The sequence below is a fragment of the Serratia sp. 201 genome (assembly GCF_037027545.1).
Lineage (GTDB): Bacteria > Pseudomonadota > Gammaproteobacteria > Enterobacterales > Enterobacteriaceae > Serratia > Serratia bockelmannii.
Window position 1 is genome coordinate 626,523 of the sequence record NZ_JAXCHC010000002.1, and the last position, 56,335, is coordinate 682,857.

53 protein-coding genes and 1 tRNA gene (2 of these 54 only partly in view) are annotated in these 56,335 nt (G+C 61.4%); 37 read left to right on the top strand and 17 right to left on the bottom strand.

From position 1 onward, the window contains the following. The 3 genes in view from livM to WA302_RS11265 are tightly spaced (each overlapping or abutting the next) and all read left to right on the top strand, a layout consistent with a single transcriptional unit that may run on beyond the window. Positions 1–762 carry the 3' portion of a high-affinity branched-chain amino acid ABC transporter permease LivM gene (gene livM, locus WA302_RS11255; RefSeq protein ID WP_193402883.1) on the top strand. The gene continues 525 nt to the left of window position 1, outside the view, so only the last 762 of its 1,287 coding nucleotides appear in the window; its start codon lies beyond the left edge, outside the window; it ends in the stop codon at positions 760–762. Beyond that, the gene (locus WA302_RS11260) at positions 759–1,634 is read left to right on the top strand and encodes an ABC transporter ATP-binding protein (RefSeq protein WP_025303490.1); all 876 of its coding nucleotides are present in this window, start codon (positions 759–761) and stop codon (positions 1,632–1,634) included. Before livM ends, WA302_RS11260 begins: the two co-directional genes overlap by 4 nt. Then, positions 1,631–2,347, top strand: coding sequence for an ABC transporter ATP-binding protein (locus WA302_RS11265; protein ID WP_025303489.1), 717 nt, complete (start codon positions 1,631–1,633; stop codon positions 2,345–2,347). The genes WA302_RS11260 and WA302_RS11265 overlap by 4 nt, the downstream gene beginning before the upstream one ends. A 30-nt stretch (positions 2,348–2,377) precedes the next feature. On the opposite strand, the gene WA302_RS11270 is transcribed toward WA302_RS11265, so the two are convergent. Further along, positions 2,378–2,800: a winged helix-turn-helix transcriptional regulator gene (locus WA302_RS11270; RefSeq protein ID WP_049242462.1), complete on the bottom strand. Its 423-nt coding sequence runs from the start codon at positions 2,798–2,800 to the stop codon at positions 2,378–2,380. Positions 2,801–2,886: 86 nt separating this feature from the next. Between WA302_RS11270 and WA302_RS11275 the strand changes: the two genes are divergently transcribed. Then, positions 2,887–3,834 carry an aromatic alcohol reductase gene (locus WA302_RS11275; RefSeq protein ID WP_060447905.1) on the top strand — a complete coding sequence of 316 codons (948 nt, stop codon included), beginning with the start codon at positions 2,887–2,889 and terminating at the stop codon, positions 3,832–3,834. A gap of 17 nt (positions 3,835–3,851) precedes the next feature. Here WA302_RS11275 and WA302_RS11280 read toward each other — a convergent pair whose 3' ends face one another. Continuing rightward, entirely contained in the window at positions 3,852–4,538 is a 687-nt protein-coding gene (locus tag WA302_RS11280; RefSeq protein WP_025303486.1) for an aspartyl/asparaginyl beta-hydroxylase domain-containing protein, read from the bottom strand. 268 nt (positions 4,539–4,806) lie between these two features. On the opposite strand from WA302_RS11280, the gene WA302_RS11285 reads away from it, so the two are divergent. The 6 genes from WA302_RS11285 to WA302_RS11310 all read left to right on the top strand — a co-directional run bounded on the left by WA302_RS11285 (position 4,807) and on the right by WA302_RS11310 (position 11,726). Next, positions 4,807–5,997, top strand: coding sequence for a sugar transporter (locus WA302_RS11285; RefSeq protein ID WP_025303485.1), 1,191 nt, complete (start codon positions 4,807–4,809; stop codon positions 5,995–5,997). 174 nt (positions 5,998–6,171) lie between these two features. Continuing rightward, positions 6,172–7,566, top strand: a complete 1,395-nt coding sequence (locus tag WA302_RS11290; protein ID WP_261456503.1) for an MFS transporter — start codon at positions 6,172–6,174, stop codon at positions 7,564–7,566. A 142-nt stretch (positions 7,567–7,708) separates the two neighbouring features. Continuing rightward, positions 7,709–8,539: an alpha/beta fold hydrolase gene (locus tag WA302_RS11295; RefSeq protein WP_043143107.1), complete on the top strand. Its 831-nt coding sequence runs from the start codon at positions 7,709–7,711 to the stop codon at positions 8,537–8,539. A 9-nt stretch (positions 8,540–8,548) separates the two neighbouring features. Further along, positions 8,549–8,974, top strand: a complete 426-nt coding sequence (locus WA302_RS11300; RefSeq protein ID WP_043143109.1) for a DoxX family protein — start codon at positions 8,549–8,551, stop codon at positions 8,972–8,974. Next, entirely contained in the window at positions 8,967–10,577 is a 1,611-nt protein-coding gene (locus WA302_RS11305; protein WP_049203315.1) for an MFS transporter, read from the top strand. The genes WA302_RS11300 and WA302_RS11305 overlap by 8 nt, the downstream gene beginning before the upstream one ends. A 96-nt stretch (positions 10,578–10,673) precedes the next feature. Beyond that, on the top strand, positions 10,674–11,726 hold the full coding sequence (locus WA302_RS11310; protein ID WP_049209250.1) for an NAD(P)H-dependent flavin oxidoreductase: 1,053 nt from the start codon (positions 10,674–10,676) through the stop codon (positions 11,724–11,726). Positions 11,727–11,833: 107 nt separating this feature from the next. On the opposite strand, the gene WA302_RS11315 is transcribed toward WA302_RS11310, so the two are convergent. The 5 genes from WA302_RS11315 to WA302_RS11335 all read right to left on the bottom strand — a co-directional run bounded on the left by WA302_RS11315 (position 11,834) and on the right by WA302_RS11335 (position 20,357). After that, entirely contained in the window at positions 11,834–13,216 is a 1,383-nt protein-coding gene (locus tag WA302_RS11315; protein WP_049209249.1) for a serralysin family metalloprotease, read from the bottom strand. Between the two features lie 502 nt (positions 13,217–13,718). After that, positions 13,719–15,008: an alginate export family protein gene (locus WA302_RS11320; protein WP_193402886.1), complete on the bottom strand. Its 1,290-nt coding sequence runs from the start codon at positions 15,006–15,008 to the stop codon at positions 13,719–13,721. A 41-nt stretch (positions 15,009–15,049) separates the two neighbouring features. Then, positions 15,050–15,847: a glyoxalase gene (locus WA302_RS11325; RefSeq protein ID WP_197832539.1), complete on the bottom strand. Its 798-nt coding sequence runs from the start codon at positions 15,845–15,847 to the stop codon at positions 15,050–15,052. Positions 15,848–16,477: 630 nt separating this feature from the next. Then, positions 16,478–18,673: a catalase/peroxidase HPI gene (gene katG / locus WA302_RS11330; protein WP_049203308.1), complete on the bottom strand. Its 2,196-nt coding sequence runs from the start codon at positions 18,671–18,673 to the stop codon at positions 16,478–16,480. Between the two features lie 259 nt (positions 18,674–18,932). Next, the gene (locus tag WA302_RS11335) at positions 18,933–20,357 is read right to left on the bottom strand and encodes a coniferyl aldehyde dehydrogenase (protein ID WP_239536978.1); all 1,425 of its coding nucleotides are present in this window, start codon (positions 20,355–20,357) and stop codon (positions 18,933–18,935) included. A gap of 204 nt (positions 20,358–20,561) precedes the next feature. Here WA302_RS11335 and WA302_RS11340 point away from each other — a divergent pair, with 204 nt between their 5' ends. Together WA302_RS11340 and WA302_RS11345 are read left to right on the top strand one after the other, a co-directional pair. Continuing rightward, a complete protein-coding gene (locus WA302_RS11340; protein ID WP_025303474.1) occupies positions 20,562–21,392 on the top strand; it encodes an alpha/beta fold hydrolase in 831 nt (276 codons plus the stop codon). A gap of 67 nt (positions 21,393–21,459) precedes the next feature. Continuing rightward, entirely contained in the window at positions 21,460–22,404 is a 945-nt protein-coding gene (locus WA302_RS11345; protein WP_336063914.1) for an NAD-dependent epimerase/dehydratase family protein, read from the top strand. Between the two features lie 120 nt (positions 22,405–22,524). On the opposite strand, the gene WA302_RS11350 is transcribed toward WA302_RS11345, so the two are convergent. Together WA302_RS11350 and amiA are read right to left on the bottom strand one after the other, a co-directional pair. Continuing rightward, positions 22,525–23,577 carry a porin gene (locus WA302_RS11350; RefSeq protein WP_238969515.1) on the bottom strand — a complete coding sequence of 351 codons (1,053 nt, stop codon included), beginning with the start codon at positions 23,575–23,577 and terminating at the stop codon, positions 22,525–22,527. Between the two features lie 54 nt (positions 23,578–23,631). Continuing rightward, a complete protein-coding gene (gene amiA / locus WA302_RS11355) occupies positions 23,632–24,474 on the bottom strand; it encodes an N-acetylmuramoyl-L-alanine amidase AmiA (RefSeq protein ID WP_049209241.1) in 843 nt (280 codons plus the stop codon). A 334-nt stretch (positions 24,475–24,808) separates the two neighbouring features. Between amiA and WA302_RS11360 the strand changes: the two genes are divergently transcribed. From WA302_RS11360 to WA302_RS11390, 7 genes are all read left to right on the top strand, one after another. Beyond that, complete coding sequence (locus tag WA302_RS11360) at positions 24,809–26,179, top strand: MFS transporter (RefSeq protein WP_089181102.1); 1,371 nt, start codon at positions 24,809–24,811, stop codon at positions 26,177–26,179. A gap of 16 nt (positions 26,180–26,195) precedes the next feature. Beyond that, on the top strand, positions 26,196–26,594 hold the full coding sequence (locus WA302_RS11365) for a hypothetical protein (RefSeq protein WP_025303469.1): 399 nt from the start codon (positions 26,196–26,198) through the stop codon (positions 26,592–26,594). A gap of 46 nt (positions 26,595–26,640) precedes the next feature. Beyond that, on the top strand, positions 26,641–27,717 hold the full coding sequence (locus WA302_RS11370; protein WP_025303468.1) for an ABC transporter substrate-binding protein: 1,077 nt from the start codon (positions 26,641–26,643) through the stop codon (positions 27,715–27,717). 42 nt (positions 27,718–27,759) lie between these two features. Continuing rightward, positions 27,760–28,770 carry a FecCD family ABC transporter permease gene (locus WA302_RS11375; protein WP_043143129.1) on the top strand — a complete coding sequence of 337 codons (1,011 nt, stop codon included), beginning with the start codon at positions 27,760–27,762 and terminating at the stop codon, positions 28,768–28,770. Then, positions 28,757–29,524, top strand: coding sequence for an ABC transporter ATP-binding protein (locus tag WA302_RS11380; protein ID WP_336063916.1), 768 nt, complete (start codon positions 28,757–28,759; stop codon positions 29,522–29,524). The genes WA302_RS11375 and WA302_RS11380 overlap by 14 nt, the downstream gene beginning before the upstream one ends. Before the next feature lie 102 nt (positions 29,525–29,626). Further along, complete coding sequence (gene hchA, locus WA302_RS11385) at positions 29,627–30,502, top strand: glyoxalase III HchA (RefSeq protein WP_016927070.1); 876 nt, start codon at positions 29,627–29,629, stop codon at positions 30,500–30,502. Beyond that, complete coding sequence (locus WA302_RS11390; protein ID WP_049203299.1) at positions 30,499–31,227, top strand: PA1136 family autoinducer-binding transcriptional regulator; 729 nt, start codon at positions 30,499–30,501, stop codon at positions 31,225–31,227. The genes hchA and WA302_RS11390 overlap by 4 nt, the downstream gene beginning before the upstream one ends. Here the strand turns inward: WA302_RS11390 and WA302_RS11395 are convergent. Then, positions 31,224–32,114, bottom strand: coding sequence for a LysR substrate-binding domain-containing protein (locus WA302_RS11395; RefSeq protein WP_336063917.1), 891 nt, complete (start codon positions 32,112–32,114; stop codon positions 31,224–31,226). The two genes, WA302_RS11390 and WA302_RS11395, sit on opposite strands and share 4 nt — an antisense overlap. Positions 32,115–32,243: 129 nt before the next feature. Here WA302_RS11395 and WA302_RS11400 point away from each other — a divergent pair, with 129 nt between their 5' ends. Both WA302_RS11400 and leuE read left to right on the top strand, forming a co-directional pair. Next, positions 32,244–32,816 (top strand): hypothetical protein, encoded by a 573-nt coding sequence (locus WA302_RS11400; RefSeq protein ID WP_213928257.1) that lies wholly within the window; start codon positions 32,244–32,246, stop codon positions 32,814–32,816. 197 nt (positions 32,817–33,013) lie between these two features. Further along, complete coding sequence (gene leuE / locus WA302_RS11405) at positions 33,014–33,658, top strand: leucine efflux protein LeuE (protein WP_016927074.1); 645 nt, start codon at positions 33,014–33,016, stop codon at positions 33,656–33,658. 150 nt (positions 33,659–33,808) lie between these two features. Here the strand turns inward: leuE and WA302_RS11410 are convergent, their stop codons facing one another. Continuing rightward, positions 33,809–34,693: a LysR family transcriptional regulator gene (locus tag WA302_RS11410; protein WP_127146088.1), complete on the bottom strand. Its 885-nt coding sequence runs from the start codon at positions 34,691–34,693 to the stop codon at positions 33,809–33,811. 262 nt (positions 34,694–34,955) lie between these two features. Between WA302_RS11410 and WA302_RS11415 the strand changes: the two genes are divergently transcribed. After that, entirely contained in the window at positions 34,956–36,014 is a 1,059-nt protein-coding gene (locus tag WA302_RS11415) for an alpha/beta hydrolase (RefSeq protein ID WP_127146113.1), read from the top strand. Between the two features lie 138 nt (positions 36,015–36,152). After that, positions 36,153–37,280, top strand: a complete 1,128-nt coding sequence (locus WA302_RS11420; protein ID WP_049295958.1) for an MFS transporter — start codon at positions 36,153–36,155, stop codon at positions 37,278–37,280. Here WA302_RS11420 and WA302_RS11425 read toward each other — a convergent pair. Continuing rightward, positions 37,277–37,498, bottom strand: a complete 222-nt coding sequence (locus WA302_RS11425) for an Lrp/AsnC ligand binding domain-containing protein (protein WP_261117102.1) — start codon at positions 37,496–37,498, stop codon at positions 37,277–37,279. The two genes, WA302_RS11420 and WA302_RS11425, sit on opposite strands and share 4 nt — an antisense overlap. 78 nt (positions 37,499–37,576) lie before the next feature. Continuing rightward, positions 37,577–38,497, bottom strand: coding sequence for an AraC family transcriptional regulator (locus tag WA302_RS11430; protein WP_213928258.1), 921 nt, complete (start codon positions 38,495–38,497; stop codon positions 37,577–37,579). Between the two features lie 105 nt (positions 38,498–38,602). On the opposite strand from WA302_RS11430, the gene WA302_RS11435 reads away from it, so the two are divergent. Continuing rightward, positions 38,603–39,436 (top strand): oxidoreductase, encoded by an 834-nt coding sequence (locus tag WA302_RS11435; protein WP_147824226.1) that lies wholly within the window; start codon positions 38,603–38,605, stop codon positions 39,434–39,436. A gap of 97 nt (positions 39,437–39,533) precedes the next feature. Here the strand turns inward: WA302_RS11435 and WA302_RS11440 are convergent. The 3 genes from WA302_RS11440 to dpiA form a co-directional block, all read right to left on the bottom strand. Continuing rightward, a tRNA-Asn gene (locus WA302_RS11440) sits at positions 39,534–39,609 on the bottom strand. 114 nt (positions 39,610–39,723) lie between these two features. Beyond that, the gene (locus WA302_RS11445; protein WP_261456498.1) at positions 39,724–42,813 is read right to left on the bottom strand and encodes a beta-galactosidase; all 3,090 of its coding nucleotides are present in this window, start codon (positions 42,811–42,813) and stop codon (positions 39,724–39,726) included. Positions 42,814–42,915: 102 nt separating this feature from the next. Next, positions 42,916–43,602 carry a two-component response regulator DpiA gene (gene dpiA / locus WA302_RS11450; RefSeq protein WP_021505854.1) on the bottom strand — a complete coding sequence of 229 codons (687 nt, stop codon included), beginning with the start codon at positions 43,600–43,602 and terminating at the stop codon, positions 42,916–42,918. A 313-nt stretch (positions 43,603–43,915) separates the two neighbouring features. Here dpiA and citC point away from each other — a divergent pair, with 313 nt between their 5' ends. From citC to dhbA, 13 genes are all read left to right on the top strand, one after another. Next, entirely contained in the window at positions 43,916–44,986 is a 1,071-nt protein-coding gene (gene citC, locus WA302_RS11455) for a [citrate (pro-3S)-lyase] ligase (protein WP_004940809.1), read from the top strand. Next, positions 44,986–45,294: a citrate lyase acyl carrier protein gene (gene citD, locus WA302_RS11460; protein WP_004940811.1), complete on the top strand. Its 309-nt coding sequence runs from the start codon at positions 44,986–44,988 to the stop codon at positions 45,292–45,294. The genes citC and citD overlap by 1 nt, the downstream gene beginning before the upstream one ends. Then, positions 45,278–46,198: a citrate (pro-3S)-lyase subunit beta gene (gene citE, locus WA302_RS11465; RefSeq protein ID WP_016927085.1), complete on the top strand. Its 921-nt coding sequence runs from the start codon at positions 45,278–45,280 to the stop codon at positions 46,196–46,198. Before citD ends, citE begins: the two co-directional genes overlap by 17 nt. Next, complete coding sequence (gene citF, locus WA302_RS11470; protein ID WP_261456525.1) at positions 46,198–47,703, top strand: citrate lyase subunit alpha; 1,506 nt, start codon at positions 46,198–46,200, stop codon at positions 47,701–47,703. Before citE ends, citF begins: the two co-directional genes overlap by 1 nt. Positions 47,704–47,706: 3 nt before the next feature. Further along, a complete protein-coding gene (gene citX / locus WA302_RS11475; RefSeq protein WP_049204979.1) occupies positions 47,707–48,255 on the top strand; it encodes a citrate lyase holo-[acyl-carrier protein] synthase in 549 nt (182 codons plus the stop codon). After that, complete coding sequence (citG, locus tag WA302_RS11480; protein ID WP_261456496.1) at positions 48,236–49,120, top strand: triphosphoribosyl-dephospho-CoA synthase CitG; 885 nt, start codon at positions 48,236–48,238, stop codon at positions 49,118–49,120. Before citX ends, citG begins: the two co-directional genes overlap by 20 nt. Positions 49,121–49,145: 25 nt before the next feature. Next, positions 49,146–50,609, top strand: a complete 1,464-nt coding sequence (locus WA302_RS11485; RefSeq protein WP_004940821.1) for an anion permease — start codon at positions 49,146–49,148, stop codon at positions 50,607–50,609. 146 nt (positions 50,610–50,755) lie between these two features. Next, entirely contained in the window at positions 50,756–51,985 is a 1,230-nt protein-coding gene (gene agp, locus WA302_RS11490; RefSeq protein WP_043143150.1) for a bifunctional glucose-1-phosphatase/inositol phosphatase, read from the top strand. A 119-nt stretch (positions 51,986–52,104) separates the two neighbouring features. Then, on the top strand, positions 52,105–52,395 hold the full coding sequence (locus WA302_RS11495; protein WP_015378435.1) for a nucleotidyltransferase family protein: 291 nt from the start codon (positions 52,105–52,107) through the stop codon (positions 52,393–52,395). Then, positions 52,392–52,763: a HepT-like ribonuclease domain-containing protein gene (locus tag WA302_RS11500; protein ID WP_043143151.1), complete on the top strand. Its 372-nt coding sequence runs from the start codon at positions 52,392–52,394 to the stop codon at positions 52,761–52,763. Before WA302_RS11495 ends, WA302_RS11500 begins: the two co-directional genes overlap by 4 nt. A gap of 7 nt (positions 52,764–52,770) precedes the next feature. Continuing rightward, a complete protein-coding gene (locus tag WA302_RS11505) occupies positions 52,771–53,490 on the top strand; it encodes a 4'-phosphopantetheinyl transferase family protein (protein ID WP_261456495.1) in 720 nt (239 codons plus the stop codon). 190 nt (positions 53,491–53,680) lie between these two features. Next, positions 53,681–54,871: an isochorismate synthase gene (locus tag WA302_RS11510; protein WP_315903102.1), complete on the top strand. Its 1,191-nt coding sequence runs from the start codon at positions 53,681–53,683 to the stop codon at positions 54,869–54,871. Positions 54,872–54,973: 102 nt separating this feature from the next. Then, a complete protein-coding gene (dhbA, locus tag WA302_RS11515; protein WP_025303452.1) occupies positions 54,974–55,732 on the top strand; it encodes a 2,3-dihydro-2,3-dihydroxybenzoate dehydrogenase in 759 nt (252 codons plus the stop codon). 1 nt (position 55,733) lies between these two features. On the opposite strand, the gene rarD is transcribed toward dhbA, so the two are convergent. Next, positions 55,734–56,335, bottom strand: the 3' portion of a protein-coding gene (rarD, locus tag WA302_RS11520; protein WP_261456494.1) for an EamA family transporter RarD. The gene runs 277 nt beyond the window's last position; only the last 602 of its 879 coding nucleotides appear in the window; the start codon falls outside the window, past its right edge; the stop codon is at positions 55,734–55,736.

Sequence of the window (56,335 nt, forward strand, 5' to 3'; positions counted from 1 at the left end):
ATGCTGCCGCTGGGGGCGCTGATGGCGGCGTTGGCGGGCGCGCTGCTGGGTTTCCCGGTGCTGCGCATGCACGGCGACTACCTGGCGATTGTTACGCTCGGGTTCGGCGAGATCATCCGGCTGGTGCTGAACAACTGGATGTCGCTCACCGGCGGGCCGAACGGCATTTCGGTGCCGGCGCCGACGGTGTTCGGCCTGGAATTCGGCCGGCGCGCCAAAGACGGCGGCGTGCCGATCCACGAGTTTCTCGGCATCGATTACAACCCGAATCTCAAGTTCATTTTCATCTACGCGGTGCTGTTTTTGGTGGTGCTGCTGGTGCTGTACATCAAGCACCGGCTGACGCGCATGCCGATCGGCCGCGCCTGGGAGGCGCTGCGCGAAGATGAGATCGCCTGCCGCTCTCTCGGGCTGAACCACGTGCTGGTGAAGCTGTCGGCGTTTATGCTGGGCGCCTCCACCGCCGGGCTGGCGGGGGTGTTTTTCGCCACCTATCAGGGCTTTGTCAACCCGACCTCGTTCACCTTCTTCGAGTCGGCGCTGATCCTGGCGATCGTGGTATTGGGCGGCATGGGGTCTACCCTTGGCGTGGTGCTGGCGGCCTTCGTGCTGACGGTGGCGCCGGAGCTGCTGCGCAGCTTTGCCGAATACCGGGTGCTGTTGTTCGGCGTGCTGATGGTGGCGATGATGATCTGGCGGCCGCGCGGGCTGGTGCGCATCAGCCGCGCCAGCTTTGCGGAACGCAAGGGGGTGGCGCCATGAGCGACGCCATTTTGCGGGTGGAACACCTGATGATGCGCTTTGGCGGCATCAAGGCGCTGAACGACGTCAATCTGGAGGTGGAGCGCGGCTCCATCACCGCCCTGATCGGCCCCAACGGCGCCGGCAAGACCACGGTGTTCAACTGCCTGACCGGTTTTTACCGCGCCACCGGCGGCGCGATCCTGCTCAATACCCACAAGCGGCCAACCGATGTGATCCAGGTGCTGGGGCAGAAGTTTCGCGCCGGTGATTGGATACGCCCGAAGCGGCTCGGTTCGCGCCTCTATTACAAGATGTTCGGCGGCACCCACCTGGTCAACCGCGCCGGGCTGGCGCGCACCTTCCAGAATATCCGCCTGTTCCGCGAAATGTCGGTGGTGGAGAACCTGCTGGTGGCGCAGCACATGCAGAGTAACCGCAACCTGATCGCCGGGGTGCTGAATACGCCGGGCTACCGCCGGGCGGAAAGCGCCGCGCTCGATCACGCCTTCTACTGGCTGGAGGTGGTAGATCTGGTGGACTGCGCCAACCGGCTGGCGGGGGAGATGTCCTACGGCCAGCAGCGGCGGCTGGAGATCGCGCGCGCCATGTGCACCGCGCCGGAGATGATCTGCCTCGACGAGCCTGCCGCCGGGCTGAACCCGGTGGAGACGGCCACGCTGAGCCGCATTATCCGCTTCCTGCGCCAGCATCACGGTATCACGGTGCTGCTGATCGAGCATGATATGGGCATGGTGATGGAGATCTCCGATCGGGTGATCGTGCTCGATCACGGCGACGTGATCGCCCGCGGCACGCCGCAGGAGATCCAGCACAACGAGGCGGTGATCGCCGCCTACCTGGGCGCGGACGAAGAGGAGCTGGCGGGATGAGCGAGGCGATGCTGGAATTTCGCGAAGTGGACGTGTTTTACGGGCCGATCCAGGCGCTGCGCAAGGTGTCGCTGCAGGTTAACGCCGGGGAGACGGTGGCGCTGATCGGCGCCAACGGCGCGGGCAAATCCACGCTGTTGATGTCGATCTTCGGCCAGCCGCGCATCGCCGGCGGGCAGATCCTGTTTGGCGGCGAGGACATCAGCCGCCGCTCCACGCACTTTGTTGCCAGCAGCGGCATCGCGCAGGCGCCGGAAGGGCGGCGCATCTTTCCGGACATGAGCGTAGAGGAGAACCTGCTGATGGGCACCATCACCGTCGGCAATCGCTACCTGGAGGAGGATTTGCCGCGCATGTTCGAGCTGTTTCCGCGCCTGAAAGAGCGGCGCAACCAGCGGGCGATGACCATGTCCGGCGGTGAGCAGCAGATGTTGGCGATCGCCCGCGCGCTGATGAGCCGGCCGAAGCTACTGCTGTTGGACGAGCCGAGCCTGGGGCTGGCGCCGATCGTGGTGCGGCAGATCTTCGGCGTGCTGCGCGAGCTGACCCGCAGCGGCATGACGCTGTTTCTGGTGGAGCAGAACGCCAACCACGCGCTGAAGTTGTCCGATCGCGGTTATGTGATGGTCAACGGCCAGATCCGCCTCACCGGCAGCGGCCAGGAGCTGTTGAACGATCCGGAGGTGAGAAAGGCCTATCTGGGCGGCGGCTGAGCGCCGCCCCACGGGCAGGGATGCCCGCGTTCATTTTTCAGCGTCGTTGCGCTCTTGGCCATCGTAGTGTGAACGGGCCGCTCTGAAGGCGTCGGCGGAGGCGATAATCCACGACCAGAGCGGCAGCATGTTGAGCAGCATCTCTTCCCCCGCGTCGGTGATGGTGTAAACCACGCGGGGCAGTTTCTCCTGATAATCGCAGCGCGATATCAGGCCGTCCCGCTCGAGATGGCGCAGCGTCCGCGTCAGCATTCTCTGCGTCACGCCCGCCAGTTGGCGGCTTATCTCGCCGTGGCGCAGCGGCCCGTGAGTGCCCAGGATATGCAATACCCCCAGCGACCAACGGTTGCCCGCATGCGCGAGGATCTCACGCTTCAATCCTTCATCGTCGTTGCTCAGTTCTTCACAGAACGCCTGCGAAAATTGCAGCAGCGCTTCCCGATCGCTCGTCATATTCCTCTCCGGTATCACGCGTGTACCTAATTGAACCCGTTTTTGTCAGCTGTCAGGATGACGCAGTGTCAAGACAGGAGGCAAGAATGAAATCCACAAATCCATCTATCAATACCGTGCTCATACTCGGCGCCGGTGAACTGGGGCTGCCGGTATTGCGTGCGATGAGCCGGCAGGCTCGGTTATCTCCATCTTTAAAAATCAGCGTGCTGCTCCGGCCGGAGGCTGCACGCGCCGTCAGCGGCCCGCTCCGGGCGCGGCGGGATGCGCTGGCGCGGCTCGGCATCGCCGTGGTGGAAGGCGATCTGCAGCAAAACGGCGTGGAGGCGCTGAGCGCGCTATTCCGTTCCTTCGACGCGGTGATCAACTGCAGCGGCTTTGTCGGCGGGGCGGGCACGCAGATAAAGATCACCCAGGCCGTCTTGCTGGCGGGCGTGGCGCGCTACTTCCCGTGGCAGTTCGGCGTGGACTACGATGTCGTGGGTAAAGGCAGCGGGCAACAGGTGTGGGATGAACAGCTTGAGGTGCGCCACCTGCTGCGTGCGCAGAAGGCGACGGAGTGGGTGATTGTTTCCACGGGCATTTTCACCAGCTACCTGTTTGACCCCGGCTTTGGCGTGGTGGACGCGGCAAGCAAAACGGTGCGCGCGCTGGGCGACTGGCGCTACGCGGTGACGCTGACCACCCCTGAGGACATTGGCCGGCTGACGGCCGCGATTTTTTTCCATCGGCCCGCGTTTCGCAACCAGGTAGTCTATATCGCTGGGGACACGCTGACCTACCGCGAGCTTGCCGATGTCATGCAGGCGCACTGGGGCGTTGAGGTCAACAGAGTCTTGTTGGACAAAGAGCGGCTGCAGGAGGAGGTGCGGAACCATCCGCGCGACGTCGGCGCCAAATACCGGCTGGCTTTCGCCCGCCCCGACGGCGTGGCCTGGGATAAGGCGAAAACCTTCAATGCGCGCCAGGGCATAGCCACCACCACCGCCGAGCAGTGGCTGGCGCAGCAATGGCCGATCTCTCAGGACGGTTAGTCGCCTGAGCGCCGGAATCAGAACTGGCGCTGCATCCAGCGCACGTTCAGCCGCACCAGGGCGATGATGGCGCTGGAGAGCAGCCGCAGCCCGCCGGGCATGTCGCGGCGGCGGATGTCCAGCAGCAGCACGGTGCGCACCTGCGGGCTGTCGTTCCACACCTCGTGTTCGAAGGTATCGTCCCACAGCATGAACTCCCCTTCGTGCAGCCGGTATTCGCGGCCGTCCACTTTCAGCACCGCCGCGGGTACGCCGTCGGCGCGTTTGGGCATGTCTAGCACCAGATAGCCGCGCAGAATGCCGCGAAACGGCCCGCGGTGGGGCGGCACCTGCTTGCCGGGCGCGAGGAAGGAGAGCGAGGCGGACAGTACGTCCGGCGACGAAGCGATCAGCGCCGCCAGCGTCGGGCAACGCGCCAGGTTGCGGTCAATCGGCTGGCCGTAGGCCTTCATGATGAACATGCGCCAGTCGCGCGCGTCGTTGGCGGAGATCGATTCCTGCTGGATCATGATCTCGTGAAAACGGGGAATATTGTGCAGATCGTGGGCGACGGTCAGCGCCTCTTCGCGGATCTGCCTCCATTGAGCGGTGAAACGTTCGGCGTCGGGGAACAGCGCGGCGCTGTCGAGCACTGGTTTGCCCTGAATGCGGCGATCGTAAACATTGCGCAATGCGAGCACGGACCAATCATAAATCGCAGACATAATGACCTCGCCTCAGAAAACGCCAAAGGGGCACTGCGCGCGGTTCTTCGGCGCGGCGCGTCGTGTGTGGCGGCCGGAGGGGAAGAGCGGCAGGAAAAATTGGTACGCTTCAAGAGATTAGCACAGCATTTGTGCAACCGTGTGTCTGCGAATGTGTCGAAATGCGGCGAAAAAAACCACACAATTAAAGTGTGACGCGTATCGCATTTAGCGGGCCGGTTGGTTAAAATATCGCTACTTGCCCGCACCTGTCCGGATTTTGTTTACCATGGAACACGCTCCCGTTTCGCGCTCAACCGCCTGGTTGCGCGTGGTTATCCTCGCCGTCTCGGCCTTTATCTTCAACACCACCGAATTTATCCCGGTCGGTCTGCTGAGCGATATCGCCGCCAGCTTCTCGATGCAAACCGAACAGGTCGGCCTGATCATTACCATTTATGCCTGGATCGTCGCCGCCGCCTCGTTGGCGTGCATGCTGCTGACCAGCAAAATTGAGCGCCGCAAGCTGCTGATCGGCGTGTTCATGCTGTTTATCGCCAGCCACGTGCTGACCGCCGTGGCCTGGGACTTCACCACGCTGGTTATCTCGCGCGCCGGCGTGGCGCTGGCGCACTCGGTGTTCTGGTCGATCACCGCCTCGCTGGCGATCCGCGTGGCGCCGCCGGGCAAGAAAGCCCAGGCGCTGAGCCTGCTGGCGGGGGGCACCGCGCTGGCGATGGTGCTCGGCCTGCCGCTCGGGCGGGTGGTGGGGCAGTTGCTCGGTTGGCGCATGACCTTTATCGGCATCGCGGTGTGCGCCACCCTGGCGCTGGTGCTGCTGTGGCGCCTGCTGCCGGTACTGAAAAGCGAGCATTCCGGCTCGCTGGCCAGCGTGCCGCTGCTGTTCAAACGCCCGGCGCTGGTGGCGCTGTACATGCTGACTATCATCGTGGTGACGGCGCACTTCACCGCCTACAGCTACATCGAGCCGTTTATCCAGACCGTGGCCGGGCTGTCGGAGAATTTCACCACGCTGATGCTGCTGCTGTTCGGCGCCGCCGGCATCGTCGGCAGCCTGCTGTTCAGCCGCTACAGCGAGCGGTTTCCTTCCGGCTTCTTTATCGGCGCCATCGTGCTGTTGGCCTTGAGTCTGCTGCTGCTGTTGCCGGCCGCCGGCAGCGAAAGCCACCTGACGGTGCTGTGCATCTTCTGGGGCATGGCGATCATGGCCATCGGCCTGTCGATGCAGGCCAAAGTGCTGAGCCTGGCGCCGGACGCCACCGACGTGGCGATGGCGATCTTCTCTGGCCTGTACAACTTCGGCATCGGCAGCGGCGCGCTGCTGGGCAACCAGGTGAGCCTGCATCTGGGCATGGGCAACATCGGCTTCGTCGCCGCGCCGTTGGCGCTGATCGCTCTCGGCTGGTGCCTGCTGAGCGTCTATCGCAGCGAACGGCTGCAGCAGCACCACAGTCGTTAATCCACCGATTCGGGATGCCGCTGCGGCATCCCGCGCTGCATTTTCCTGCTATAAAACAGGCTGCTGCAGCGTTTTATGCTTAACTTTTTTTCATAGTCTGCTAATTAAAAATTTAACTCCGACGCCGCTTCGCTAGCATAGAAAGTCATCAAAAATGTTAATGCGAGGTTAACGGTGAGTGAATCTGTAGCGGCGTCGCCGATCCATGCGCGGGATTTGGCGGCCAGAATCGACGCCTTGCCCGCGTCGGCCGGCCTGTGGCGCTTTATTATTCTGCTGTCGCTGGGCGGTTTTTTCGAACTCTACGATCTGTTCCAGACCGGCTATATCAGCACCGGCCTTATCGCCGACGGCATTTTCCACTCCGGCGCGCAGGGTGTCTTCGGCGTATCGGATCAGGCGGCCTTTGCCTCCGCCACCTTTCTCGGCCTGTTCGTCGGCGCCAGCCTGCTGAGCCCGTACGCCGATCGCTTCGGCCGGCGTGCCACCTTTATGTTCGCCCTGATCTGGTATGGCGCGTTCTCGCTGCTGCTGGCGTTTCAACAGCAGGCGGAATGGGTGATCTTTCTGCGTTTTTTGGTGGGCGTTGGGCTCGGTATCGAGCTGGTGACCATCGACACTTACCTGACGGAATGGGTCCCCGCGCACCTGCGTACCCGGGCTTTCGCCTTCGCGTTCTTCGTGCAGTTTCTGTCGGTGCCGGCGGTGGCGCTGATGTCCTGGTGGCTGGTGCCGCAGACGATTTGGGGCCTGAGCGGCTGGCGCTATGTGGTGATCGCCGGCGCGCTGGCTTCGCTGGTGATCTGGCTGGTGCGCAAGGGGCTGCCGGAGTCGCCGCGCTGGCTGGTGCAGCAGCGGCGCTATGCGCAGGCCCGGCAGGTGATGCGGGACATGGAGCGGCGCTGCGGCGTGGCGGTCACGGATTTTCCGTCGCGCCCGGTGGACGATGCCGAGGGGGCGCCGCTGCGCGGCCGCTTTCGCGACATCTGGGCGCCGCAGTATCGCGATCGCACGCTGATGCTGGTGGTGATGAACTTCTTTCAGGCCATCGGCTTCTTCGGCTTCGGCAACTGGCTACCGGCGCTGCTGTCGGGCAAGGGCGCTTCGGTCACCCACAGCCTGCTGTACGCTTTCTTCATCACGCTGGCTTACCCGCTGGGCTCGCTGCTGTGCAGCTTCTACGCCGACAAGATGGAGAACAAGTGGCAGATCGTGTTGTCCTGCCTGGTGACGGTGATCTTCGGCTCGCTGTTCGCACTGCAGAACAACCCGCTGTGGCTGATCCTGTGCGGCTTCTTCATCACCTGGTCCAACGCCTGGCTGACCTACAGCTACCACTCTTACCAGTCCGAGATCTTCCCGACCCATATCCGCGCCCGCGCCGTCGGCTTCTGCTACTCCTTCAGCCGCCTGTCGACGGTGTTCAGCAGTATCATCATCGGTATTATCTTGCAGTACGGCGGTTCGCTGGGAGTGATCGCGTTTATCGTTGCCAGCATGCTGATCGTGATGCTGGTGATCGGGCTGTTCGGCCCGAAAACGCGCGGCATCGATCTGGAAAACATCTGACGTTTTGCGCCGGCGGTGACGCCGGCTTCTTCAGCAAAAAAATTCGCGATCATGCGAAAATTATTCCGTTATCACTGCCTTTGCGCCTGCCGTACTGTTAACCCGTACAAAATCCAATTCGATACCGAGCGGGGAACACGTCATGAGCACCCTTACCGCGCCCGATGGCGCACGCATTTTCTATAAGGATTGGGGCCGCGGCCAGCCGATCCTGTTCTCCCACGGTTGGCCGCTGTCCGCCGACGCCTGGGACAACCAGCTGCTGTTTTTCGGCCAGAGCGGATTCCGCGTGATTGCCCACGATCGCCGCGGCCACGGCCGTTCCGATCAAACCTGGCACGGCAACGACATCAACCAATACGCCGACGATCTGGCTCTGCTGATCGAAACGCTGGATCTGCGCGATCTGATCCTGGTCGGCCATTCCACCGGCGGCGGCGAAGTGGCGCGCTACATCGGCCGTCACGGCAGCGATCGGGTGGCGAAGGTGGTGCTGGTCGGCGCCGTGCCGCCGCTGATGCTGCAAACGCCGGTCAACCCTGAGGGTACGCCGATGGCGGCCTTCGACGGCATTCGCAGCGGCGTGGCGGGCAACCGCTCGCAGTTCTTCAAAGATTTGGCGGTGCCGTTCTATGGCCTCCACTGCGACGAGGTGGAGAGCAATGCGGGGCTGATCGACCACTTCTGGCTGATGAGCATGCAGGGCGGCGTGAAAGGGCAGTACGAGTGTGTGCGCGCGTTCTCCGAAGTGGATTACACCGCCGATCTGCTGGCGATCGACAAGCCGACGCTGCTGGTGCACGGTGACGCCGATCAGATCGTGCCGATCGGTGCCTCGGCGCTGAAAGCCGCTAAGCTTATGCAACAGGCGGAGCTGAATGTTTACGCCGGCGGTTCTCACGGTTTGGCGCAGGTCGATCCCGATCGCTTCAACGCCGATCTGCTGGCCTTCATCCAGAATTCGCCGTTTTAAGGGGGCGCGATGAACCTGACTGCTATCGCCGCCCGCTGCGTACAGCGGCTGCATGCGCCCGCGGTGCGCTGGCTGCTGCTGCTCGCGATTTGTACCGCCTATATTCAGGGCGGATTGGTCAAGGCGTTGAACGTTGAGGGCGCGATTGCCGAAATGACCCACTTCGGCCTGCAGCCGGCGGCGCTGTTCGCCGTGCTGGTGACGCTGCTGGAACTGGCGGCGTCGGCGCTGATCCTGAGCGGCTTTTATCGCTGGCTCGGCGCGTTGGCGCTGGCCGGTTTTACCCTGATGGCGACGCTGATGGCCAATCCGTTCTGGCAGTTCGACGGGGCGGAGCGCGGCCAGATGATGAACGGATTTTTTGAACACCTCGGGCTGGCCGGCGCGCTGTTGCTGGTGGCATTTAACGATTTGAAGGAGCGAACGGATGGCTGAACAGACGGAAAACAAGGCGGCGGCGGGCGGCTTCGCGCCGCTGAAAATCCCATTATTTGCGGTGCTGTGGGGCGCCACGGTGCTCGGCAACGTCGGCAGCTTTATGCGCGACGTCGCCAGCTCGTGGCTGATCACCGACCTGTCGAGCAACCCTTCGGCGGTGGCGCTGATGCAGACCGCCGCTACGCTACCGGTGTTCCTGCTGGCGATCCCGGCCGGGGTATTGTCGGACATCCTCGATCGGCGGCGCTTTCTGATCTTCGTGCAAATTCTGCTGGCCTGCGTCAGCGGCAGCCTGTTGCTGCTGTCGCAGACCGGCGCGCTGACGGTGGAATACCTGCTGGCGCTGACCTTCGTCGGCGGCATCGGCGCGGCGCTGATGGGGCCGACCTGGCAGGCGATCGTGCCGGAGCTGGTGCCGCGCACCGAGCTGAAAAACGCCGTGGCGCTGAACTCGCTGGGCATCAACATCGCCCGTTCCATCGGCCCGGCGGCCGGCGGCCTGCTGTTGGCCAGCTTCGGTGCCGGCGCGGCCTACGGCGCGGACGTGATGAGCTATGTGCTGGTGATCGCGGCGCTGCTGTGGTGGAAGCGGCCGAAGGCCGAGGACAGCGGGCTGTCGGAGCATTTCTTCGGTGCCTTCCGCGCCGGCCTGCGTTATGCCCGCTCCAGCCGCGAGCTGCACGTGGTGCTGCTGCGGGCGGCGGTGTTCTTCGCCTTCTCCAGCTCGGTTTGGGCGCTGTTGCCGCTGGTGGCGCGCCGCATGCTGGGCGGCAGTGCCGGTTTCTACGGCGTTCTGCTGGGGGCGGTAGGCGCCGGGGCGATCCTTGGGGCTATTGTGCTGCCGCGTCTGCGCCAGCGGCTGAATGCCGACGGGCTGGTGTTGCTGGCGGCGGTGCTCACCGCCGTGGTGATGGCGGCCCTGTCGCTGGCGCCGCCGCAGTGGCTGGCGGTGGTGCTGCTGCTGGTGCTGGGCGCCGGCTGGATTATCGCGCTGACCACGCTTAACGGCGCGGCGCAGGGCGTGCTGCCCAACTGGGTGCGCGGCCGTGGTCTGGCCATTTACCTGATGGTGTTCAACGGCGCGATGGCGGCGGGCAGCCTGCTGTGGGGACTGGTGGCGCAGGAGCTGGGCGTGGCCGCCACGCTGCTGGTCGGCGGCGTCGGCCTGTTGGCGGCGGGGCTGCTGTTTCACCGCCTGCGTCTGCCGACCGGTGAGGCCGATCTGCAGCCGTCGAACCATTGGCCGGAGCCGTTGGTTAACACGCCGGTTGAAAACGATCGCGGCCCGGTCATGATCCAGGTGGAGTACCGCATCCGCGAACAGGATCGGCCGCAGTTCTTGCGCACGCTGCTGATGCTGGAACGGGCGCGCCGCCGCGATGGCGCTTACGCCTGGGGCATCACCGAGCACACCGGCGATCCGGAATGCATCATGGAGTGGTTCCTGGTGGAGTCCTGGGCGGAGCACCTGCGGCAGCACCAGCGGGTGTCGCACGCCGACGCCGACCTGCAGCAGGAGGCGCTGCGCTTCCACATTGGCCCTGAGAAACCGGTGGTGCATCACTTCCTGTCGCTCGACCGGCGTCAGGTGAAGCATTAACTGCACGGCCAGGCGGCGAGAAGGTGCTATGCTTTTGGTCGGTTCGGCGGCGCGGCCGCCGTAAGACGAATGTAGTCAGCACAGGGAGACACATTGATGACGGCACCTTCTGCTTTTGCCCGCGAGCTTGGGCTGCGCTATCCGATCGTTCAGGGGCCGATGAACGGCGCGTCGCCGCCGGCGTTGGCGGTGGCGGTGAGCAACGCCGGGGCGCTGGGATCGTGCGCGGCGGCGCTGTTTTCACCGGCGGTGATCCTCGAACGGGTGCAGCAGATCCGCGCGCAGACCGCCGCGCCGTTCAACATCAATCTGTTTCTGCTCGATGAGCAGCACCCGGATCTCGCCGAGCTCAAGCGCGCCCAGCACCTGCTGCGGCCGTTCCGCGAAGCGCTGGGGCTGAGTGAGCCGCCCATGCCGATCCAATTCGCCGAAAACAACCGCGACCAGATCGCGGCCCTGTTGGAGGCGGCGCCGCCGGTGGTCAGCTTCACCTTCGGCGTGCTGCCGCGCGCCACGGTCACGCAGTTCAAGAAGGCCGGCTCGCGGGTGATCGGCACCGCCACCACGGTGGCGGAAGCCCGCGCCTGGGAAGAGGCGGGCGCCGACTTCGTGTGCGTCTCGGGCGCGGAGGCGGGCGGCCACCGCCCGACCTTCCTCGGCGACATTGAGCAATCCTGCGTCGGCCTGATGGCTCTGCTGCCGCAGGTGGTGGCGGCGGTGAAGATCCCGGCGATCGCCGCAGGCGGCATCATGAACGGGCGCGGCATCGCAGCGGCGCAATTGCTGGGCGCGCAGGCGGCGCAGCTGGGCACCGCGTTCCTGTGCAGCCCGGAGTCGGGCATCGCCGAAGCCTGGCGGGCGGCGCTGCGCAACGCCGGCGATGACAGCACGCGCCTGACGCGCGCCTTCAGCGGCCGCCCGGCGCGCGGCATCGTCAATGATTTCATGCGGCAGATGCGCGCGGAAGAGGCGCAGATCCTGCCTTATCCGGTGCAGAACGCGCTCACCGGCGATATCCGCCAGGCGGCGGCCAAGGCCGGGCGCGGGGAGTTTATGTCGCTGTGGGCCGGGCAGGGCGTGGGCCTGGCGCGACCGATGCCGGCGGCGGAGCTGGTCGCCACCCTGGCGGCGGAGCTGGAAGCGGTGTGAGCTCGTCTGCGCGATTTATTGCTGTGGCAATGTAAAAAGACGCCGGGGTGAGGCCTGAGAAGAGATGAACAGTCCGGCGTGAAGGCCGGACTGCGGGTTTGCCTTGGCTAGACGAGAATATCGGCGGAAGCGTCGACATGCCCAACGATTTTGACAAGGAAATCAGGTAATTGATTGCCGGAGAGATTGATGGCCAGATCGGTGACATTCTGCTGCGCGTCATAATTCAGCGCCGCTTCATACAACGAGCCGCTTAAACTATCCACGAAGTGCAGCTCGCTCCCGTCGGCCTTAGCCGTCTGGTTGAGCCACGACAGATCGATTTTATCCACCGCCGTCTGGAAATCGCGGATCCAATCCGGCGCGGCGGCTTGGCTGTCGCCGGCTTCGCGGAAGACGAAGGTGTCCGCGCCTGCATTGCCCCAGAGCTGATCGGCGCCGCCGGCACCGTAAATGATGTCGTTGCCTGCACCGCCTTTTAGCGTATTGCTCAGCGCGTTGCCCACTAAAATGTCTGCGCCGCTGCCGCCGATGATATTTTCAATCTGCGCGCCGTAGGCGATGGCGATATTTGCCTTCAAGCCGCCCACATCAGAGAATGCGCCTTCGTTAATGTTGATGCGCTGATCCTGGCTGTAGCCTGAAAAATCCAGCGTGTCATTGCCGCCGGCATCCCAGATAGCCGCCACGATTTTGTCCGTGGACGCCTTAACGCTCAGAAAGTCTCTGTCCGTATTCGAGTTGAAACCATAGGTGGTATCGCCGGTGCGCGTGGTGGTATTCGCGCCGTAAAGCTTCTGTATGGCGGTAATATCATCCAGCTGCGGCCCTGATGGCCAAACGCCTTTATAGTCAGCGCTGGTGTATTGTTCGTTAAAATAGCTCATCAAAGAATATTGATGGTCGTCTTCATAATACTTCGCCGAGTTGGCGTAGGTGGGGTAGGTGGCATTTGACGCATCATAATTGCCGGGATGAGAAAGCCCCAACGCATGCCCTATTTCATGAGTCAGCGTATCCCTGGCGTAGTTATTGGTTTGCGGATTGGAGGCGTCGTAGCCGTTATTGCCGCTGATCCAAATGGTGCTTTTGAGATTGCTCTGCGTACTTTCATACGAGGTGTAATTGCCCCCGCTGGCCGCCTTATAAAAACCAAACTTGATATCTGCATTTTTCGCGTCGTTGCCTTTAACCTCGGTGAACGTGATGTTGGCCACATCCGACCAGGATTGCAATGAAAGCTTGGTTTGGGCTTGCTGGGCGGCGGTAAGCTGCGCGGCGCCCGTCTTGTCGCTGTCGGTATAGACGGGGAAAGAGTAGGTCAAGGTAGCCGCATGGTCGGTCACGCCTTTGCCATTGGCGGAATAATGGCTCCTCAGCAGCAGATCTGAAACCTCTTGCGTGGTATATGACGGTTTACTGCTCCCCGCATGATCGCCTCTTTCATAACGGGTTAAATAATCGGAAATCTTATCGGTCGCTAATGACATATCAAACTCCTTTGGACGTTGACAATATTGCACCTAACGCTCTATATGCTCGTACACAGGTTTGAAAATCAGGGGTAATTAATGTGATATCATTGGTTTGCCTCCTTGGTCTGGCTTGAATATTGCGTTCAAGCGGAATATATCCTTATCATTAATCACGGTGAGGAATTAATTGTGCACTGTGATTGAGTTAAAGCAGTATAAACACAATTATTTCATTAATGAGTTATTCTTATATGAATCTTTTACATAAGATATGCGTAAAAGGCGTGCTTAAATAACCAGGTGGAATTAAATTTTTATTTAATATTACACTGTAATTGGCTAGCGGAGTTTACGTGATTGATTTATCTTTTTGCTTTTATTTAGCTTTTATCTGTGAATGGCGGCGAGTAGCCGCCATTGCCGCAATGCATATGGGCGGCTACTCGCCGGCGCTCGGCATTAATTGAGTACGGGATTATTAAGGGCGTCCGCGTACACCGATTAACTTACCTGATACTTAAAAACTGTAGGTGCCCTGCGCCAGCACGAAGTTCATGTTTTTCAGCCCGGCATGTTGCTGCAGGCTGTTGCTGACGTCGAAGTAGACATAGGCCACCTTGAACTGAAGATCGCTGCGCGGTGTCCAGGTCGTTTCAACCTGATACTGGTTGCCGATAAAGCGCGAGCCCTGCGCGCTGCCCTTCACCGGGCGCATTGGCCCGAGGTAGAAGGCATCCTCGCGGCGTTGCCGCCACAACGCGTCCCAGCTGAAGTCGATGGCCAGGGTTTGCCACGGCATAATCGTGACCGAAGGATGGATGGCGATCAGGTTAGCCGGCGCCACCAGCCCGTTCTCGGTCAGGTAGGGCAGCTTGGGGTACATGGCGTTAAAGGTATTGAGCTGCCCATCGTGACCGTTTTTATCGCCGCTGGCGATGCCAATCTTGCCGCCGAAGCGCGGTTGCCAGCGCCAGTCGTTGACCGTATAGCCGGCGTGCGCCGACGCCGACCAGGCGCGGATGTCACGCTGTTCTGCGCTGCCGAACTGCCAGGCGGCTTCATTATCCCAGTCGAACCCCTGTGCCGCGCCGAAAATGCGCGCGCCGACGGTATAGCGCCGCTCTTGCCCGCTGAGCTGCGCGTAGTGGACGTCGTTATCCTCAAAGCCGAAGGTGTAGAGATCGAGCGAGGAGGCCAGCGCTGCCAGCGGCGTGGTGCCGTACAGCCCCCAGACCTTTTGGCTGTTGTCAGTATCGTCGTCGAAACTGCCGGTTTTGAGGGTGACGGGATGGCCGATAAAGGCGTCGAGGCGGTTTTTATCCTTGGCCCAGCTGGCGCGGATAGCATCGAAGGAACGGCGCACGTTGGGGCCGTCGCGGGTGCCCAGCAGGTGCAGCGAGCCCAGCGCAATCTCCTGGCGGCCGATCCGCAGGGTGCCGAGGCCGTAGGCGGTGGGCAGTTTCATATCCACATAGCCTTGGCCGAGGTAGGCATGATCTTCGTCAGTCGGCTTGCGCCCGCGGTCGCGCGGGGTGGCCAGCGACGATCCCACCTGCACATAGGCGCCGAAATAGTCGCCATAGTCGAGGCGCGCGCCAACCAGCAAGCGCTGCATGAAAGTGTCGTCGCGTCCGCCGCTCAGATCCCGTTGATCCGTCCATTCATAGCGCTCGCGCAATGAACCGTCGAAAGATAAGGTGGCCGCATCGCCCAACGGGATGTTTTTCCAGGGGGAAGCGGCGGGCTCCGCCGCCAGCGCGGGGAGCGTGGAGAACAGCAACAGTGCGGGTAGCGTGCGTTTCATCATGAATATCCGAAGAAAAAAGCGCGCCGCAGCGCGCCTTGGGTTTATTTAGCCGTCTGGTGAATTTCGGCGATATAGCCGCCGGGGAAACGCACCAGCGCCGAGGCGCGGCGTTCCGCCGCCGTCGAATGCCACAGCACCTGCGCGCCGCTGGCCGTCGCTTTGGCCAGCGTGGCCGACAGATCGTCGACGCCATAGCCGGTGCGCTCATGGCCGAACGGATAAGGCAGATGTCCGTCGGTGACGAAAATGCGCGTTTTGCCGAAGCGGGAGTCCAGTTCGATCTGGCGGATCTTGCCGTTGCCGTTACGGCCGATCGCCGTGTCGCTGACCTGTTCGTCGCTCACGACCTTGCCGTGTGAGAACGCCTGGTAGCTTTTCAGGAAATCGTCGACGCGGTAGGCGGAGAGATACAGGCGGTTTTCCGGCACGCTCAGCAGCGGCTTGTAGTCAGGCGCCTTGGTGTGCCAATAGAGCTGCATGTTGACGCCGCCGGGCCACTGGATCACCGCGTCGCGGCCGATCGGATCGTCGAAAGGCGCAACCTGCACATCGGCGCCGGCGTCCCTGGCTTGCCGGATGGCGGCGTCCATATCCCTGACCAGAAAACCGTTGCGCTCGGCGCCGAACGGGTACGGGATCGGCGTTTTGAAATCGAACACCGAGAAGCTGCCGGCCGGCGTCAGTATCAGCTGGGAGTAAGTTTCGCTGGGGGTGGGCGTGACGTTGACCAGCACGCGTTCGGTACTGGTGCCGCCGAAGGTTTTCAGGATGCTGTCGACAAAGGCGTCCATCTTGCCGCGTTCGACGTAGACATGGGTGGTGTCATATTGCGGCCCCACGGCAAGAGGCGCCGTATCGGCCGCCCATGATACGGCAGGGAGCAGTAGCGCAAGGGCCGATATCCTCAGCCGACGAGAAGAAATGCCGATAATATGTTGCATGATGACCTCCAGGTAGCGGTTATTTTCCTGAGTGAAGCGTAATTCCCTATGAGCTTTCCCGTCGGCTGAAAAATAAAAACGAAAAACGCAATGTGCGTCGTGAAACATTAAATAAGGGCGATGTTCTGGCGCCTAAGCGAATATCGCGCAGGTGCAAAATATCTCTTTTTATGGGCGTGGAACGGTGGGGCGCCTTTGCCGGCTCAGCCCGCTATCGCTAAGGAATGGCGGTGGTCATGAGGCCCGCTTCGCCGCGTGTTGAGGTGAATCGAGGATAATCCATAACGGTGTTCTCCTAGATGGGATATATCGCATGAGCCAGCTGAGTTTACGGTCTTCATTGCCGTCTAAATATAAATACAGCATTAAAAGAATTGCCGCCCATCAAATTTTTATATGACTTGTTGAGTAAATACGAATAAGCGGGGAAAGAGAATATCGCGGCGCCTGACAGGGCTGACGTGGAGCAGAGGTGGTGCTGATCTCAGGGGAAAAAACGGCCTGCCAAAGCAGGCCGTTGGGGGGACGTTACGCCAGATCGAAACGATCGAGGTTCATCACTTTGTTCCAGGCGGCGACGAAGTCGTGGGCGAACTTCTCCTGCGCGTCGGCGCTGCCGTAGACTTCGGCCAGCGCCCGCAGCTGCGCGTGCGAACCGAACACCAGATCGACGCGGGTGCCGGTCCACTTGACCGCGCCGCTGCGGCGATCGCGGCCTTCGAACAGGCCGTCTTCACCGATCGGGTGCCAGGTGGTGCCCATGTCGAGCAGGTTGACGAAGAAGTCGTTGGTCAGCGCCTGCGGCCGCTGGGTGAACACGCCGTGCTGCGTGCCGCCAACGTTGGCGCCGAGCACGCGCAGCCCGCCGACCAGCACCGTCATTTCCGGCGCGGTCAGGGTCAGCAGCTGCGCCTTGTCGACCAGCAGCGTTTCGGCCGGCACGCGGTATTTACCCTTCAGGAAGTTGCGGAATCCGTCGGCGAGCGGCTCCATCGCCTCGAAGGAGTCCACGTCGGTCTGTTCCTGCGAGGCGTCCATGCGGCCCGGGGCGAACGGCACCGTCAGGGTGAAACCGGCGTTCTTCGCCGCCTGTTCCACGCCCGCCGCGCCGGCCAGCACGATCAGATCCGCCAGCGAGACGCGCTTGCCGCCGGTCTGCGCGTCGTTGAAGGCGCGTTGGATGCTCTCCAGCTTGGCCAGCGTCGCGGCGAGCTGCGCAGGTTGGTTGACCGCCCAGTCCTTTTGCGGCGCCAGGCGAATGCGCGCGCCGTTGGCGCCGCCGCGTTTGTCGGAACCGCGGAAGCTGGAAGCGGAAGCCCAGGCGGTGGAGACCAGCACCGACACCGGCAGGCCGGAAGCCAGCACGGCGTTTTTCAGCGCGGCGATGTCCTGCTCGTCGATCAGCGGATGATCGACCGCCGGGATCGGATCCTGCCAAATCAGCTCTTCCTGCGGCACTTCCGGGCCGAGGTAGCGCGCGCGCGGCCCCATATCGCGGTGGGTCAGCTTGAACCAGGCGCGGGCGAAGGCGTCGGCCAACTCTTCCGGATGCTCATAGAAACGGCGCGAAATCTTCTCGTAGGCCGGATCGAAGCGCAGCGACAGGTCGGTGGTCAGCATGGTCGGGCGGCGTTTCTTGTTGGGATCGAAGGCGTCGGGAATGGTTTCGCCGATGTCTTTCGCCACCCACTGGTGCGCGCCGGCCGGGCTTTGGGTCAGCTCCCATTCGTATTCGAACAGGTGGCGGAAGAAGTCGTGGTTCCACTGGGTCGGGGTAGTGGTCCAGGTGACTTCCAGGCCGCTGGTGATGGCGTCTTTGCCAACGCCGGTGCCGAAGGTGCTGTGCCAGCCGAGGCCCTGCGACTCCAGCCCGGCGGCTTCCGGATCGGCGCCGACGTTAGACGCCGGGCCGGCGCCGTGGGTCTTGCCGAAGGTGTGGCCGCCGGCGATCAGCGCCACGGTTTCTTCGTCGTTCATCGCCATGCGGGCGAAGGTTTCACGGATGTCGCGTGCGGCGGCCACCGGATCGGGATTGCCGTCCGGGCCTTCCGGGTTGACGTAGATCAGGCCCATCTGCACTGCCGCCAGCGGGTCCTCCAGATCGCGGTCTCCCGAGTAACGGCTGTTTGGCCCGCCGCTCAGCTCCAGCCAGATCTTCTCAGAACCCCAGTAGACGTCGTCCGGCTCCCAGGTGTCGGCGCGGCCGCCGGCATAGCCGAAGGTTTTGAAGCCCATCGATTCCAGCGCCACGTTGCCGGTCAAGATAATCAGGTCTGCCCAGGAGAGGTTGCGGCCGTATTTCTGTTTGATTGGCCACAGCAGGCGGCGCGCCTTGTCGAGGCTGACGTTGTCCGGCCAGCTGTTGAGCGGGGCGAAGCGCTGCTGGCCTTCGCCCGCGCCGCCGCGGCCGTCGCCGATGCGATAGGTGCCGGCGCTGTGCCAGGCCATGCGGATGAACAGGCCGCCGTAGTGGCCGAAGTCTGCCGGCCACCATTCCTGCGAGTCGGTCATCAGGGCGTGCAGATCCTGTTTGACCGCCGCCAGATCGAGACTGTTGAAGGCATCGGCGTAGTTGAAGTCTTTATCCATCGGATCGGACAGGGGGGAATGTTGGTGCAGCGGTTTCAGGCTGAGCTGATTAGGCCACCAATCCTGATTGGTGGGGCCGTTCTGCGGTGCGGGCTGCTTGCCGCCCGAAAACGGGCATTTGCTTTCAGTTGTCATAATGCGCTCTCTGCTTCCATAAAGGTGCTCCAGCCGCCGGGCGTGGAGCGGTTAACAAGGCATGCGGGTAAGGCTTGCGTCGGGTGTTGCGCTAAATAACTGAACTCAATGGATTCGCATCGCCCCGGCCGCTAACGGGCAAAAGGCGACTCATGGCTAAGCTTAGTCAGCGGTGGCGGAGAGATAAAATAGGAATGAGTGAATATTGTGATAGCTTGCGGCGATTTATGGGTGTGCTATTGATAGTCAACACGCCGTGTTATCGGCGCCGCAGCATAACCTTGAGCACCGCGTCCGCCAGCTTGCCGAACGGCGCGCGCAGGAGGTCGGTAAAACGCCAGCGGCTCTGGATAAAGACGCCTTTGGCGTGGCTCAGCGCCCGAAATCCTTCGATGCCGTGACAGGCCCCCATGCCGCTGGGGCCGATGCCGCCGAACGGCAGATCGTCCTGGGCGAAATGCAGTAGGGTGGCGTTAACGCTGACGTTGCCGGAGGTGGTGCGCGCCAGCAGCCGGTCCCGATCCTCGCCCGGCGGACCGAAGTAGTAGAGCGCAAGCGGGCGCGGCCCGGCGTTGATAACGTCGATCGTTTCATCAAAGGCGGCGTAGGTGCACACCGGCAGCAGCGGCCCGAAGATCTCCTCTTGCATGATCCGGCTGTCGTCGGGGGCGCCGACGATAAGCGTAGGGGCCAGCGTGTTCGGCCGTTCAGACGCCGAGTCCGGGCGGTGGCCGACCGGATGGATTTGCGCGCCGCGCTCCTGTGCGTCGGCAAGCAGCGCTTGCAAGCGGTGGTAGTGCCTGTCGTTGATGATGGCGCCGTAGTCGTCGCCGGTTGGCCCGTCGGGATAAAAGCTTTTAACCGCCGCGTCATAGAGCGCCATGAAGCTTGCCAGATCGTCCTGATGAACCAGCAGGTAATCGGGCGCGATACAGGTTTGGCCCGCGTTTGACAGCTTGCCGAACGCCACGCTCTTGACGTTTCTGGCATTAACCGCGCCGCGCGCCATGACGGCGGGGCTTTTGCCGCCCAGTTCAAGCGTTAACGGCACCAGATGTTTGCCGGCCGCCTGCATGACCTGACGGCCGATCGCCGTGCTGCCGGTGAACACCAGATGGTCGAACGCCAGCTCGCTGAATCTGGCCCCGACGTCCGGCCCGCCGGTCACGACGGCGACCTCATCGACAGGAAACAGCGCCGCCAGCATCGTTTCGATGAGGCGGCTGGTATGTGGCGTGAGCTCCGAAGGTTTCAGCATCACGCGGTTGCCGGCGGCCAGCGCGGTGGCCAGCGGGATGAAGGTCAACGAGAAGGGATAGTTCCACGGCGCCATGATGCCAATCACGCCCTTGGGCTGATATTGCACATAGGCGCGTGCGGCCTGATACGGCAGGGCGACGTGGCGGCGCTCCGGCTTCATGAAGCGTTTCAGGTTGCGCAGCAGGTAATCGATCGCCTGAACGGTAACCAGAATCTCCAGAATGTCGGTTTCGTAAGGCGAACGGTGGCCGAAGTCCGCGCTGACGGCCGCCGCCAGCGCGGCGCGCTGGGCCAGAATGGCGCTTCGCAAGCGGCGCAGGGCGGCCTTGCGCTGTTGCATCGTCGGCGCGCCGTCGCGCAGGAAGGCGTGGCGCTGGGCGGCAAGCCACGGCTCCATCGTCGTGGCGGTGTCATCTCCTTGCACTTGAATACTCCTGATGCCGATCGCGTTACTGAGGGAAATACCGCTTGCCGGGCCACTATTGACCTTAAAGTGAACTTTAAACCTATACTCGTTAAACGATCAACGCAAGATCGTCGGCCAACCGGGATGAGGGAGCCAGAGATCCCGGCGCCGCGCGCAGTATAAACCTTCTTTTTTAACCATAGTGTAAATGGGAGAAACGACATGGGTTATGTAACGACCAGCGATGGCGTCGAGATTTTCTACAAGGATTGGGGCCCAAAAAACGGCAAGGTTATCTACTTCCACCACGGTTGGCCGCTGTCCAGCGATGACTGGGATGCCCAGATGCTGTTCTTCGTGAACAAAGGGTTCCGCGTGGTTGCGCACGATCGCCGCGGCCACGGCCGCTCCAGCCAGGTGTGGGAAGGGCACGACATGGATCATTACGCCGATGACGTCGCCGCGGTGGTAAAACACCTGGGCGTGCAGGGCGCCATGCACGTAGGCCACTCGACCGGCGGTGGCGAGGTGGTGCGCTATATCGTGCGCCACGGCGAGGACAAGGTGTCCAAAGCGGTGCTGATCAGCGCGGTGCCGCCGCTGATGGTGAAAACCGACGCCAATCCGCAGGGCACCCCAAAATCGGTATTCGATGATTTCCAGGCGCAGCTGGCCGCCAACCGGGCGCAGTTCTATTATGACGTGCCCGCAGGCCCGTTCTATGGCTATAACCGCCCGGGTGCCAAACCGTCGGAGGCGATTATCTGGAACTGGTGGCGGCAGGGCATGATGGGGGGCGCCAAGGCGCACTATGACGGCATCGTCGCCTTCTCGCAGACCGATTTCACCGAAGATCTCAAGAAGATTGCCATTCCGGTGCTGGTGATCCACGGCGATGACGACCAGGTGGTGCCTTATCAGGATTCCGGCGTGCTCTCGGCCAAGCTGGTGCAAAACGGCACGCTCCATACCTATAAGGGCGCGCCGCACGGCATCCCGACCACCCATGCCGATCAGGTCAACGCCGATCTGCTGGCGTTCGTGAACAGTTAAGCGCGAACAAGCACTTTTGCTCCGCCCTGAGTGGGCGGAGCTTTTTTCATTACGATGAGGAACGGAAATGCAAACGATCCTGGGCGCCAGTGGCCAGATCGCCCAAGAGCTGGCGCGTGAACTGAAGCGCGCGTACACCGATGATTTAAGATTGGTCAGCCGCAACCCGAAGAAGGTCAACGACAGCGATACGCTGGTCGCGGCCGACCTGCTCGATGCACAGCAGACCCTGGCGGCGGTGAAGGGCAGCGACGTGGTGTATTTCGCCGCCGGCCTGCCGCCGGATTCGGCGCTGTGGGAGCGGCAATTTCCGACCATGCTGCAGAATGCGTTGGACGCCAGCCGTACCGCGGGCGTGCCCTTTGTTTATTTCGACAATACCTATATGTATCCGCAGAACGGCGAGCCGCAGACGGAATCGACGCCGTTCGCGCCTCGGGGGCGCAAGGGACGGGTGCGTGCCCTGATGACCGAGAAGGTGCTCAACGAGATGGAGCGCAAGCAGATCCCCGTGCTGATCGGCCGTGCTCCTGAGTTTTATGGGCCGGGAAAAACGCAGAGCTTCACCAATGCGCTGATCGTCGACAGGCTGAAAGCGGGGGGAAAACCGCGCGTGCCGGTTCGCGACGACAGGCTGCGCACGCTGATCTGGACGCCCGACGCCAGCCGTGGGTTAGCCCGGCTCGGCAATACGCCCGACGCGTTCGGCCAGACGTGGCATCTCCCGTGCTGCGACGAACGGCTCACCTATGCGCAGTTCGCCGCCTTGGCCTGCGAGGTGTTTGGGAAGGACATTTCATATTCCGTCATCGGCAAATGGGCGTTGATCGCCGCAGGGCTGGTTTCGTCCGGGGCGCGTGAGATGCGCGAGCTGCTGCCGCGCTACGAGCACGACAACCTGTTCGACTCGACCAAGTTCAAGCAGCGCTTTCCCGACTTCGCCGTCACGACGTATCGCGCCGGGCTGGAAACGATTTGGCGGGAGTGGAAGAACGCGCAAGCGCCGCGTTAAGATGCCCGCCGCGCCAGGGCTAGCCATAGCGCGCTACGCTGGGCTGCCGGCCCACTCGAGCCATTAAGCGAGCCTCGCCCCTCACCGGGCGGGGCTTTTTATTGGCTGCGCGAAAGCGGATCACCAGTGATAGCTGATGCCCATATCGAGCTTGTCCGACGCATCGACGCCGGCCGCGTGCTGCGAAAGGTTATTGAATTCATAGTTAATAAACACCTGCATGTTGCTGTTGAGCAACCAGGTCACCCCCAGCTCCTCGTAGTTCAATAAGTCGGTGTTGCGGCCTGCCCGGGCCTGTATTAAACGGGTATAGCCGATGTTGGGCTGAATATGGTCCGTCAGCCGGTATTTGACGAGCGCTTCATAACTTGACGCCGAGCCGCGGTTAGCGGTTTGTTGTGGGCTGATGGCGTTGTCGCTTTGGGTGAATACGGCCGCAAGATAGATTTTTTTCGACGCATAGAGAACCCCTTCGGCCAGCGTATCGATGCGTCGGCGATAGCCGGCGGCGTGTTGCTGCCGCTGCGTGGTTTGAGACGCCGAGGCGGCGGCGATGAGGCTGAGCGTCGGCGTCAGCGCATAACGGAACGAAGCGCCGAAGCCGTTGCCGTTTTGTTTGCCCAGCGCTTGCCGATCGTCGCCGTCTTTGAACTGATATTGCAACGCGAGGGCGGCGCGCCGCTGAAACAGGCTGAAAGTTTGGCGGTAGGTGAGCAGGTTATGCGCCCGGCCGCGCATAAAGTTATCGATGTAGTTGTACGCCATTTCCCTAAACAGCGGGGAGCGATCGGTCAGGGCGGTCACATCATAAAGCACGCCCCAGTTGCGGCCGATATCGAGGCTGCCCAGGGTGGCGTTTTGCACGCCGATATAGGCGAGCCGGGTGCTGTTGCGAGTCGCGTCGGCGAAGCTGACGGTATATTCCCAGTGGGCGTAGGCCTGCCAGCGCGGCGCGATCTTTTTTTTGCCTATCAGGCCGAAATAGAGGTAGCTGCGGTCGCCGTCGTCGCGTTCGTTTTGGCCGCTGTAGCGTCTGGCGATAATCGTGCCGTAGAAATTTAGGCTGTTTTGCTGCGATCCCGTCAACGACAAGGCGAAGGCGCCGCGCGGCAACAGGGCCAGCAGGGGGAACAGCATGCCCACCGAAAAATAACGAGGATTGCGTTTTATCATGATGGCACCGTCCCTGTGCGCGGCAAGCCCGTGTGCTTGCCGCCCTGGCGAAGCTTAAGCGTGCGTTTCGCGTTTAAAGTAACTGACGATCCCCTGAGCGATCGCCGTGGCAATTTTATTTTGGAAGGCGGGGGTGCCGAGCAGCCTTTCTTCCTCAGGGTTGGTGATGAAAGAGGTTTCCACCAAGACGGAAGGAATATACGGGGACTTTAAGACCACGAAGGCCGCCTGTTCGGTATTTTTGGCATGCAAATGATGGATGGGCGCAATATGCTGAATCAGGTGCGAGCCCAGCGCCAGGCTCTCTTTGATTGTTTCCGTCTGCTCCAAATCAAACAGTATCTTCTGCAAATAGCGATCTTTCTTGATGACGTTGGGGCCGGCGAGATCGTCCGCCGCGTTTTCACTGTTCGATAAGTATTTCGCCATCGCGCTGCTGGCGCCTTTATTGGAAAGCGCAAAAACCGACGCGCCGCAGGCACTGGGGCAGGTAAAGCCGTCGGCGTGGATGGACATGAAAAGATCGGCGCCATGCCGGTGCGCGATCTCCACCCGATCGTACAGCGGAATAAAAACGTCGCTGTCGCGCGTCAGGCGGGCATCGATGCCGTGTCGATCAAGCTGTGCACGCACATTTCTGGCGATCTCCAGAACGACATGTTTTTCCAGCGAACCGGTGTGGCCAATGGCGCCGGAGTCGATGCCGCCATGACCGGGATCCAACATGACCAGGAATCTTTTTCGCGCCCCCTGAGGGCCGTTCTGCTTTTTGGGACGTGGCAGGCCGTGGGCGTGAGCCAGCGGGGAAACGGCGCCGTTCAGCGCCAGGGCCGCCAACCCTGCCAACATCATTCTGCGGCGAGATAACCGGGTGTTCAAAAGGTCCGTCTTAGCCATAAGGTTAACCAGCATAAAAGGAAAGGGTGTTTTTGTTATAACATAACAATTTCACGCGCCGGCGGGGTTGTCTGTTAGCGGCTGTTACTTTTAATGTCATTCCTTAAATTCACTGGTTTTTTATACTGCATTTATTTTGTTTATTGAATGTTTATATTGATATAAATTTGTTTTGCATTTGTTAATTCTTATTTTGACACACTATTTAATCTAATATTTCAAATGAGATTTATTCTCCTCTTTAATTGATATGTTATAACGTAAACATTAAAACGGATAAAAAACGGGGTCTTTGCCGCCGGCATGAAGCTACTCACGTTTTTGGAGCGTTAACATGACTTTTAAACACCAGGAAAAAGAGACACTAAATATATTCGCCGTTCTCGCGGTCTCGTTAAGCACGGTCATCGCCATGCTCGACAGTACCATCGCCAACGTGGCATTGCCGGTTATCGCCAAAGATTTCGGCGTTTCCGAATCGGCCTCCATCATGATTATTAATGCCTACCAGTTTGCCGTTGTCGCCTCTTTGATGCCCTTCGCGGCGCTGGGCCGCGCGGTGGGCAATAAAAAGATCTTTATAGCCGGGGTGGTGCTGTTCGCTTTTTCATCCTTGGGCTGCGCGCTGTCCACGACGCTGTCGATGCTGACGGCATTCAGGGTGATACAGGGCTTCGGTGCGGCGGCGGTGCTCAGCGTCAATGCGGCGCTGATCAAGGAGATATACCCGGAAAGGCTGCTGGGGCGCGGCCTGGGGATCAATGTGATGGTGGTGTCGGTTTCCGCCGCCGCCGGGCCGTCCATCGCCTCGGCGATACTTTCTCAGACGAGCTGGAACTGGCTGTTTACCATCAATGTTCCCATCGCCTGCCTGTCGCTGCTGCTGAGCCTGATCTTCCTGGCCCCCCGCGAGCGGCGCAGCGTTGGATTCGACAGCGGGGGGGCTCTGTTGGTGTTTGTGCTGTTTATCGCTTTCTCGCTCAGCACGATGAGCATGACCACCCACCATCTGCCGGCGGCGGCGCTCAGCTTTGCGGTATTCGCCGGGCTGGCCGGGTGGCTGTATATCAATCAGAAAAGAAAGGCCAACGCCGCGCTGATCCCGATCGCGATGCTGCATAACCCGACGCTGTCATTGTCTTTGCTGATGTCGATGCTGTCTTACAGCACCCAGCTTTTGGCTTTTGTATCGCTGCCTTTCTATTTCCACAATGTCCTGCAAAGAAACGTGGTGGACATCGGTCTGCTGCTGACCGCCTGGCCGCTGGCCACCATGGCGTCTTCGCTAATTTCCGGCGATTTGGCCAAGAAATACGATCCCAATCTTGTTGCCCTCTCGGGCCTCGCCTGTCTGCTGGCAGGCATGCTGCTGATGGCCAATTTGCCGAGCGATCCGTCGAATGGGGCGATCGTATGGCGTGTGGCGCTGTGCGGCATCGGTTTCGGCCTGTTTCAATCACCGAACAACCTGCTGATCATGACCTCGGTCTCGCACGAAAACAGCAGCATCGCCAGCGGCCTGTTGGGCAGCTCCCGGTTGATCGGGCAAATCGTCGGTTCGGCGTTAGTGGCGATTTTCTTCAATATGCGCGGCGCGCAAGCGACGAATATCAGTTTAATGGCGGGGGCGGCATTCTCGTTCCTTTCTCTGGCCGTGAGCTATATGCGCTTCAAGTCCGCCGTTACGTTAAAAACCAGCAAATAGAAGCACGAGGTTTCCCATGCGATTTATCCCATTAGTGCCGTTGGTTATCGGGATGGCGGCGTTTTCCCTTGCCGGTTGCACGACCTACCACGACGTGGCGTTGCAACAAAAAGAGGCGGGGCTCAATAGCCCGTATTACCTGCTGCAGCCGCCGGTCTATGTCGGCGACCAGTTGAAATATGGCCTGAAGGACGGCAGCGGCGGCGAGCTGACGGTGGCGAAGGTTGAACCTAAAGACATCGTCGCCGACAGCGGAAAAATCATTCCCCTGGCAGAGCTTTCTTTCCTGCAACGAAAAGACCTTTCCACGGGAAAAACCGCCGCGTTGGTTGGCGGCGGCGCGGTAGCCACCACGGCAATCGTCTTTGTGGCCGGGATAACCATTATGGCAGCAGGCATCGCCGCGTCGGCCTAATACAGCCCATCGACGCGCGCCGCCGAGCGTGCGCGCAGGAGGCACCATGTGCGTAACAGTGAAATTTATCGCCACCGCGTTGCTGGCCCTATTTGCCTTGCCGACGGTGCCTTGCGCCGGCGCCAGCCTGCCGGCGGCGGCCGAGCCGTTGCAAAGCGCGGCGACGCAAACGCTGCCCGGCAGCTACCCGCGGATCGTCATCACCGGCAACTGCCCCTTCGGCGTGATCCTGGCGAACGAGGCGGCCTATCGGCATGTCGTCGGCGTGGGGCCCTGGGCGTTCATGCATGCCGATAGGCATGTGTTGAAGGACATGAAGCCGGATATCGGCAGGATCACGTCCGATTTCATCAATAAGGACTATCGGGTCAACATGGAGTCGTTAATGAATCTGCGGCCCGACATCATTTATTACTACGGCAAAAGCCAGGACGATCGGCTGGAAAGGGCGGGCGTGATGACGGTCGATCTGGACGCCGGCGGGAAGACCAAATACCAGCCGATGGTTACCCAGGTGTATTGGGAAAATACCTTCGCCGACACCCTCGGCCTGCCGCGTACGCATAAATTCAAAGACGCCTGGGAAAAGACCCTGAAACAGATCCGCCCCTATGCCGCCGCCATCCGCGCGCAGCACGTCAGGGCGTTATATCTGGAAGAAAGCGACGGCAGGCAGCTGAAGGTGAGCGGCCCGCATACCTACGGCGACACCTACCTGAAAATGGCCGGCATGGACAACGTCGCCGGGGATTTGCCGGTAAAAGGGGATGCCGGCAGGTACATCAACGTTTCGATGGAGCAAATCATGGCCTGGGACCCGGATGTGATTTTCGTGGTGTTCGGCAGCGCCAAAGCGCTGCTGCACGGGGGGATCCCCGGCCAGGCGTGGGAGACGCTCAGGGCGGTGAAAAACGGCAAGGTTTTCTCGACGCCGGTGGGCATTCACAACTGGGGGGGCCTGTCGGCGGAAACGTCACTGCTGCCGCTGTTTATGATCAACCGGTATGCCCCTGAAGACATTAGCGACAAAACGCTGCGGGAGGAGACGCGTCGCTATTATCAGACGATGTTCTCTTATGCGATCCCGGACCGGTTGCTGGATGAGGTGCTGGCGCAACGCTAGTGCCACGGTTGAATAGCGTGAGTTCGTTGGAGGAGCTTGGGGATGCCGGGCAGAGGAAAATATGTGGCGATCATGGCGGGATTGTTTATTTCGCTCTGTGTGGTCGCCTTCGCATCGCTGTTTGCCGGCCGCTACGCCTTGTCGGCCCATGATGTGGTGCAGATTTTATGGCAGGGGAACATGCCGGGGGAAAACCAGGCCCGCTACTCGGTGATTTTTAACCTGCGCGCGCCGCGGGTGGTGGCGGTGATGCTGGTGGGCGGTGGGTTGGCGGTCGCCGGTGCGACCTTTCAGGCGGTGCTGAAAAACGCGCTGGCCAGCCCGGACGTGCTGGGCACCTCTTCCGCCTCCGCCTTTGGCGCTGCGCTGGGCATTTTGTTGAGTTTGCCTTTTGCCCTGAGTTCCCTGCTGTCGTTTCTTTTCGGCGTGGTGAGCTTGCTGCTGGTGCTGGGCATCTGCCGCCTCAAACGCCGGCAGGATGCACTCACCACGATTTTGTCCGGCATGATTATCGCGTCGCTGTTTATCGCGTTTGTCTCGGTCATAAAATATGTCGCCGATCCGCAGGATACCTTGCCGGCGATCGTCTTCTGGCTGATGGGCAGCTTCGCTTCGGTAGCGAAAGCGCAGGTTTATTGGCTGATCCCGCTGTTTGCGGCGTGTTACCTGACTATCTACCGGCTCAGGTGGAACATGAACATTCTCTCGCTGGGAGACGACGAGGCGCGCATCGCCGGCCTGAATCCGCCTCGGCTGAAGATCCTGCTGCTGATCGCCGCCTCCCTGCTGGTTTCCGCCTCGGTGAGCTTGGCCGGCGTGGTGGGGTGGGTCGGCTTGGTGATCCCGCATTTGGTGAGAAGCGTGTTGGGGTATAACCACGGCCGCCTGATCCCCGCTTCGGCGCTGAGCGGGGCGCTGTTTTTGCTGGTGATCGACAATATCGCCAGAGGGGCCACCTATGCTGAAATCCCGATCGGCATCCTGACCGCGCTGATCGGCGCGCCGCTTTTCGCTCTCCTTTTTATTACGAGCAGCAAACATGATCACAGTTAACCAGCTGACCCTGGGTTTCAAGGGGCGAGAACCCCTTCTCGACAACGTCAGTTTTCATCTGGCGCGGGGCGAGATCCTCAGCGTGCTCGGGCCGAACGGCGCCGGTAAAACCACGTTGCTGAGACACATCGCGGGCCTGTGCCGGCCCCTGTCTGGCGGGTGCAAGATCGGCCTGGTCGACAATCGGCCCGCCCGGTTGGCCTATGTGCCGCAGGCGAAAACGCCGCATTTCGCTTATGGGGTACTCGATTTTGTCACTTTCGGCTGTGCCCGCCAGGCGGGGTGGTTCGCCAGGCCGCGGCGGCAAGATGTCACCAAGGCGCAGGCGGTGTTACACGCGCTGGAGATCGCGCCGCTGGCGCAGAAAAACATCAATCAGATCAGCGGCGGGGAACTGCAGATGTGTTATTTCGCCAAGGCGCTGGCAGCGGATCCCGACGTCATGATCCTCGACGAACCGGAATCGAACCTGGATTTTTACAATCAGGCTAAAATGATCGAGATGCTCTGGCGCCTCGCCAAAGAGCGGCAGATGACGATCGTGCTGAATACGCATTTTCTGCATTATGCCGATCGTATCTCTGACAAGTGCCTGCTGATGAATAAGCGACAGTGCATGTTTGGCGATAAAAACGCCTTGCTGCAAGAGGATATCCTAGAGCGTTACTTCCAGGTACCGGTGAGAAAGTGCCGGTATGAATATGCCGGCGTCAGCGAAGAAACGTTCATTGTCGCGCTACGGCATCATGCTTGAGCGCCGCCAGCGCGAGGGTGATTGAGGGATATCCCTCATTGCGGCCCCGCTGGCTGTTATTTAAGCTGAAAGAGAAATGCAACGGTGAATATGGAGATAATCATGACTGATTCAGTATCCAACGATCGTAATCCCACCCCGGATGTGGCGGAAGACAACGCGTTCTTCCCATCCCCTTACTCCCTCAGCCAGTACACCTCGTCCAAAACCGACTTCACGGGCGCCAGCTACCCGAACGCCTATCGCGGCGGCAAGTGGAAGGTGCTGATGATCGCCTCGCAGGAGCGTTACCTGCTGATGCAAAACGGCAAGTTCTTCTCCACCGGCAACCATCCGGTCGAGATGCTGCTGCCGATGTATCACCTGGATCTGGCCGGTTTCGAGATCGACATCGCCACGCCGTCCGGCGATCCGGTGAAGCTGGAGATGTGGGCGTTCCCGCATGAAGATGAAGCAGTCAAGGCCACCTACGAGAAGTACCGCAGCCAGCTCAAGCAGCCGAAAAAGTTGACGGAAGTGGTGAAGGATCTGGATGGCGGCAACTACCTCGGCGTTTTCATTCCCGGCGGCCACGGCGTGCTCAATGATATCCCGTTCAGCGAAGAGGTGAAAAAGACCCTGCACTGGGCGCATGACAACGATCGCTACGTGATTTCACTGTGCCACGGGCCGGCCGGTTTGCTGGCGGCGGGCATCGGCGAGAACAAAGAGGATTTCCTCTATCGTGGCTATGAGATGTGCGTGTTCCCGGACTCGCTCGATACCGGCGCCAACATCGATATCGGCTATATCCCCGGTCCGATGCCCTGGCTGGTGGGCGAACGCCTGCGCGAGCGGGGCGTTAAGATCGTCAACGCCGACATCACCGGCAAGGTGCATAAAGATCGGCGCCTGCTGACCGGCGACAGCCCGCTGGCTTCCAACAACCTCGGCAAACTGGCGGCAGAGACGCTGCTGGCCGACGTCGCCACGCGATGAGCGACGAGATCGCGCAGCGCGCTTTCCAGACGGCGCTGGCGATGGACCACGAGCGAACCCTGTCCGCCATTCAGGGGCGGGTTCGCACCTTTGCCGCGCCGTTCGGCTTCGATCGCTTTGTGCTGTTTTCCGCTTCCGCCACGGCGGAAGCGGGGATCGAGCATATCTATTGGGTCGAAGGCGACTGGTTCGGCGAGGGGGAGGCGGTCGATGCGCTGACCTACGTGCGGCACTGCCCGGTGACTCGGCACATGCTGCGGGCCAGCGAGCCGTTCTTCTGGACCAAGACCCGGGCGCGGCAGGGCGAGCGTTACCGGATTGTGCGCACGCCGCGCGGAGCCGGTCTGCACGGCGTGCAGATCCCGGTGTTCGGCCCTGCCGGCCTGGAGGGCGCCGTCAGCCTGGGGGGCGAGCGCATCGACACCTCGCCGCCGGTGCGGCTGGCGCTGTCGCTCGTGGGTTCGGCGGCCTTTCTGGCGGCGCGGCGGCTGTTCGAACCGGCAGCCGGTGAGGGGGGGAGCCGGCTGTCGGCGCGCGAGCGCGAGGTGTTGAGCTGGACCGCCATCGGCCGGCGGCAGGCGGATATCGCTGCGATGCTCGGCCTGTCTGAACGCACGGTGGAAAACCACCTGCGCCGCATTCGCCAACGCCTTGGCGCCGCCACCACCGCGCAGGCGATCAGCGTGGCGATCCGCCTGGGGGAGATCGCCCCCGAGAGCCGTTAGCCCGCCGCCATTTGCCGCAGCAACCACTCGCGTAGCGCAATGATATCGGGGCGCTGCGCAGTTTCTTCGGTGGCCATCAGATAGTAGTTGGCGCCGGGTAACGCCATCTCGAACGGCGCGGCCAACACGCCGCGCTGCAACAAATCGCGTGCCAGCAGCCGGCTGGCGATCACCCCCCCCTGGCCGGCCACCGCCGCCTGCAGCGCATGGGTTTCGTCGCTGAAGGTCAGCCCGGCTTCCACATTCAACCCTTCCGGCCCGTAGCGCCGCCGCCAGTTTTCCCAGGTCGGCGCGTCGGCGGGCACCTGCCGATGTTCCACGTGAAACAGCGTTACCCGCTGCAAATCCTCGATGCGCTCCAGCGCCAGCGCCGGGCTGGCCACCACGATAAAACGATCCTCATGCAGCAAGGTGCAGTGCAGATCGCTTTCCGGTGTTTCGCGGTAGCGGATGGCGACGTCCACGGTGCGCTGGCTGAGATCGACCCGCTCGACGCTGGTGTGCAGGCGCAGATCGATGGCGGGAAACTCCGCCTTGAAATCGGCCAGGCGCGGCACCAGCCAGTGGGTGAGAAAATTGGAGGTGGTGGTGACGGTCAGCGCCGGTGGCTGCTGGGCGTGGGTGATTTGGGCGACGGACTGCTCCAGCGCGGCGAAGGCGCGCTGGGTGCCGGCATACAGGATCTCGCCGGTCTCGGTCAGGCTGACGCCCTGCGCGCTGCGCTCGCACACCCGGCATTCCAGCACCGACTCCAGCAGCTTGATCTGGTGGCTGACTGCCGTCGCGCTGACGCCCAGCGCTTCGGCGGCATGTTTAAAGCTGCGGCAGCCGGCCACGGCGTGGAAGGCGCGCAGCGCGCCCAGCGGCGGCAAACGGGTTTTTCTCATGGCTGAATTATTCTCATCCAAGGCTGAAAACTATGAGTTTGTCTGAGCGATTATACAAGAGATAGGCTACTGACATGTGAACAGGGAAATGAATTTATTTCATCATTTCCATCATGTTGGGAGTGAACGATGAGCCTTTATATCAACAACGGTGCCCTGGGCGCCATGGCACACACGGGAGCGGCGGCGAGCGCCCTGGCGCTCAGCGTGCCGGCCGCGGCAGGCGCCTTGCTGCTGAAGACCGAAAATCTGCTGGGCATCGGCGCAACGCTGATGCTGCTAACGGCATTGGCGCTGGCGTTTCTCGGCGGCGCCGCGCTGGCCCGCTGGCAGCCGCTGCGGAAGCGGCCTGCGCTGGCTATGCTCCGCTGCGGTTTTTTGCTGGCGGCGGCGGGGTGGCTATTGACGCTGCTGATGCTGTTCGGCGGCCATGATTGGCCGGCCCTGCTGGCGGGCATCGCCCTCGGCGGCCTGGGGCAGGGCGTCGCCTACCGCACGGCAGTGGGGGAGAAAGCGGCGTTCGCCGTGGCGTGCAGGCTGACGACGGTGGTGACTATCGTGGCCGTAGTGATTGCCGCTTCGCTGGTGCAAACCTATGCCGCACCGGGGATAAAGGGAGCCTGTTTCGCGCTGGCGTTGCTGGTCGACCTGGCGTTGCTGGGGGCATTGATGGCGCGGGTTGCGGAGCAGGATGGGGCCTGAGACATTGCGGAGGGATAAAGGCCTGCCTGGGGGCGGGCCTTTTGGTGTTTGTGGGGATTGGTAGGGTTAGCAATCTGACGGCCGGCTTTGTACTAGGAGCAGACATTGATTGTGAATTGAAAGCCGTGGCGATGTGTTTCCATTAACGTAACTTTAGTTAGAATGGCCTCGTTGAAAACGAGAGAACTGGAGTGAAAATGTTTGCTGATTTTGGTGTCGTGAATTTCTGGACGTACCTGCTTGGTGCGACGCTGATAGTCCTTGTGCCAGGCCCTGAAACCCTGTTCGTGATTAAAACGAGCATTACCAGCGGCATTAAGCGAGGCTTTGCTGCAATATTTTCCATCCTCCTGAGCGACGTTATCCTGGTTCTTTTGGCCTGGTGCGGGCTGGCGGCAGTTATCAGCTCAACACCAGCCTTGTTTAACGCCATCAAATACGCAGGTGCTGCTTATCTGTTCTATCTCGGAGTCCAGACGATACGCGCTATCTTTAAGCCAGCGGTCGAAACGAGTGAGGAAAAGAAATCTTCAGCTGATGCTAAGGGGATCATCGGGCGCGGAATGCTGGTTACGCTATTGAATCCAAAGACGCTGCTGTTCTATATCTCTTTCTTCGCCCAGTTCATCAATGTTCAGGCTGAGCACTCCTGGATGGCGTTTATCATTCTTGCTGCAGTGATGTTCGCGATTACTCTCGTTTATTTCGGCTTCCTCGTTTTCTGCGGCTCTTATCTGCTCAGTCGTCTGAAAGGCAACCGTAGGTTATCTGCCACCGGAAACGCGCTGGTAGGTATGTTCTTCATTGGATTTGCAGCACGGCTTGCAAGCGCAACTTCCTAACTGGATAACTAAACCGCCGCGAGGCGGTTTTTTTACGTTCTTTCGCTGGATGGGACGTCCGCTCTTCGTATAGCAGCCCTTAGGATTGAAAGTGCAAAAATACGACCTAACACCATTCTGCACAGTGAAGGCTCGGTCATCGCTAAACGCTCAGATTTTCAATGTTTCAATGACCATTCGCAGAGCGGGGGATACATTGCGATGAGGGTAATAGAGAAACAACCCCTCCATTCGCAGGCTGTAACGCTGTAAAACTCTGATAAGCGCCCCGCGTTCCAGATCATCTGTGACCAGTTCGACAGGAACATAGGCCAGCCCCAAGCCCAGCCGGGCGGCTTCTGCTTCCATATAACTGTCAGATAAGGCCCATTGTCCTTCAGGCCGATGAGTGATTTTTTTATCATCCTGATTGAGTTCCCACTGGTACACGCTGCCGTCGGCAAACTGATAGGCGATACAGGGATGCGTTGTTAAATCCGCCGGGGTTTGCGGAAAACCGTAGCGACGAAAATGCTCAGGGGTACCCACAATGGCCATCTCCATATCGGGCGTAATGCGTACAGCAACCATGCCAGTGCTTACTTCGGGCCCCAGGCGAACGCCCGCATCGAATCTTTCTTCGATAATATCGACGAACCTGCTCTCGTTTATGAGTTCCAGCCTGATATCAGGATAGCGCTGTTTAAATATCGCAAGCTTTGGCAGCAGGCATTTATCAATCGCGTGCTGGCTGGCATTGATACGAACCGTGCCGGAAGGGGTCTCGCGATAATGTGCCAGCGCGGCAAGCCCTAGATCTAGCGTATCAAATCCAGATGCCGTCTTCTGGTAGAGCTGCTCGCCCGCTTGCGTCAGCGACAGTTTACGCGTGGTGCGCACCAGTAGCTGGACACCCAGCCTTTCCTCAAGCTCACGAACGGAACGGCTGACCCCTGATTGAGCAAGCCCCAGCCGTTGAGCCGCCGCGGTAAAACTGCCTTCCCGTACCACCTGCATAAATAGGTGCAACTCGTTGTAGTTCTCCCTTTTCGCCATTGAATAATCCCTCCTGAACGACAGCAAACTCAGCATTAATTTATAACAATATGGTATCAATCTTAGCAGTAATACCCCTCTAATCAGCACTAATTCTGCTCACTATAATGACCCCATCAAAACAAAGCACCGCAGCGTTGTCCGTAGGAAACCTGTATCTCTCTTGTTTTTCATGGGGATTTTTATGAAAACCTTCACCCGAACGCTAAAAACCGCGATGCCGGCCATGCTGTTATTCGCATCATTAAGTGGAGTCACGACAATGAGTTATGCTGATTCAACCAATCCGAACGCCCCTGTATCCATGACAGATAAATGGGATAAAACGTTCGCCGAGAGCCAGAAAGTCGATCATCGTAAAGTCTCGTTCCAGAATCGATATGGCATCACCTTAGTGGGCGATCTTTACCTGCCCAAAGATCGCGGCGATCGCAAGCTGGCGGCGATTGCGGTCAGTGGGCCTTTTGGCGCGGTGAAAGAGCAATCCAGCGGACTGTATGCGCAGACGCTGGCGGAACAAGGGTTTATTACCCTGGCGTTTGATCCCTCTTACACGGGGGAAAGCGGCGGCTATCCGCGAAACGTCGCCTCACCGGATATCAATACGGAAGATTTCAGCGCGGCGGTGGATTTCTTAGGGCTGCAAAAAGAGGTGGACCGCAACCGTATCGGGCTGCTCGGCATTTGCGGCTGGGGTGGCATGGCGTTAAACGACGCCGCGATGGATACCCGCGTTAAAGCAGTGGCAACAAGCGTAATGTACGATATGAGTCGGGCGATGGGCCATGGCGTGGGAGATGGCAAAGACCGTTACTCCACCGCTGACCGTCGTGCCGTTCTGCAGTATCTGAATGAACAGCGCTGGAAGGATGCGGAAAGTGGAACGTTCGCTCACGGCGCTCATGATATTAACGTCGACAGAAATGGCAAGGTCAGCGCGGGTCAGCGCATTCTGCCAGAAACCCTGCCGGCCGATCCGCATCCGGTGCTGAAGGAGTTCTTTGATTACTACCGCATGCCGCGCGGTTTCCACGCGCGTTCCGTTAACTCTACGGGAGCGTGGACGGCAACGATGCCGCTGTCGTTTATGAATATGCCGCTGCTGAGCTACGCCAGTGAAATCATCATCCCGACGCTTATCGTGACCGGCGAGAAAGCGCATTCACGCTATTTTGCCGAAGATGCTTATAAGGCGGTCGGCAGTAAAGACAAAGAGCTGGTGATTGTCCCCGGTGCAAATCATGTGGACTTGTACGATAACGTTGCCGGAAAAATACCTTTCGCTAAGTTCGAACAATTTTTCAAAGCCAATCTGAAATAAACCCTCTACTGACAACATTAAAAGCCACCTGTCTACGCGGTGGCTTTATTCTGACTTTTGTGAAATCTGACTATGTCTATACTTAGCCAAACACCATCACCGAATAATCAGCACGCTCACTGGAGCGGCATTTTTGCCATGACCCTGTGCGTCTTTGTGCTGATTGCATCGGAATTTATGCCCGTCAGCCTGCTTACGCCGATTGCCCGTGATTTAGGCGTGACGGAGGGACTGGCAGGACAGGGGATTGCCATCTCCGGCGCGCTGGCCGTCCTGACCAGCCTGACGCTTTCGGCGCTGGCTGGAAACAGGGATCGCAAGTCCCTGTTACTGGGGATGACGTTTCTGATGGCCGTGTCGGGGCTCGTTATCGCACTGGCCTCCAGTTATCTGGTGTATATGGCCGGTCGCGCGATGATAGGTATTGCGATCGGGGGATTCTGGTCGATGTCTGCGGCAACGGCGATTCGTCTGGTGCCACAACATCAAGTCGCGCGTGCCCTGGCTATTTTCAACGCCGGCAATGCGCTGGCGACGGTAGTGGCAGCCCCGCTGGGGAGCTACCTTGGCACCACTGTCGGATGGCGAGGCGCTTTCTTGTGCCTGGTTCCTATCGCGGTGGTGGCCTTTATCTGGCAGTGCGTTAGTTTGCCTGGTATGAACGGCAATAAAGCTCCTGCATCACGTGGAACCGTACTCCGCCTGTTCGCTCGTCCTGTTGTCTCTCTTGGCATGCTGGCCTGTGGCCTGTTCTTTATGGGGCAGTTTGCGCTATTTACCTATGTGCGCCCATTCCTGGAGACGGTGACGCGTGTTGATTCCTCTGGCTTGTCGTTGATTTTACTGATTATCGGCGTGGCCGGTTTTATTGGCACGCTGGTTGTCTCGGCATGCCTCAACAGGAAATTCTACCTAACGTTGATGGTTATCCCTGGGCTGATGGCCGTCATTGCCGTCGCCCTGATTCTTACTGGGCATCACGTTTGGGCTGTCTCGCTGCTGTTAGGTCTCTGGGGCATGCTGGCCACCGCCGCCCCAACGGGATGGTGGACATGGATTGCCCGCACGCTTCCCGACAATGCGGAAGCCGGAGGCGGACTGATGGTTGCGGTGATTCAGCTCTCGATTGCGCTTGGTTCAACGACAGGAGGCATGGTGTTTGACCATCTCGGCTGGCAGAGCGCCTTTGCCATCAGTAGCATGCTGCTGCTTTGCGCCGGAGTGTTGACGTTTTTCACCTCACGCCAGAAGAGCAGTGCGCCTTAATCCGGCGAAGGCCCGCGCGCCAGAAACGTGGAAAGCGAGATGTCGCTGCGCACAGAGCGTACGCCCTCAAAGCTCTGGATCTCCATCAGGAAATTCTCCAGCGATTCGGTATCGGCGGCGCGTACTTTGATAAAGACGCAACCGTCCCCGGCAAAGGGTCTGCAATTCTTCCACTTCCTTGCTGCTGGTGAACTGCAAAAGGGCGCGCGTTGCTTGATAGTTTAGCTGCTGGTATCGGTCACCAAAAACGTTAGTACTCTATACCTCAAGGTCGCGTTCGCCATACCAAATAAGCCTCAGTGCGATGAAACAAATACCGAGGCAGGCTGCGCGGGCGGAATGGCGAAGTGACGCTGCATGCGTTTTATCTCCTCTGCCGGTGGCAGGCCAAACAGACGTTTGAATTCGCGATTAAATTGCGATGGGCTTTCATAGCCAACGGCGTAACTCGCGGCGGCGGCGGTGATTTGTTGGCGCACCATCAGCATCCGTGCCTGGTGCAGGCGTACCGATTTCACATACTGCATTGGCGGCATCTGCGTTATCGCTTTGAAATGGCTATGAAAGGTCGGCACGCTCATGCCGGCCATCATTGCCAGCTGCGTCAGCGTTAACGGCTCCGCGTAAGCGGCATGGATGTGCTGCAACGCTTTACCGATTTTGCCAAACTGGCCCTGTAAGGCTAGCGCGGCACGCATTGCGTTGCCCTGTGCGCCTGTCAGCACGCGGAAATAGAGTTCACGTACCCGCGCCGGGCCGAGGATCGCCGCCTCAAGCGGGTTAGCCAGGACTTCCAGTAAGCGAAGTACGGCCATTTTTACCGTGTCGTCCATGGGGCTCGACATCATGCTTTGCGGCGCGGCGGGAGGATGCGGGGCGCCATGTTGTTCAATCTGCAACATCAGTTCCGCGGCAAGCTGAAAATCCAGATGCATGTAAATCGCCAGCAGCGGATGTGCTGCCGACGCGTCAGTTTCCATCACAAACGGCACCGGCACCGAAACCGCCAGGTAGTGCTGCTCATCATATAAATAGGTCTGTTGACCGAAATAACCGCGTTTGCTGCCCTGGCAGACAATCACGATCCCCGGATCGTACAGCACCGGCGTTCTGGCAAGCGGGCGATCGGAACGCAAAATTCGCACATCAGGTAGGGCAGTGAGGTTGTATCCCTCTTGCACCGCAAGTCTATTCATCAGGGCAATCATGTCGGACATCCCACCACCTCATAAAATCAGGCAAGAAAAAGAGAAAATACGGCCTAAAAATACGGCAGGGAAGAGAATACCATGCAACCTTCATGGTTCATGGGAGTTCTTTTTATGGCATCTGCAAAAACGATTTTAATTACCGGCGTCAGCAGTGGCTTTGGTCAGGCGCTGGCGCGAGAAGCCCTCGCCGTGGGGCATCGGGTTGTAGGGACGGTGCGCAACAGTGAAGCACTGCAGGCTTTCGGTGCGCTCGATACGCAGCGGGCTTTTGGCTATCTGCTTGATGTCACGGACGTTGAACGTATTGATGAGGTGGTTGGAGAGATAGAGTCTGCCATTGGTCCGATAGATGTGCTGGTGAACAATGCCGGTTACGGCCATGAAGGCATTCTGGAAGAATCCCCGCTTGCAGAGCTGCGCCGCCAGTTTGACGTCAATGTGTTTGGCGCGGTGGCGATGATCAAAGCCGTGCTGCCGGGCATGCGCCAGCGCCGTCGGGGCCACATTATCAATATCACCTCAATGGGCAGTTTCATTACCTTGCCCGGTATCAGCTATTACTGTGGCAGCAAATTTGCACTGGAAGGAATATCAGAAACCTTAAGTAAAGAGCTTGCCCCGTTCAACCTACACGTGACCGCCGTGGCGCCCGGTTCGTTTCGAACGGACTGGGCCGGGCGTTCAATGGTACGCAGCCCTCGCCGTGTCCCTGACTATGACGCGCTATTTGAACCTGTTCGTCAGGCGCGCCAGGAAAAAAGCGGCAAGCAACTCGGCGATCCGATTAAGGCGGCTCATGCCATGCTGGCATTGATCGAGAGCGGGAACCCGCCAACGCATCTGTTGTTAGGCAGTGACGCATTAAGTTTGGTGCGGCAAAAGCTCGAGGCGCTAGGTAAGGAAATTGAACAATGGGAGAAACTCACCCGTTCAACGGATGGCTGAACGGTGTCGGGTAGAGAGTGTGTAGGGGATCACCGATTATGATCCGCCCAACAGCAAAAAGCCCGCTCAGGTTTCCCTGAGCGGGCTTCTCTAAATATGGCTCCTCTGACTGGACTCGAACCAGTGACATACGGATTAACAGTCCGCCGTTCTACCGACTGAACTACAGAGGAATCGTGTGAACGGGGCGAATAATAGCGAGGCGCCGTCGGCATGTCAAAGGCGGATTACACATTCTGTGACTGTTTGCTTACAGAATGCGCAACCCGTTGAGTTTTTTGGCAGATTTAGCCCTCGGGCACCCGCTGCAGGCGCAGCTGATAGCGGTAAACGCCGGCGGTGAGCAGGTAATCCCGGTGCACGCTCGGGCTCCAGGAATCGTCGCCGCCCACCCCCATATGGAAGCCGTCCAGATGCAGCCAGGTGCCTGCTTCCGGCTGCAGCAGATGCTGGTGGCTGCAGGCCATCAGCTGTTGCAGGCCGTAGCGGCTGAGTGAGAAGTGGAAGCGGCCGTCGATGCGCCAGCCGCCGTAGCGCAGGCTGCGGGTGTCGCAGCGCAGGCCGTTCTCGCCGGGGAAAATATACGGCGTGTGCAGATCCGCCAGCGGCAGGCGCCAGCGCCCGTGCTGCGCGGCCAGACGGCGATCCGGGTAGTTCTCGTGCGGGCCCAGGCCCAGCCATTCCGCCTGCGGCTGCACCGTTGCCAGTTGGCAGTGCAGGCCGATGCGCGCCGGCGGCGGCAGGGCGTCGGCCACCTCGACCTCCACGCTCACGTTCACTGCGCCCAGCGCATCGAACAGCCACTGTTTGCGGCTGAGCAGTAAAATCTGCCCGTCCACGCCGAACTGGTGTTCGCTCACCACCTGCACGCCGTTTTGCAGCGCATCCGCCTGCAGCCGCGTGCAGCGCTCCTCCAGCCGGTACAGGCCCGCCAGCTTCCAGCGTTCGACCCAGGCGTTAGGATCGATATGATCCGCTTCGCTGACGCCGATGTCGTTATCGATCGGCGCGCGCGCAAAGCCGTCGCGCAGCGGCGTCAGCAGCTGCGGCTGCTCATTCTGCCACCACTGCGTCAGGTGGCCGCTGCTGCGCTCGAAGCGCCAGCGCTGGTCGCCGTGGGTGAGCGTCAGCCCCTGATCGTCTTCAGTCAGCGTGGGCGGCACGCCCTGCGCCGGCGGCGGCGCGGGATGCAGCGCGCGCGGCACCCGCCACTGATCCCAGGCGCAGCGGTGGTGCGCTTCGGACCAGTCGGTGGCCTGCGGCTGCACCACCTCCACGTTCAGCCACAGCTCGCCGGGCTGATGCAGCATCGGCAGCCGGTCGAGCAGGGTGAAGCGAGTGCTGCCCTGCGGCGGCAGCGCTAGATCGAAGCTGCCGCTGGCGCGCTCCACGCCGTCCAGCTCCAGCCGCCAGTTGAGCTGTTCGTTGTCGGTGTGGCGGAACAGGTAATCGCTGGTGACGGTCAGCGTCAGCGAGGCGGCGTCGAAGGCGAAGCGGAACAGCTGCTGGGCCCGCTGCGCTTCGAACAGTGCCGGGTGTGGGGTACGATCCGCGAACACCAGCCCGTTCAGGCAGAACTGGCGATCGTTAGGGGAGTCGCCGAAGTCGCCGCCGTAGGCCCAGAACTCTTCGCCGCGCTCGTCGCGTTTGATCAGCGCCTGATCGACCCAGTCCCAGACAAAGCCGCCCTGCAGGCGTGGATAGTGGTGGAACGCGCGCCAGTAGCGCTCAAAGCCGCCGAAGCTGTTGCCCATCGCATGGGCGTATTCGCACAGGATCAGCGGGCGCTGTTCCTCCGGCAGGCCGATCCACTTGCCGATCGCCCATTTGGGCACCGCCGGGAACGGCTGATCCTGATCCACTCGCGCATACATCGGGCAGATGATGTCGGTAGCGGCGGTGTCGGCGCCGCCGCCTTCATATTGCACCGGGCGGGTCGGATCCTGGCTTTTCACCCAGCGGTACAGCGCGTCGTGGTTTACGCCGTGGCCGGACTCGTTGCCCAGCGACCAGATAATGATGCAAGGGTGGTTGCGATCGCGTTGCACCATGCGGGTGACGCGCTCGCTCATCGCCGGCAGCCACAGCGGATCGTCAGCCAACCGGTTCATCGGCTGCATGCCGTGGGTCTCGATATTGGCTTCGTCCACCACGTACAGCCCGTAACGGTCGCACAGCCGGTACCACAGCGGGTGATTGGGGTAATGCGAGCAGCGCACCGCGTTGAAGTTGTGCTGCTTCATCAGCAGGATGTCGTGGCGCATCGTCGCCTCGTCCATCACCTGGCCGTGGCGCGGATGATGCTCGTGGCGGTTAACGCCGCGGATCAGCAGCGGCTGTCCGTTGAGCTTCAGCAACCCGCCGCTGATTTCTACCTGACGGAAGCCGACGTCATAGGCCTCCACCTCGATAATCTCCCCCTCGGGCGAGAGCAGGGCGACGGTGGCGCGATACAGCGCGGGCATTTCGGCGCTCCACAGCGCCGGGCGTTCCACCGGCAGGCGCAGCGTGACGCGATCGTCATAGGCGCCGCGCTCGTCCACGATCTCGCTGCCGAGCGGCTGGGTGCGTTCGGCCACCCGCGTGCCGTCGCGCCACAGCTGAACCTGCACCTGCAGCGGGCCGGGCCGGTTGGCGCGCGCCGTCACCACCAGTTCGCCGCGGGTAAAGCTGTCATGCAGCGGCGTGGTGATGCGCACATCGCTCAGGTGCGCGGCGGGTTTGTGCAGCAGGCTGACGTCGCGGAAGATGCCGCTCATGCGCCACATGTCCTGATCTTCCAGATAGCTGCCGTCGCACCAGCGCAGCACCATCACCGCCAGCCGGTTTTCACCCGGCCGCAGCCACGGGCTGAGATCGAACTCCGCCGGCAGGCGGCTGTCCTGCGAATAGCCGACCCAGTGGCCGTTGCACCATAAATAGAACGCCGAGTTGACGCCGTCGAAGATAACGCGCGTCTGGCCGGCGGCCAGCCAGGCCGGATCGACGCTGAAGGTGCGCGAGTAGCAGCCGGTCGGGTTGTCTTCCGGCACGCGCGGCGGATCGACCGGGAACGGGTAGCGCACGTTGGTGTAGATCGGCGCATCGTAGCCGGCGAGCTGCCAGTTGCCCGGCACTGCCAGCGGGGCGGCGTCCGGCAGATCCTGCTGCAGCCAGCCTTCCGGTGCCGCCTCTGGGCGCGGGAAATAGCTGAAGCGCCACTCGCCGTTCAGCGACCGGCGGCTGGCGCTGGGGGCATCGTCGCGCGCGTCTTCCACCGTGCGCCAGCTGGCGAACGGCGGGTGAGCGTCCAGCCGGCGGTAGTGGGGGCAGGCCGGGTTTTGCCAGTCACGGCGGGCGAGGATTTCGGTCAGGGAAGCAAGGGGCGCAGCGGGCATCGGCGATCGTCCTGTCGGCTAGGTGATGCTCACCAAGATGCTGACCGGCGCATAAAAAGTAAAGCGGTTACACGTAACCTTGCAAGGGCGATCAAATAACCGTTAATGCGGTTCGCCGGCGCGGTAGATCCGCTGTGGGCGGCCGACCTTGCCGTAAATGATCTCGGCGCGCAGCTGCTGCGCGGCGGTGCAAAACTCCAGATAACGGCGCGCGGTGGTGCGGCTGAGCCCCATTTTTTGCGCAACGCTTTCAGCGGTGTGGCGCGCGGCGGGTTCGGCAAACAGTGCGCGGACCTTGCCCAGCGTCAGCTCGTCGATGCCGGCGGGCAGCGCCGCCTGCTGCTCGCCGCGGGCATAGGTGTTGAACATCTCGTCGATGCGGCGCTGGTTGAGGCGCGCTTTGTCCTTCAGCGCTTCGCGGCGTTGGCTGAAGCGCTGCAGGGTCTGGCTCAGCCGGTCATAGGCCAGCGGTTTGATCAGGTAGTCGAACACGCCGTAACGCAACGCCTCGGCCACGGTGGCCATGTCGCTGGCGGCGGTGATGAACACGATGCCGCCGCGATACCCGCTCAGCGTCAGTTCGCGCAGCAGGGTGATGCCCTGGCCGTCCGGCAGAAAGTTGTCCAGCAGAATCAGGTCCGGCTTGAAGCGCTCGGTCATGGCGCGCGCCTGCGCCAGGGTGCCGGCCAGCCAAATCTGGCGGCAGCCGCCGTTCTGGCGGATAAACTCCGCGTGCATTTCCGCCAGCGGCGTTTCGTCTTCAACGATCAGGATGTTCAGCCATTCCATAATGAAACCTACTATTGCAATCAAGATGCTAAATGAATGTAAGTAAACTGCGGCGCCAAATAAAGATTATCTCAATAATAAACACCATAAGATTAATTAAGCAAATAAAGAACATTAAATAACTTATTAACCGGGAACGGTTTGTGAAATAGGTCAATAATCGGCGTTTTTTTTCTGTTTACCATTGCTTTATCGAACGCGAAGCGGCGTTTATCTACATGGTTTTTAAGGTTTTAATTATCCTTGTTGATGTTAATTAAAATGCCTTTTTGTATTTAACTTGTTGTTTGTCAGTTAACCCAGAGAGCGTGTTATGTTAGGCGATGCCGTATTTAATCGGGTAAAGCGATCGGATCATAAAGCGATTTCGGAAATAAGCGCCTTCTTGCGCAGTAACGATCTGAATATCGACACCACGGTTGAAATATTTATTACCGTTACCCAGCACGACAAATTGGTCGCCTGCGGCGGTATCGCCGACAATATTATCAAATGCGTCGCCATCAGTCCGCTGATGCGTGGCGAAGGGTTGGCGCTGGCGCTGGCGACCGAGCTGGTGAACCTGGCCTACGAGCGCCATCACACTCAGCTGTTTATCTACACCAAGGTGCAGAACGAGCCGCTGTTCCGCCAGTGCGGTTTCTACCCGATCGCCACCGTGCCGGGCATCGTGGTGCTGATGGAAAACAGCCCGTGTCGCCTGAAGCGCTACGCCGCCCAACTGGCGAGCCAACGTCGGCCGGGCGATACCATCGGCAGCATCGTGATGAACGCCAACCCCTTCACCCGCGGGCATCAGTATCTGGTGCGTCAGGCGGCCAAACGTTGCGACTGGCTGCACCTGTTTCTGGTGAAGGAAAACACCTCGCGCTTCAGCTATGAAGACCGGCGCCGGCTGGTGCTGGCCGGCACCGCCGATATTCCCAACCTCACGGTACACGAAGGCTCGCAGTACGTGATCTCGCGCGCCACCTTCCCCTGTTACTTCATCAAGGATCAGGGCGTGGCCGACGACTGTTACACCGAAATCGATCTGAAGATCTTCCGCCAGTATCTGGCGCCCGCGCTGGGCATCACCCACCGCTTCGTCGGCAACGAGCCGTTCTGCGCGGTGACCGCGAAATACAACCGCGACATGCGTTACTGGCTGGAAACGCCGGCGCTGCCCAGCCCGCCGATCGCGCTGGTGGAAATCGAGCGTTTGCAATATCAGGGCACGGCGATCTCCGCCTCCTGGGTGCGCAAGCTGCTGGCGGCGGGGGACTTCCACGCCGCCGCGCCGCTGGTGCCGCCGGACACCCTGTACTACCTGCAGGATCTGCAAACGCAGCGCCGGGCCAAGGCGGCCCCGCATCCTTTTGAGTCCGCACAATCAGGTGAATGATGAAAATTATCCGAGAAGCAATGGCCGGCACGCTGGAATCCAGCGATGTCATGGTGCGCATCGCGCCCGCCGAGGGGCCGCAGCACGATCTGTTGATCGCCAGCAGCGTGGAAAAACAGTTCGGCGCGGCGATCCGTCGCACCCTGCTGGAGGTGCTGCAGCGCTATGAGGTGGAGCCGGTGCAGGTGATCGTCGACGACAAGGGGGCGCTGGACTGCGTGCTGCGCGCCCGGCTGGAAACCGCGCTGATGCGCGCCTGCGAGGGCGGCCAACTGCCGTGGGAGGCGAAAGATGAAAACGCTGAATAAAACCCGGCTGCGCCGCAGCATGCTGTTCGTTCCCGGCGCCAACGCGGCGATGGTCAGCAACGCCTTTATCTACCAGGCCGACGCCCTGATGTTCGATCTGGAAGACTCGGTGATCCTGCGTGAAAAAGACGCGGCGCGCCGGCTGGTGTACCACGCGCTGCAGCACCCGCTGTACCAGGAGGTGGAAACCATCGTGCGCGTCAATGCGCTCGACTCCGCCTACGGCCTGGCGGACCTGCAGGCAGTGGTGCGCGGCGGCGCGGACATCGTGCGCCTGCCGAAGACCGACAGCGCGCAGGACGTTGTCGACATGGAGCGCGAGATTGCCGCCATCGAAGCAGCCTGCGGGCGGCCGGTCGGCAGCACCGGGCTGCTGGCGGCGATCGAATCGGCGCAGGGCATCACCAACGCGGTGGCGATCGCGCACGCTTCGCCGCGGCTTATCGGCATCGCGCTGGGGGCGGAAGACTATGTGCGCAACCTGCGCACCGAACGCTCGCCGGAGGGCATCGAGCTGCTGTTCGCCCGCTGCTCGCTGCTGCAGGCGGCGCGCGCCGCCGGCATTCAGGCGTTCGACACCGTCTATTCCGACGCCAATAACGAAGCCGGCTTCCTGCAGGAAGCGGCGCTGATCAAACAGCTCGGCTTCGACGGCAAATCGCTGATCAACCCGCGCCAGATTGAGCTGCTGCACAACCTGTACGCGCCGACCGCCAAAGAGGTGGCGCACGCGCAGCGGGTGGTGGACGCCGCCGAAGCGGCGGAGCGGGAAGGGCGCGGCGTGGTGTCGCTCAACGGAAAAATGGTCGACAGCCCGGTGATTGAACGCGCCCGGCTGGTGCTGGAGCGCGCCGCGCTGTCCGGCTTGCGGGAAGAACCGGCGCAGCACGGGGAGGAAGCATGATGAACCGCCAACAACGATTGATGACCTTCGCCAACCCGGCGGATCTGCCGGGCTATCAGGACGTGTCCAAAGCCAACCTGCAGGCGCGCAAACCGCGCGATCTCAAGCTGTGCGACTCCTTGCAGGAAGCGGTGCGCCGCAGCGGACTGCAGGACGGCATGACCATCTCCTTCCACCATGCGTTTCGCGGTGGCGATTTGACCCTCAATCAGGTGATGGAGACGCTGGCGGCGATGGGGTTCCGCAACCTGACGCTGGCCTCCAGCTCGCTGACCGACTGCCATGCGCCGCTGGTTGAGCATATCCGCCACGGCGTGGTGAGCCGCATTTACACCTCCGGGCTGCGCGGCCCGTTGGCGGACGCCGTTTCGCGCGGCCTGTTGGCGGAGCCGGTGCAAATTCACTCGCACGGCGGCCGGGTCAACCTGAACGAATCCGGCGAGCTGAAGATAGACGTGGCCTTCCTCGGCGTGCCGGCCTGCGATGAGTTCGGCAACGCCAACGGCTACAGCGGTGAAGCCTGCTGCGGCTCGCTCGGCTATGCGCGGGTGGACGCCGAGGCGGCGGGCACCGTGGTGCTGCTGACCGAGCAACTGGTGCCGTATCCGCATCATCCCGCCAGCCTGGCGCAGGATCGGGTGGATCTGATCGTGCAGCTGGAGCGGGTGGGCGATGCCGACAAGATCGGCGCCGACGCCACGCGCATGACCTCGAACCCGCGCGAGCTGCTGATCGCCCGCCGCGCCGCCGAGGTGATCGCCGGCTCCGGCTACTTCACCGAAGGGTTCTCGCTGCAAACCGGCACCGGCGGCGCCTCGCTGGCGGTGACCCGGTTCCTGGAAGACAAGATGCGCGCCCGCGGCATCCACGCCGCGTTCGCCCTCGGCGGCATCACCTCGACCATGGTGGATCTGCACGAGAAAGGGCTGATCGGCAAGCTGCTGGACGTGCAGAGCTTCGATCGGGCGGCGGCGACCTCGCTGGCGCGCAACCCGCGCCATATCGAAATCAGCGCCAACCAGTACGCCAACTTCAGCTCCAAGGGCGCGTCGGTCGATCGGCTCGACGTGGTGGTGCTGAGCGCGCTGGAAATCGACACCGGCTTCAACGTTAACGTGCTGACCGGCTCCGACGGCGTGCTGCGCGGCGCGTCCGGCGGCCACTGCGACACCGCCGCCGCCGCGCGGCTGGCGATCATCGTTGCGCCGTTGGTGCGCGGGCGCATCCCGACGCTGGTGGAGCAGGTGACTACCTGCGTCACGCCGGGCTCCAGCATCGACATTCTGGTGACCGACCATGGCATCGCCGTCAACCCGGCGCGGCCGGAGCTGGCGCAGCGCCTGCGGGAGGCCGGGCTCGAGGTGGTGAGCATCGACTGGCTGCGCGCCCGCGCGCTGCAGCTGACCGGCGAACCGCAGCCGATCGCCTTTACCGACAAGGTGGTGGCGGTGGTGCGCTACCGCGACGGTTCGGTGATCGACGTGGTGCATCAGGTGGCGGAGTAAGCGATGGCCGCCGTCGATCCCCAACTGGCCGCCGAACGCGCGGTCAGCCTGCCGGCGCTGCTCACCAGCCGCGAATGCCGCCAAGCGCGCCAGCAGGCGTGGCTGGCGCAGCACGAGTGCACGCTGCTGGTGCTGACGCTGGTGGTGCCCGGCCCGGTGAAGGACAGCGCGTTGACGCGCGGCATCTTCAACCTGGGGTGGGCGGCGCTGCTGCGGCTGTGCGCCGAACAGGGTTGGCCCAGCCCGCAGGCCGAGGCGCTGGCGCTCGCCACCGGTTGCGAAGGGTTTGTGGCTCTGCGCGCCGATGCCCAGCGGGTGAAAGACTGCGCCATGCAGCTGGAGGTGAGCCGCCCGATCGGCCGACTGTGGGATATCGACGTGCTGGATACGCAGGGGCGCATTTTGTCGCGCCGCGACATCGGCCTGCCGGAACGGCGCTGCCTGTTGTGCGGCCAACCGGCCAAGATCTGCGCCCGCCAGCGGCGGCATAGCAGCGAGCAGCTGCTGCATGAAATGGAAAGGATGTTCAACGATGCGATCTCTGCCGATTAATCCACCCGCCCGTCACACCGAGCCGGCCTGCGGCTTCGCCCGCGCCGCTTTCCGCGCGCTGCTGGTGGAGGTCAACCTCACGCCCAAACCGGGGCTGGTGGATCGCCATAACACCGGCGCTCACCGCGACATGGATCTTGGGCATTTCTACCGCAGCGCCCGCGCCATCGGCGTGTGGCTGCCGCGCTTTATCCAACGCGGACGGGAAGACGCGGCTTTGCCGGCAGAGCAGCAGCTGGCGCGGCTGCGGCCGCTCGGCATGGCCTGCGAAAACCAGATGTTTCGCGCCACCGGCGGCATTAACACCCACAAGGGCAGCGTGTTCTCACTCGGGTTGCTGTGCACCGCCTTCGGCCGCCTGCAGCAGCAGGGCCGCGCCATCGGCGCAGAAGCGCTGTGCGCCGAGGTGGCGGCGATGTGCAGGGGGCTGGTGGAGCGCGAACTGCGGCGCAACAACGCCGGGCAGACCGCCGGCCAGCGGCTGTTCGCCGCGCACGGGCTGAGCGGCGCACGCGGCGAGGCGGAGTCCGGTTTTCGGTTGGTGCTTGACGGCGCGCTGCCGTTGTATCGGCAACGGCTGGCCGCCGATGGCGACGAACAGCGGGCGCTGCTGGACAGCCTGCTGTGGCTGATGGCCCACAACGACGACACCAACGTCGCCTCGCGCGGCGGCCTGCACGGGCTGCGCTGGCTGCGGCGCCGGGCGGCCTGGCTGCTGGCGCAGGGCGGCTCGGCGGGGGAAGCGGGCCTGGCGCGCCTGCGGCGCTTCGATGCCGACTGCATTGCCCGTAACCTCAGCCCCGGCGGCAGCGCCGACCTGTTGATAGTGACCTGGCTGCTGGCGCAGCTGGGTGCCCAAGAATAATAACCAAGCCTTCAGGAGAGTCCCAATGTCCCAAACCCAGGAAAAGATCTGGAAAGCGATAGCGCCGCTGGCGGTGCTCGCGATCCTGTTATTGATACCGGTACCCGACGGCATGCCGCCGCAGGCCTGGCACTACTTCGCCATCTTCGTGGCGATGATCGTCGGCATGATTCTGGAGCCGATCCCGGCCACCGCCATCAGCTTTATCGCGGTGACCGTCAGCGTGCTCAGCGCCAACTGGGTGCTGTTCGGCGCGCAGGAGCTGGCGGAGCCGGGCTTCAAGGCCGGTAAAGAGGCGCTGAAATGGGGGCTGGCGGGCTTCTCCAGCACCACCGTCTGGCTGGTGTTCGGCGCCTTTATCTTCGCGCTGGGCTACGAGGCCACCGGGCTGGGGCGGCGCATCGCGCTGTTCCTGGTGAAGTTCATGGGCAAGCGCACGCTGACGCTGGGCTATGCGGTGGTGATCATCGATATCCTGCTGGCGCCGTTCACGCCGTCCAACACCGCGCGCACCGGCGGCACGGTGTTCCCGGTGGTGAAAAACCTGCCGCCGCTGTTCGATTCTTTCCCTAACGATCCCTCCTCGCGCCGCATCGGCGGTTACCTGATGTGGATGATGGTGGTCGGCACCAGCATCAGCTCCTCGATGTTCGTCACCGGCGCCGCGCCGAACGTTTTGGGCATCGAGTTCGTCGGCAAGATTGCCGGGGTGCACATCAGCTGGATGCAGTGGTTCCTGGCGTTCCTGCCGGTCGGCCTGCTGCTGCTGATCATCGCGCCGCTGATCTCCTACTACCTGTACAAACCGGGCGTGACCCACAGCAGCGAAGTGGCCGCCTGGGCGGATACCGCGCTGGGGGAAATGGGCAAGCTGACGCGCAAGGAGTACACCCTGATCGGCCTGGTGCTGCTCAGCCTGTGTCTGTGGGTGTTCGGCGGCAAAATGCTGGACGCCACCGCGGTATGCCTGCTGGCGGTGTCGCTGATGCTGGCGCTGCACGTGGTGTCGTGGAAAGAGATCACCAAATACTCCAGCGCCTGGAACACGCTGGTTAACCTGGCGACGCTGGTGGTGATGGCCAACGGCCTAACGCGCTCCGGCTTTATCGACTGGTTCGCCCAGACCATGAGCACCCACCTGGACGGCTTCTCGCCGAACATGACGGTGGTGGCGCTGGTGCTGGTGTTCTACTTCGCCCACTATCTGTTCGCCAGCCTGTCGGCGCATACCGCCACCATGCTGCCGGTGATCCTGGCGGTCGGCAAAGGGCTGCCGGGCGTGCCGATGGAACAGCTGTCGATGCTGCTGGTGCTGTCGATCGGTATCATGGGCGTGCTGACGCCGTACGCCACCGGGCCGGGGGTGATCATCTACGGCTGTGGTTACGTGAAATCGAAAGACTACTGGCGCCTGGGCGGCATTCTCGGCGTGGTGTACATCGCCGCGCTGCTGCTGATCGGCTGGCCGATCATGAGCCTGTGGTACTGAGTTGAAGCCACGCGGCCACCGCCCGGTGGCCGCGGTTACGATCCTTTCCCGTGAACCCTGTCACACACTTGTCACACTAACCCCGCCATCATACGCAGGCAAACGCTAACACCTTAAAAATAATCATTTTCCGGGAGCCTCTGCGGATGAGAAAAAAAACGTTATTGCTGTGCCTGCCTTTGTTATTCACCGGGAATGCGCTGGCGGACGCCGGCGGTTATCAACTGGAGCAGGTGCTGGTGATGAGCCGCCATAACCTGCGCGCGCCGCTGGCCAACAACGGCAGTGTGTTGGCGCAGTCCACGCCGAAGGCCTGGCCGGCCTGGGAAACGCCGGGCGGCCAGCTGACCACCAAGGGCGGGGTGCTGGAAGTGTATATGGGGCACTACTTCAACGCCTGGCTGAAGCAGACTGGCCTGTTGCCGCAAGAGGGCTGCCCGACCGCCGGCAGCGTGTACGTCTACGCCAACAGCCTGCAGCGCACGGTGGCCACCGCGCAGTTCTTCAGCAACGGTGCGTTCCCTGGCTGCGACGTCAGCGTGCATCATCAGGACAAGATGGGCGAGATGGATCCGACCTTCAACCCGATCATCACTGACACCAGCGAAGCCTTCAACCAGCAGGCGCTGGCGGCGATGAACGCCGCGCTGGGATCGCTGAAGCTGGACGCCTCTTACCAACAGCTGGCGAAGATCATCGACTACAAGGATTCCGCCGCCTGCAAGACCGACAAACACTGTGACCTGACCAAAGAAGCCAGCGTGATGAGCGCGGTGCCGGGCAAAGAGCCGGGCGTCTCCGGCCCGCTGCGGGTGGGCAACTCGCTGGTGGACGCCTTTATGCTGCAGTATTACGAAGGTTTCCCGATGAAAGAGGTGGCCTGGGGCAAAATCGCCACCCCGCATCAGTGGCAGCAGCTGGCGCAGTTGAAAGACGGCTATCAGGATTCGCTGTTCACCTCGCCGGTGGTGGCGCAAAACGTCGCCAAACCGCTGCTGACCTACATCAACAACGCGCTGCTGGGCGAGCGCAAACCGGACGCGCCGAAGTTGACGGTGCTGGTCGGCCACGACTCCAATATCGCCTCGCTGCTGTCGGCCATGCAGTTCCAGCCGTATCAGCTGCCGCAGCAGTACGAGAAAACGCCGATCGGCGGCAAACTGGTGTTCCAGCGCTGGCGCGACGCGCAGAACGACCGTGAATTGCTGAAGATTGAGTACGTCTATCAGTCCACCGAACAGCTGCGCAAGGCGACGCCGCTGACGCTGCAAACCCCGCCGCAGCGCGTGACGCTGGCGCTGAAAGGCTGCCCGATCGACAAAGACGGCTTCTGTGCCTGGAGCGATTTCGAAAAGACCATGAAAGGCATCTTGTAATGCCCGGCCTCTCTTCCGATCGCGGGGGAGAGGCATAGGCGCGGCTGCCGGGGGATTGTGCTTGAATCCCCTCAACCGATCACCTAGCATTTCGTTAGGTGTAACGGGGAGAGAAAACCATGCGACCATCCATTGTTCTTGCAGAACATCGCCAGGCGATCCGAAAAACGGTTGGGCTGTTCCCTGCGGCCAATCCGCGGATTTTCGGCTCGGTGCTGCATGGCACCGATCGGGAGGGCAGTGATTTGGATCTGTTGGTCGATGCGTTGCCGGGTGCCACGTTGTTTGATCTGGGAGGGCTGCAGTCGGAACTGGAAGCGCTGCTGGGCATTCAGGTGGATCTGCTGACGCCGCTCGATTTGCCGCCGGCCTTTCGTCAGCAGGTTTTGGCGGAGGCCCAACCGGTATGAAAGATGCGCGGTTGGTCGATTATCTGAGCCACATGCAACAGGCGGCGCAGGATGCCTGTGATTTCGTTGATGGCTTGGCGGCGGCAGATTTTATCGAAGATAAACGCACTCAGCAGGCGGTCATTATGAGCCTGATTATTATCGGTGAAGCCGTGACGAAAATCATGGATGGCAGCCCCGCGTTTACGCAACGCCATCCTGAAATCCCCTGGAGAAACATGCGCGGCATGCGTAATCGCATTGCGCACGGTTATTTTGATATCAACCTTGAAGTGGTCTGGGCGACGGTGCAAACGGCGTTGCCGGAACTGCTTACACAGCTGTTGGCGGTACGCCAGGATGCTGAGAAGTTAAACGACGGTGATTAAGCTTTCTTTGGACAGTGACTCTGGTTCCTGCCGGAGCCCCACTTTTATCCGCAATATCGAATTTTTCACGCCGGACGGCTATCCGGGCCAGGTCGCGCGCTGCCATTTTGCGCTGGCGGAGTATCGCGACGAGAGTTTTCCCGAGGCGGGCTTTGCGCTGCCGGACCACCTGGCGCGCGCGGTGCCGAAACGCCGTGCGGAGTATCTGGCCGGGCGTGTTCTGGCGCGGCAACTGTTGGCGCCGCTCGGTTTTGCCGATTTCACCCTGGCGCGCGGCGAAGATCGCGCGCCGCAGTGGCCGCCGGGCATCGCCGGGGCGCTGAGCCATAATTCGCATACCGCGCTGTGTGCCGTACACCGCGAGAGCGGGCTGGGCGGCGTTGGGCTGGATGTGGAGACGCTGCTCTCCGACGTGCGGGCGGAGGAGCTGTGGGGGGCGATCGTTTCGGCGGGGGAGCGCGAGGCGTTACTGCGCGAGGCGCTGCCGTTCAACGAACTGCTGACGCTAACGTTTTCCGCCAAAGAGAGCCTGTTCAAGGCGCTTTATCCGCAGGTGCGCTGTTACTTCGATTTTCTCGATGCGCGCATGGTCGCCGTGGATACGCAGCGGCAGACGTTTGTATTAGCGTTGCTTAAGACCTTGACGCCAAATTGCCCCGCCGGCCGCCGGTTTAACGGGCGTTTTTGGCGTGAAGGTGACGATGTCACGACTTTTATTTTTTGCTAAAACATAATAATAACAGTGTGTTATTTCTTGCGGCACCGTAACGCGGATGTGCCGCGGCGGGCGGAAAGATTCATTCATCGGAGATTGACCCACGGTGGGGTTCCGGTGTAGTTTATTCTCCTTTTTATAGCTAATGATAATTATTCGCATAAACATTATCATTGGTAAGGCGCAACAAAGGAGTGGTCTTGTGGCGACACTGACGACAGAAAACCAAACCTTCCCCGGGTTTGTGTACGCCGAACAATCGACCTTTTTGTACCGGTCCGAATTCCGGTCCCTCTCCGCCGACGGTGTGTTTGAGCGTATCGAAACGCCGGCGTTCGGCGGCGAGCAGGAAGGCAGCGCGCTGACGCAGCATATTCGCCAGGCGCTGGCGCGCGCCAAAGCCGCCGGCCAAGAGACGCCGGTGGTGGTGGGCGCCATTCCGTTCGATACGCGCCGGCCTTCCTGCCTGTACGTGCCTGAAAACTGCCAGTTTGTCGCCAACGACAGCTTTACCCGCGCCGCGCGCCCGATGCTGCAACAGCCGCATCGCCTGGCCGCCTGCACCAGCATTCCGGACGAACCGCGCTTCAAGCACGCGGTGGCGGAAGCGGTCAGCCGTTTTAAACAAGGCAAGCTGGACAAGGCGGTGCTGTCGCGCATCCTCGACATCGAGCTGGAGCAGCCGGTGGCGGGCCACCAGATCCTCAATAACCTGATGGTGCAGAACCCGACCGGTTATCACTTTTCCCTGCCGCTGGCCGATGGCGGCGTGCTGATCGGCGCCAGCCCGGAGCTGCTGATCCGCAAGCAGGGCGGCGAGATCCACACCAACCCGCTGGCGGGCTCGGCGCGCCGTCAGGACGATCCGCAACAGGATCGCCTCGGCAGCGAGCGCCTGATGCGCTCGACCAAAGACAAATACGAACATAAGCTGGTGATCGACGACATCCGTCGGCACCTGGCGCCGCTGTGCGCCAGCCTGAGCGTGCCCAGCGGCCCGTCGCTGCTCAGTACCGGCACCATGTGGCATTTGTCCACCCGCATTTGCGGCGAGCTGCTGAACCCGAATCTCAACGTGATGCAGCTGGCCTGTCTGCTGCATCCGACGCCGGCGCTGTGCGGCTTCCCGACCGAGAGCGCCCGCCAACTGATCGCCGATCTGGAACCGCACGATCGCGGCCTGTTCAGCGGCATCGTCGGCTGGTGCGACGCCAACGGCGACGGCGAGTGGGCGATCGTCATCCGCAGCGGCCTGCTGCGCGGCAACCGGGTGCGGCTGTTCGCCGGCGCGGGTATCGTCGCCGCCTCGACGCCGCAGTCCGAGTGGCTGGAAACCGCCGCCAAACTGGGCACCATGCTCAACGCTTTCGGCCTGAACAGCGGCGCGCTGTAGGGCCACTTTGCGGCGCAGCGCGCGCCGCATCCTATCCTTTTCGCAGGAGACAACGATGAACAACAACATGACCCGGCTGTGCGCCCGGATGGCGGTGCGCGCATGAGCATTCAGATGGATTTCACCGGCAAACGCGTGTGGGTGACCGGCGCGGCGCGCGGCATCGGCGAGCAGATCGCCCGGCATTTTTTGACGCAGGGCGCCGAGGTGGTGGGGTTTGACCGCGAGTTCGCCAACCCGGATTTGCCTTACCCTTGCGTGACGCTGGACATCAGCCGGCCGGAGCAGGTGGAGGCGGTGTGCCGCCAACAGCTGGCGGAGAACCCGCAACTGGACGTGTTGGTCAACGCAGCCGGCATTCTGCGCATGGGCAATACCGAAGATCTGAGCGTGGATGACTGGCATCAGTGCATCAACGTCAATGCCTCGGGGGCGTTTTACCTGTTCCGTGCCGTGCTGCCGCACTTCAAGGCGCAGCGCAGCGGGGCGATCGTCAGCATCGGCTCCAACGCCGCGCACGTACCGCGCGCGCAGATGGCGGCCTACTGCGCTTCCAAGGCGGCGCTGACCAGCCTGAACCACTGCGTGGGGCTGGAAATGGCGCCGTTCGGCGTGCGGTGCAATCTGGTGTCGCCGGGCTCGACCGACACGCCGATGCAGCGCGGCATGTGGCAAACCGACGATGCACAGCAACGCACCATCGCCGGCTTCCCCGAGATGTTCAAGCTGGGGATCCCGCTGGGTAAAATCGCTCGCCCGGACGAGATCGCCAACGCGGTGTTGTTCCTGGCCTCCGACCTGGCCAGCCACATCACCATGCAGGACATCGTGATCGACGGCGGCGCCACGCTGGCCGCCTGAGTCAGACCCGCTGGCGGCGCAGCAGGTGCTGCGCGCCTTCCGCCGCCAGCAGCAGCACCGCCAGCCAGATCGCCAGATAGGTTGGCCATTCGCTTTGGCTGATGCTCTCGCCGAGCAGCAGCGCGACGATCACCAGCAGCACCGGTTCCACATAGCTCAGCAGGCCGAACAGGCTGAACGGCAGCAGGCGGCTGGCGAGGATATAACACACCAATGCCACGGCGCTGATGACGCCGAGTAGCGGAATGCGCCAATACAGCTCGGCATTGATCGACAGCGCCGCCGCGCCGCCGTCGCCGAAGGCGAACCAGGCCGCCGCCGGCAGCATCAGCGCCAGCTCGCACCACAGCCCGCCGAGATTGTCGGTGCCGAAACGCCGCCGCAAAATAAAGTAGAGCGGATAGCCCAGCGCCACCACCAGCGTCGGCCATGATACGCCGCCCGCCTGATACAGCTCATTGCCCACCCCCACCATGGCGCACGCCACCGCCAGCGTTTGCAGCAGCGACAGCCGATCGCGGTAGATCAAACGGCCCGCCAGCACCATGGTCAGCGGCAGCAGAAAATAGCCGAGCGATACGTCGAGCGCCTTGCCGTGCAGCG

Excerpts from the sequence above, each read along its gene's own strand:
- WA302_RS11260 (WP_025303490.1), top strand. The coding sequence starts at position 759 with ATGAGCGACGCCATTTTGCGGGTGGAACACCTGATGATGCGCTTTGGC.
- WA302_RS11265 (WP_025303489.1), top strand. The coding sequence starts at position 1,631 with ATGAGCGAGGCGATGCTGGAATTTCGCGAAGTGGACGTGTTTTACGGG.
- WA302_RS11270 (WP_049242462.1), bottom strand. The coding sequence starts at position 2,800 with ATGACGAGCGATCGGGAAGCGCTGCTGCAATTTTCGCAGGCGTTCTGT.
- WA302_RS11275 (WP_060447905.1), top strand. The coding sequence starts at position 2,887 with ATGAAATCCACAAATCCATCTATCAATACCGTGCTCATACTCGGCGCC.
- WA302_RS11280 (WP_025303486.1), bottom strand. The coding sequence starts at position 4,538 with ATGTCTGCGATTTATGATTGGTCCGTGCTCGCATTGCGCAATGTTTAC.
- WA302_RS11285 (WP_025303485.1), top strand. The coding sequence starts at position 4,807 with ATGGAACACGCTCCCGTTTCGCGCTCAACCGCCTGGTTGCGCGTGGTT.
- WA302_RS11295 (WP_043143107.1), top strand. The coding sequence starts at position 7,709 with ATGAGCACCCTTACCGCGCCCGATGGCGCACGCATTTTCTATAAGGAT.
- WA302_RS11300 (WP_043143109.1), top strand. The coding sequence starts at position 8,549 with ATGAACCTGACTGCTATCGCCGCCCGCTGCGTACAGCGGCTGCATGCG.
- WA302_RS11305 (WP_049203315.1), top strand. The coding sequence starts at position 8,967 with ATGGCTGAACAGACGGAAAACAAGGCGGCGGCGGGCGGCTTCGCGCCG.
- WA302_RS11310 (WP_049209250.1), top strand. The coding sequence starts at position 10,674 with ATGACGGCACCTTCTGCTTTTGCCCGCGAGCTTGGGCTGCGCTATCCG.
- WA302_RS11315 (WP_049209249.1), bottom strand. The coding sequence starts at position 13,216 with ATGTCATTAGCGACCGATAAGATTTCCGATTATTTAACCCGTTATGAA.
- WA302_RS11320 (WP_193402886.1), bottom strand. The coding sequence starts at position 15,008 with ATGATGAAACGCACGCTACCCGCACTGTTGCTGTTCTCCACGCTCCCC.
- katG (WP_049203308.1), bottom strand. The coding sequence starts at position 18,673 with ATGACAACTGAAAGCAAATGCCCGTTTTCGGGCGGCAAGCAGCCCGCA.
- WA302_RS11340 (WP_025303474.1), top strand. The coding sequence starts at position 20,562 with ATGGGTTATGTAACGACCAGCGATGGCGTCGAGATTTTCTACAAGGAT.
- WA302_RS11345 (WP_336063914.1), top strand. The coding sequence starts at position 21,460 with ATGCAAACGATCCTGGGCGCCAGTGGCCAGATCGCCCAAGAGCTGGCG.
- WA302_RS11350 (WP_238969515.1), bottom strand. The coding sequence starts at position 23,577 with ATGATAAAACGCAATCCTCGTTATTTTTCGGTGGGCATGCTGTTCCCC.
- amiA (WP_049209241.1), bottom strand. The coding sequence starts at position 24,474 with ATGGCTAAGACGGACCTTTTGAACACCCGGTTATCTCGCCGCAGAATG.
- WA302_RS11360 (WP_089181102.1), top strand. The coding sequence starts at position 24,809 with ATGACTTTTAAACACCAGGAAAAAGAGACACTAAATATATTCGCCGTT.
- WA302_RS11365 (WP_025303469.1), top strand. The coding sequence starts at position 26,196 with ATGCGATTTATCCCATTAGTGCCGTTGGTTATCGGGATGGCGGCGTTT.
- WA302_RS11370 (WP_025303468.1), top strand. The coding sequence starts at position 26,641 with ATGTGCGTAACAGTGAAATTTATCGCCACCGCGTTGCTGGCCCTATTT.
- WA302_RS11375 (WP_043143129.1), top strand. The coding sequence starts at position 27,760 with ATGCCGGGCAGAGGAAAATATGTGGCGATCATGGCGGGATTGTTTATT.
- WA302_RS11380 (WP_336063916.1), top strand. The coding sequence starts at position 28,757 with ATGATCACAGTTAACCAGCTGACCCTGGGTTTCAAGGGGCGAGAACCC.
- hchA (WP_016927070.1), top strand. The coding sequence starts at position 29,627 with ATGACTGATTCAGTATCCAACGATCGTAATCCCACCCCGGATGTGGCG.
- WA302_RS11390 (WP_049203299.1), top strand. The coding sequence starts at position 30,499 with ATGAGCGACGAGATCGCGCAGCGCGCTTTCCAGACGGCGCTGGCGATG.
- WA302_RS11395 (WP_336063917.1), bottom strand. The coding sequence starts at position 32,114 with ATGAGAAAAACCCGTTTGCCGCCGCTGGGCGCGCTGCGCGCCTTCCAC.
- WA302_RS11400 (WP_213928257.1), top strand. The coding sequence starts at position 32,244 with ATGAGCCTTTATATCAACAACGGTGCCCTGGGCGCCATGGCACACACG.
- leuE (WP_016927074.1), top strand. The coding sequence starts at position 33,014 with ATGTTTGCTGATTTTGGTGTCGTGAATTTCTGGACGTACCTGCTTGGT.
- WA302_RS11410 (WP_127146088.1), bottom strand. The coding sequence starts at position 34,693 with ATGGCGAAAAGGGAGAACTACAACGAGTTGCACCTATTTATGCAGGTG.
- WA302_RS11415 (WP_127146113.1), top strand. The coding sequence starts at position 34,956 with ATGAGTTATGCTGATTCAACCAATCCGAACGCCCCTGTATCCATGACA.
- WA302_RS11420 (WP_049295958.1), top strand. The coding sequence starts at position 36,153 with ATGACCCTGTGCGTCTTTGTGCTGATTGCATCGGAATTTATGCCCGTC.
- WA302_RS11430 (WP_213928258.1), bottom strand. The coding sequence starts at position 38,497 with ATGTCCGACATGATTGCCCTGATGAATAGACTTGCGGTGCAAGAGGGA.
- WA302_RS11435 (WP_147824226.1), top strand. The coding sequence starts at position 38,603 with ATGGCATCTGCAAAAACGATTTTAATTACCGGCGTCAGCAGTGGCTTT.
- WA302_RS11445 (WP_261456498.1), bottom strand. The coding sequence starts at position 42,813 with ATGCCCGCTGCGCCCCTTGCTTCCCTGACCGAAATCCTCGCCCGCCGT.
- dpiA (WP_021505854.1), bottom strand. The coding sequence starts at position 43,602 with ATGGAATGGCTGAACATCCTGATCGTTGAAGACGAAACGCCGCTGGCG.
- citC (WP_004940809.1), top strand. The coding sequence starts at position 43,916 with ATGTTAGGCGATGCCGTATTTAATCGGGTAAAGCGATCGGATCATAAA.
- citD (WP_004940811.1), top strand. The coding sequence starts at position 44,986 with ATGAAAATTATCCGAGAAGCAATGGCCGGCACGCTGGAATCCAGCGAT.
- citE (WP_016927085.1), top strand. The coding sequence starts at position 45,278 with ATGAAAACGCTGAATAAAACCCGGCTGCGCCGCAGCATGCTGTTCGTT.
- citF (WP_261456525.1), top strand. The coding sequence starts at position 46,198 with ATGAACCGCCAACAACGATTGATGACCTTCGCCAACCCGGCGGATCTG.
- citX (WP_049204979.1), top strand. The coding sequence starts at position 47,707 with ATGGCCGCCGTCGATCCCCAACTGGCCGCCGAACGCGCGGTCAGCCTG.
- citG (WP_261456496.1), top strand. The coding sequence starts at position 48,236 with ATGCGATCTCTGCCGATTAATCCACCCGCCCGTCACACCGAGCCGGCC.
- WA302_RS11485 (WP_004940821.1), top strand. The coding sequence starts at position 49,146 with ATGTCCCAAACCCAGGAAAAGATCTGGAAAGCGATAGCGCCGCTGGCG.
- agp (WP_043143150.1), top strand. The coding sequence starts at position 50,756 with ATGAGAAAAAAAACGTTATTGCTGTGCCTGCCTTTGTTATTCACCGGG.
- WA302_RS11495 (WP_015378435.1), top strand. The coding sequence starts at position 52,105 with ATGCGACCATCCATTGTTCTTGCAGAACATCGCCAGGCGATCCGAAAA.
- WA302_RS11500 (WP_043143151.1), top strand. The coding sequence starts at position 52,392 with ATGAAAGATGCGCGGTTGGTCGATTATCTGAGCCACATGCAACAGGCG.
- dhbA (WP_025303452.1), top strand. The coding sequence starts at position 54,974 with ATGAGCATTCAGATGGATTTCACCGGCAAACGCGTGTGGGTGACCGGC.